Origin of the sequence: Arthrobacter subterraneus, assembly GCF_900099735.1 — a bacterium.
Lineage (GTDB): Bacteria > Actinomycetota > Actinomycetes > Actinomycetales > Micrococcaceae > Arthrobacter_D > Arthrobacter_D subterraneus.
In genome coordinates this window covers 228327-285997 of the sequence record NZ_FNDT01000001.1, presented here as the reverse complement: position 1 = coordinate 285997, position 57671 = coordinate 228327, and the positions used below count along the sequence as shown (strand labels likewise).

The 57671-nt window shown below is 66.1% G+C and carries 58 protein-coding genes (2 of these 58 cut by a window edge); 38 read left to right on the top strand and 20 right to left on the bottom strand.

Going from position 1 to position 57671, the window contains the following annotated elements:
- The 19 genes from rplX to BLS52_RS01225 form a co-directional block, all read left to right on the top strand.
- Positions 1-219, top strand: partial view of a 50S ribosomal protein L24 gene (gene rplX, locus BLS52_RS01315; protein ID WP_026545653.1) — the 3' portion only. Its footprint begins 159 nt before the window's first position; only the last 219 of its 378 coding nucleotides appear in the window; its start codon lies beyond the left edge, outside the window; the stop codon is at positions 217-219.
- Positions 219-794 (top strand): 50S ribosomal protein L5, encoded by a 576-nt coding sequence (rplE, locus tag BLS52_RS01310; protein ID WP_026545652.1) that lies wholly within the window; start codon positions 219-221, stop codon positions 792-794. The genes rplX and rplE overlap by 1 nt, the downstream gene beginning before the upstream one ends.
- A 91-nt stretch (positions 795-885) precedes the next feature.
- Entirely contained in the window at positions 886-1284 is a 399-nt protein-coding gene (gene rpsH, locus BLS52_RS01305) for a 30S ribosomal protein S8 (RefSeq protein WP_026545651.1), read from the top strand.
- Positions 1285-1302: 18 nt separating this feature from the next.
- On the top strand, positions 1303-1839 hold the full coding sequence (gene rplF, locus BLS52_RS01300; RefSeq protein ID WP_026545650.1) for a 50S ribosomal protein L6: 537 nt from the start codon (positions 1303-1305) through the stop codon (positions 1837-1839).
- Positions 1840-1841: 2 nt separating this feature from the next.
- A complete protein-coding gene (gene rplR, locus BLS52_RS01295; RefSeq protein WP_090584223.1) occupies positions 1842-2225 on the top strand; it encodes a 50S ribosomal protein L18 in 384 nt (127 codons plus the stop codon).
- Positions 2226-2254: 29 nt separating this feature from the next.
- Positions 2255-2986: a 30S ribosomal protein S5 gene (gene rpsE, locus BLS52_RS01290; protein ID WP_245702671.1), complete on the top strand. Its 732-nt coding sequence runs from the start codon at positions 2255-2257 to the stop codon at positions 2984-2986.
- Positions 2986-3198 (top strand): 50S ribosomal protein L30, encoded by a 213-nt coding sequence (rpmD, locus tag BLS52_RS01285; RefSeq protein WP_026545647.1) that lies wholly within the window; start codon positions 2986-2988, stop codon positions 3196-3198. Before rpsE ends, rpmD begins: the two co-directional genes overlap by 1 nt.
- Positions 3198-3746, top strand: coding sequence for a 50S ribosomal protein L15 (gene rplO / locus BLS52_RS01280; protein ID WP_084033815.1), 549 nt, complete (start codon positions 3198-3200; stop codon positions 3744-3746). The genes rpmD and rplO overlap by 1 nt, the downstream gene beginning before the upstream one ends.
- A 256-nt stretch (positions 3747-4002) precedes the next feature.
- A complete protein-coding gene (secY, locus tag BLS52_RS01275) occupies positions 4003-5316 on the top strand; it encodes a preprotein translocase subunit SecY (RefSeq protein WP_090584221.1) in 1314 nt (437 codons plus the stop codon).
- The gene (locus BLS52_RS01270) at positions 5313-5885 is read left to right on the top strand and encodes an adenylate kinase (protein WP_026545644.1); all 573 of its coding nucleotides are present in this window, start codon (positions 5313-5315) and stop codon (positions 5883-5885) included. The genes secY and BLS52_RS01270 overlap by 4 nt, the downstream gene beginning before the upstream one ends.
- 5 nt (positions 5886-5890) lie before the next feature.
- On the top strand, positions 5891-6715 hold the full coding sequence (map, locus tag BLS52_RS01265) for a type I methionyl aminopeptidase (protein ID WP_090584220.1): 825 nt from the start codon (positions 5891-5893) through the stop codon (positions 6713-6715).
- A 115-nt stretch (positions 6716-6830) separates the two neighbouring features.
- Positions 6831-7301: a universal stress protein gene (locus tag BLS52_RS01260; protein WP_090584219.1), complete on the top strand. Its 471-nt coding sequence runs from the start codon at positions 6831-6833 to the stop codon at positions 7299-7301.
- A 228-nt stretch (positions 7302-7529) separates the two neighbouring features.
- Complete coding sequence (gene infA / locus BLS52_RS01255; RefSeq protein WP_019481515.1) at positions 7530-7751, top strand: translation initiation factor IF-1; 222 nt, start codon at positions 7530-7532, stop codon at positions 7749-7751.
- A gap of 20 nt (positions 7752-7771) precedes the next feature.
- Entirely contained in the window at positions 7772-7885 is a 114-nt protein-coding gene (gene rpmJ, locus BLS52_RS01250) for a 50S ribosomal protein L36 (RefSeq protein WP_024475611.1), read from the top strand.
- 164 nt (positions 7886-8049) lie between these two features.
- On the top strand, positions 8050-8427 hold the full coding sequence (rpsM, locus tag BLS52_RS01245; RefSeq protein WP_026545641.1) for a 30S ribosomal protein S13: 378 nt from the start codon (positions 8050-8052) through the stop codon (positions 8425-8427).
- A 111-nt stretch (positions 8428-8538) separates the two neighbouring features.
- Complete coding sequence (gene rpsK, locus BLS52_RS01240; protein ID WP_026545640.1) at positions 8539-8940, top strand: 30S ribosomal protein S11; 402 nt, start codon at positions 8539-8541, stop codon at positions 8938-8940.
- A gap of 154 nt (positions 8941-9094) precedes the next feature.
- On the top strand, positions 9095-10105 hold the full coding sequence (locus tag BLS52_RS01235; protein WP_026545639.1) for a DNA-directed RNA polymerase subunit alpha: 1011 nt from the start codon (positions 9095-9097) through the stop codon (positions 10103-10105).
- A 65-nt stretch (positions 10106-10170) separates the two neighbouring features.
- On the top strand, positions 10171-10803 hold the full coding sequence (gene rplQ, locus BLS52_RS01230; protein WP_026545638.1) for a 50S ribosomal protein L17: 633 nt from the start codon (positions 10171-10173) through the stop codon (positions 10801-10803).
- Between the two features lie 25 nt (positions 10804-10828).
- The gene (locus BLS52_RS01225) at positions 10829-11755 is read left to right on the top strand and encodes a tRNA pseudouridine synthase A (protein ID WP_090584218.1); all 927 of its coding nucleotides are present in this window, start codon (positions 10829-10831) and stop codon (positions 11753-11755) included.
- A gap of 206 nt (positions 11756-11961) precedes the next feature.
- On the opposite strand, the gene BLS52_RS01220 is transcribed toward BLS52_RS01225, so the two are convergent.
- The gene (locus tag BLS52_RS01220) at positions 11962-13620 is read right to left on the bottom strand and encodes a PAS domain-containing sensor histidine kinase (protein WP_245702645.1); all 1659 of its coding nucleotides are present in this window, start codon (positions 13618-13620) and stop codon (positions 11962-11964) included.
- 241 nt (positions 13621-13861) lie between these two features.
- On the opposite strand from BLS52_RS01220, the gene BLS52_RS01215 reads away from it, so the two are divergent.
- Entirely contained in the window at positions 13862-14641 is a 780-nt protein-coding gene (locus tag BLS52_RS01215; protein ID WP_090584216.1) for a response regulator transcription factor, read from the top strand.
- Positions 14642-14655: 14 nt separating this feature from the next.
- Here BLS52_RS01215 and BLS52_RS01210 read toward each other — a convergent pair whose 3' ends face one another.
- From BLS52_RS01210 to BLS52_RS01150, 13 genes are all read right to left on the bottom strand, one after another.
- The gene (locus tag BLS52_RS01210; RefSeq protein WP_090584215.1) at positions 14656-15114 is read right to left on the bottom strand and encodes an Hpt domain-containing protein; all 459 of its coding nucleotides are present in this window, start codon (positions 15112-15114) and stop codon (positions 14656-14658) included.
- Positions 15115-15222: 108 nt separating this feature from the next.
- Positions 15223-16107 (bottom strand): type II secretion system F family protein, encoded by an 885-nt coding sequence (locus BLS52_RS01205; protein WP_090584214.1) that lies wholly within the window; start codon positions 16105-16107, stop codon positions 15223-15225.
- Positions 16108-16116: 9 nt separating this feature from the next.
- Entirely contained in the window at positions 16117-17046 is a 930-nt protein-coding gene (locus tag BLS52_RS01200) for a type II secretion system F family protein (protein ID WP_425425019.1), read from the bottom strand.
- 10 nt (positions 17047-17056) lie between these two features.
- Positions 17057-18520 carry a TadA family conjugal transfer-associated ATPase gene (locus BLS52_RS01195; protein WP_090584213.1) on the bottom strand — a complete coding sequence of 488 codons (1464 nt, stop codon included), beginning with the start codon at positions 18518-18520 and terminating at the stop codon, positions 17057-17059.
- Entirely contained in the window at positions 18520-19713 is a 1194-nt protein-coding gene (locus BLS52_RS01190; protein ID WP_090584212.1) for a CpaE/TadZ family protein, read from the bottom strand. Before BLS52_RS01190 ends, BLS52_RS01195 begins: the two co-directional genes overlap by 1 nt.
- Positions 19710-20501 (bottom strand): Flp pilus assembly protein CpaB, encoded by a 792-nt coding sequence (gene cpaB / locus BLS52_RS01185; RefSeq protein ID WP_090584211.1) that lies wholly within the window; start codon positions 20499-20501, stop codon positions 19710-19712. The genes BLS52_RS01190 and cpaB overlap by 4 nt, the downstream gene beginning before the upstream one ends.
- A 28-nt stretch (positions 20502-20529) precedes the next feature.
- Positions 20530-21558: a Tad domain-containing protein gene (locus BLS52_RS01180; protein ID WP_090584210.1), complete on the bottom strand. Its 1029-nt coding sequence runs from the start codon at positions 21556-21558 to the stop codon at positions 20530-20532.
- The gene (locus tag BLS52_RS01175; RefSeq protein ID WP_090584209.1) at positions 21546-21941 is read right to left on the bottom strand and encodes a TadE family protein; all 396 of its coding nucleotides are present in this window, start codon (positions 21939-21941) and stop codon (positions 21546-21548) included. Before BLS52_RS01175 ends, BLS52_RS01180 begins: the two co-directional genes overlap by 13 nt.
- 82 nt (positions 21942-22023) lie before the next feature.
- Entirely contained in the window at positions 22024-22263 is a 240-nt protein-coding gene (locus BLS52_RS01170) for a Flp family type IVb pilin (RefSeq protein WP_090584208.1), read from the bottom strand.
- Positions 22264-22425: 162 nt separating this feature from the next.
- Positions 22426-23124, bottom strand: a complete 699-nt coding sequence (locus tag BLS52_RS01165) for an ABC transporter ATP-binding protein (protein ID WP_090584207.1) — start codon at positions 23122-23124, stop codon at positions 22426-22428.
- The gene (locus tag BLS52_RS01160) at positions 23121-24017 is read right to left on the bottom strand and encodes an ABC transporter ATP-binding protein (RefSeq protein ID WP_090584490.1); all 897 of its coding nucleotides are present in this window, start codon (positions 24015-24017) and stop codon (positions 23121-23123) included. The genes BLS52_RS01165 and BLS52_RS01160 overlap by 4 nt, the downstream gene beginning before the upstream one ends.
- Before the next feature lie 10 nt (positions 24018-24027).
- On the bottom strand, positions 24028-26757 hold the full coding sequence (locus BLS52_RS01155) for an FtsX-like permease family protein (RefSeq protein ID WP_090584206.1): 2730 nt from the start codon (positions 26755-26757) through the stop codon (positions 24028-24030).
- Complete coding sequence (locus BLS52_RS01150) at positions 26754-30005, bottom strand: FtsX-like permease family protein (RefSeq protein WP_090584205.1); 3252 nt, start codon at positions 30003-30005, stop codon at positions 26754-26756. Before BLS52_RS01150 ends, BLS52_RS01155 begins: the two co-directional genes overlap by 4 nt.
- 337 nt (positions 30006-30342) lie before the next feature.
- Between BLS52_RS01150 and rplM the strand changes: the two genes are divergently transcribed.
- The 3 genes from rplM (at position 30343) to glmM (ending at position 32900) form a co-directional block, all read left to right on the top strand.
- Positions 30343-30786 (top strand): 50S ribosomal protein L13, encoded by a 444-nt coding sequence (gene rplM / locus BLS52_RS01145; protein ID WP_026545937.1) that lies wholly within the window; start codon positions 30343-30345, stop codon positions 30784-30786.
- Positions 30787-30825: 39 nt separating this feature from the next.
- Complete coding sequence (rpsI, locus tag BLS52_RS01140) at positions 30826-31323, top strand: 30S ribosomal protein S9 (RefSeq protein WP_026545938.1); 498 nt, start codon at positions 30826-30828, stop codon at positions 31321-31323.
- A 224-nt stretch (positions 31324-31547) separates the two neighbouring features.
- On the top strand, positions 31548-32900 hold the full coding sequence (glmM, locus tag BLS52_RS01135) for a phosphoglucosamine mutase (RefSeq protein WP_026545939.1): 1353 nt from the start codon (positions 31548-31550) through the stop codon (positions 32898-32900).
- 72 nt (positions 32901-32972) lie between these two features.
- On the opposite strand, the gene mscL is transcribed toward glmM, so the two are convergent.
- The 3 genes from mscL to coaA form a co-directional block, all read right to left on the bottom strand.
- A complete protein-coding gene (gene mscL, locus BLS52_RS01130; RefSeq protein WP_090584204.1) occupies positions 32973-33368 on the bottom strand; it encodes a large conductance mechanosensitive channel protein MscL in 396 nt (131 codons plus the stop codon).
- 114 nt (positions 33369-33482) lie between these two features.
- Positions 33483-34406 (bottom strand): M15 family metallopeptidase, encoded by a 924-nt coding sequence (locus tag BLS52_RS01125; RefSeq protein WP_245702643.1) that lies wholly within the window; start codon positions 34404-34406, stop codon positions 33483-33485.
- A 23-nt stretch (positions 34407-34429) separates the two neighbouring features.
- On the bottom strand, positions 34430-35371 hold the full coding sequence (gene coaA / locus BLS52_RS01120) for a type I pantothenate kinase (RefSeq protein ID WP_026545941.1): 942 nt from the start codon (positions 35369-35371) through the stop codon (positions 34430-34432).
- A gap of 161 nt (positions 35372-35532) precedes the next feature.
- On the opposite strand from coaA, the gene glmS reads away from it, so the two are divergent.
- From glmS to mgrA, 8 genes are all read left to right on the top strand, one after another.
- Positions 35533-37455, top strand: a complete 1923-nt coding sequence (gene glmS, locus BLS52_RS01115) for a glutamine--fructose-6-phosphate transaminase (isomerizing) (RefSeq protein ID WP_090584203.1) — start codon at positions 35533-35535, stop codon at positions 37453-37455.
- A 9-nt stretch (positions 37456-37464) separates the two neighbouring features.
- A complete protein-coding gene (locus BLS52_RS01110; protein ID WP_090584202.1) occupies positions 37465-37836 on the top strand; it encodes a holo-ACP synthase in 372 nt (123 codons plus the stop codon).
- 10 nt (positions 37837-37846) lie between these two features.
- Complete coding sequence (locus tag BLS52_RS01105; protein ID WP_090584201.1) at positions 37847-39397, top strand: NAD(P)H-hydrate epimerase; 1551 nt, start codon at positions 37847-37849, stop codon at positions 39395-39397.
- Positions 39398-39492: 95 nt separating this feature from the next.
- Positions 39493-41679 carry a glycogen debranching protein GlgX gene (gene glgX, locus BLS52_RS01100; protein ID WP_090584200.1) on the top strand — a complete coding sequence of 729 codons (2187 nt, stop codon included), beginning with the start codon at positions 39493-39495 and terminating at the stop codon, positions 41677-41679.
- A gap of 44 nt (positions 41680-41723) precedes the next feature.
- Positions 41724-44036, top strand: coding sequence for a malto-oligosyltrehalose synthase (gene treY / locus BLS52_RS01095; protein ID WP_090584199.1), 2313 nt, complete (start codon positions 41724-41726; stop codon positions 44034-44036).
- Positions 44036-45772: a malto-oligosyltrehalose trehalohydrolase gene (gene treZ, locus BLS52_RS01090; protein WP_090584198.1), complete on the top strand. Its 1737-nt coding sequence runs from the start codon at positions 44036-44038 to the stop codon at positions 45770-45772. The genes treY and treZ overlap by 1 nt, the downstream gene beginning before the upstream one ends.
- Positions 45773-45789: 17 nt before the next feature.
- The gene (locus BLS52_RS01085; RefSeq protein WP_090584197.1) at positions 45790-47379 is read left to right on the top strand and encodes an FAD-dependent monooxygenase; all 1590 of its coding nucleotides are present in this window, start codon (positions 45790-45792) and stop codon (positions 47377-47379) included.
- 9 nt (positions 47380-47388) lie between these two features.
- Positions 47389-48435, top strand: coding sequence for an L-glyceraldehyde 3-phosphate reductase (gene mgrA, locus BLS52_RS01080; RefSeq protein WP_090584196.1), 1047 nt, complete (start codon positions 47389-47391; stop codon positions 48433-48435).
- 103 nt (positions 48436-48538) lie between these two features.
- Here the strand turns inward: mgrA and BLS52_RS01075 are convergent, their stop codons facing one another.
- Complete coding sequence (locus tag BLS52_RS01075) at positions 48539-49885, bottom strand: family 4 glycosyl hydrolase (RefSeq protein WP_090584488.1); 1347 nt, start codon at positions 49883-49885, stop codon at positions 48539-48541.
- Positions 49886-49939: 54 nt separating this feature from the next.
- On the opposite strand from BLS52_RS01075, the gene BLS52_RS01070 reads away from it, so the two are divergent.
- Positions 49940-51025, top strand: a complete 1086-nt coding sequence (locus BLS52_RS01070) for a PfkB family carbohydrate kinase (RefSeq protein ID WP_090584487.1) — start codon at positions 49940-49942, stop codon at positions 51023-51025.
- 56 nt (positions 51026-51081) lie between these two features.
- Here BLS52_RS01070 and BLS52_RS01065 read toward each other — a convergent pair whose 3' ends face one another.
- Positions 51082-51879 carry an SDR family oxidoreductase gene (locus BLS52_RS01065; RefSeq protein WP_026545951.1) on the bottom strand — a complete coding sequence of 266 codons (798 nt, stop codon included), beginning with the start codon at positions 51877-51879 and terminating at the stop codon, positions 51082-51084.
- Positions 51880-51978: 99 nt separating this feature from the next.
- Between BLS52_RS01065 and alr the strand changes: the two genes are divergently transcribed.
- Genes alr through tsaD form a run of 5 tightly spaced genes read left to right on the top strand, consistent with a single transcriptional unit; the run spans position 51979 to position 55845 of the window.
- Positions 51979-53142: an alanine racemase gene (gene alr / locus BLS52_RS01060; protein WP_090584195.1), complete on the top strand. Its 1164-nt coding sequence runs from the start codon at positions 51979-51981 to the stop codon at positions 53140-53142.
- Entirely contained in the window at positions 53139-53657 is a 519-nt protein-coding gene (gene tsaE / locus BLS52_RS01055; RefSeq protein WP_090584194.1) for a tRNA (adenosine(37)-N6)-threonylcarbamoyltransferase complex ATPase subunit type 1 TsaE, read from the top strand. Before alr ends, tsaE begins: the two co-directional genes overlap by 4 nt.
- Entirely contained in the window at positions 53658-54311 is a 654-nt protein-coding gene (tsaB, locus tag BLS52_RS01050; protein WP_090584193.1) for a tRNA (adenosine(37)-N6)-threonylcarbamoyltransferase complex dimerization subunit type 1 TsaB, read from the top strand.
- 17 nt (positions 54312-54328) lie between these two features.
- Positions 54329-54781, top strand: coding sequence for a ribosomal protein S18-alanine N-acetyltransferase (gene rimI / locus BLS52_RS01045; RefSeq protein ID WP_090584486.1), 453 nt, complete (start codon positions 54329-54331; stop codon positions 54779-54781).
- The gene (gene tsaD, locus BLS52_RS01040) at positions 54778-55845 is read left to right on the top strand and encodes a tRNA (adenosine(37)-N6)-threonylcarbamoyltransferase complex transferase subunit TsaD (RefSeq protein WP_090584192.1); all 1068 of its coding nucleotides are present in this window, start codon (positions 54778-54780) and stop codon (positions 55843-55845) included. Before rimI ends, tsaD begins: the two co-directional genes overlap by 4 nt.
- Before the next feature lie 88 nt (positions 55846-55933).
- On the opposite strand, the gene BLS52_RS01035 is transcribed toward tsaD, so the two are convergent.
- A complete protein-coding gene (locus BLS52_RS01035) occupies positions 55934-57085 on the bottom strand; it encodes a glutamate--cysteine ligase (protein ID WP_090584191.1) in 1152 nt (383 codons plus the stop codon).
- 193 nt (positions 57086-57278) lie between these two features.
- Between BLS52_RS01035 and BLS52_RS01030 the strand changes: the two genes are divergently transcribed.
- Positions 57279-57671, top strand: partial view of a DUF421 domain-containing protein gene (locus tag BLS52_RS01030; RefSeq protein ID WP_245702642.1) — the 5' portion only. The gene runs 153 nt beyond the window's last position; the window shows 393 of its 546 coding nt (coding positions 1-393); it begins with the start codon at positions 57279-57281; its stop codon lies off the right edge, out of view.

The following is a 57671-nucleotide window of genomic DNA, read 5'->3' as shown; positions in this document are numbered from 1 at the left end:
ATCACGAAGCACACCAAGGTCGGGCAGTCGCAGCGCGGCACCAAGACCGGTGGCATCGAGACCGTTGAGGCATCCATCCACATCAGTAACGTCGCAGTGGTAGACCCGGAGAGCAAGAAGCCCACCCGTGTCGGCTACCGCACCGAAACCGTGGAGCGGGACGGCCGTGAGCGCACGGTCCGCATCCGCGTCGCCAAGGCATCAGGGAAGGATCTGTAATGACTGCTGAAGCCGTAGAAACCAAGATCACCCCCCGCCTGAAGGCCCGCTACGCGTCCGAGATCAAGTCGACGCTGCTGGAAGAGTTCAACTACAGCAACGTCAACCAGGTTCCCCGGCTCGTCAAGGTTGTTGTGAACATGGGTGTTGGAGATGCCGCCAAGGACTCCAAGCTCATTGACGGTGCGGTCCGCGACCTCACCCAGATCACCGGCCAGAAGCCGCAGGTCACCAAGGCACGCAAGTCCATCGCGCAGTTCAAGCTTCGCGAAGGCATGCCGATCGGTGCGCACGCAACACTGCGCGGCGACCGCATGTGGGAATTTGTTGACCGCCTGGTCTCGCTGGCCCTGCCCCGTATCCGCGACTTCCGCGGCCTCAACGGGCGCCAGTTCGACGGAAACGGCAACTACACCTTCGGCCTCACGGAGCAGTCCATGTTCCACGAGATCGACCAGGACAAGATTGACCGTGTCCGCGGCATGGACATCACCGTAGTGACCACTGCCAAGACTGACGCCGAAGGCCGCGCATTGCTCAAGGCGCTCGGCTTCCCGTTCAAATCCGAAGACTAATCAACTACGTTGCAGGTCCGTTCCGGGGTTGCCAGCTGACGCTGGAGTTCACCGGGGTCCGGAAACCGTTACGAGGAAGGGCTAGAGCCCAATGACAATGACAGATCCAGTTGCAGACATGCTCACGCGTCTCCGCAACGCCAACTCGGCTTACCACGATTCCGTGTCAATGCCGTACAGCAAGCTGAAGGCACGCGTTGCCGACATCCTCAAGGCCGAAGGCTACATCGCCGGCTGGAAGGAAGAGGAAGCAGAAGTGGGCAAGAAGCTCACCATCGACCTCAAGTTCGGTCCTGACCGAACGCGCTCCATCGCGGGCATCCGGCGCATCTCCAAGCCGGGCCTGCGCGTTTACGCAAAGTCCACCAACCTGCCGCACGTTCTGGGCGGGCTGGGCATTGCCATCCTGTCCACGTCCTCCGGTCTGCTCACAGACCGCCAGGCAGCCAAGAAGGGTGTAGGTGGGGAAGTCCTCGCCTACGTCTGGTAACGGGAAAGGGAAAGAAACATGTCACGTATTGGACGTCTCCCCATCACCGTGCCTGCAGGCGTAGAGGTCAAGGTTGACGGCAGCCTCGTGTCCGTCAAGGGTTCCAAGGGCGAGCTGAGCCACACTGTTGCCAGCCCGATCCAGGTTTCCCTTGAGGAAAACACGGTCACCGTCTCCCGCCCGAACGACGAGCGCGAGTCGCGTTCGCTGCACGGCCTGACCCGCACCCTGATCTCCAACATGATTGTTGGAGTGACCGAGGGCTACAAGAAGAACCTCGAGATTGTCGGCACCGGTTACCGTGTGCAGGCCAAGGGTTCCGACCTGGAGTTCGCGCTGGGCTACAGCCACCCCGTTGCCGTCAAGGCTCCGGAGGGCATCACGCTCACTGTGGACAGCCCCACCAAGGTATCCGTGTCCGGCATCAACAAGCAGCAGGTCGGCGAAGTTGCTGCGAACATCCGCAAGCTGCGCCGTCCGGATCCCTATAAGGGCAAGGGCATCCGCTACGCGGGCGAGGTTATTCGCCGCAAGGTCGGAAAGGCTGGTAAGTAACCATGTCACTGAGCATCAACAAGAAGCGCATCTCGAAGAGCAAGTCCGCCCAGCGCGGACGGCGCCACCTTCGGGTCCGCAAGCGCATCACCGGTACCGCGGTCCGTCCGCGCCTGGTAGTCAACCGTTCCGCCCGCCACGTATTCGTGCAGGTCGTGGACGATTCCAAGGGCATCACCCTTGCCTCGGCGTCGACCCTCGAAGCCGACCTGCGTTCGTTCGACGGCGACAAGACTGCCAAGGCCAAGCGCGTTGGCGAGCTCGTCGCTGAGCGTGCAAAGGCTGTAGGTATCGAGGCAGTCGTCTTCGACCGTGGTGGTAACAAGTACCACGGCCGGATTGCCGCAATCGCAGACGGCGCACGTGAAGGTGGGCTGGCACTGTGACCGAGCAGAACAACGCAAAGGAAGCCTCATTGAATACGGCAAAGGCTGAGCAGCCAGCAACGGAAGCTCCCGCGGCCGAGTCCACCGGGACGGCGTCAAACACTGACGATCGCCGCGGCGGGCGCAGCGGTGGTCGCGACGGCGGCCGTGGCGGTCGCGATGGTGGCCGTGGCGGTCGCGATGGTGGCCGTGGCGGTCGCGATGGTGGCCGTGGCGGTCGCGATGGCGGTCGGGATGACAAGGACAAGTTCGTAGAGCGTGTCGTGTCCATCAACCGCGTCGCCAAGGTCGTCAAGGGCGGCCGGCGCTTCAGCTTCACCGCACTTGTGGTTGTCGGTGACGGCAACGGCATGGTCGGCGTCGGCTACGGCAAGGCCAAGGAAGTTCCCATGGCCATCTCCAAGGCGGTCGAGGAAGCCAAGAAGACCTTCTTCAAGGTTCCCCGCATCGGCGGCACCGTTCCCCACCTGGTTCAGGGTGAGGCAGCGGCCGGCGTCGTGCTCCTGCGTCCGGCATCTCCCGGTACCGGTGTAATCGCCGGTGGTCCGGTGCGCGCCGTGCTGGAGTGCGTCGGTATCCACGACGTCCTCTCCAAGTCGCTCGGGTCCTCCAACGCCATCAACATTGTTCACGCAACCGTTGACGCGCTGAAGCGGCTCGAAGAGCCGCAGGCGGTGGCTGCACGCCGCGGCCTTCCGCTGGACGAGGTTGCCTCCACATCGATGCTGCGCGCAATGCAGGATCAGAAGGCAGGTGCGTAATGGCAACTCCGAAGCGCCTGGTTGCCAGCTCCGCAAAGCTGGAAATCACACAGATCAAGTCCGTTATCGGCGGTAAGCAGAACCAGCGGAACACCCTTCGCTCACTCGGCCTGAAGCGGATCGGGCACACTGTTGTCCGCAACGCTGACGACGTGACCGTCGGAATGGTCAACACGGTTCCGCACCTCGTGAAGGTTGAGGAGGCCAAGTAATGGCAGAGAAGAAGACGGTGGAGGAATCCACCGAGAAGAAGCCGGCCCGCAAGCCTGCTGCCAAGGCCGCTGCCGCTCAGGAAGTCGCTGAGAGCACGCCCCGCGTCCACGCGCTGAAGGTTCACCACCTTCGTCCCGCTCCCGGTGCCAAGACCGCCAAGACCCGCGTTGGTCGTGGCGAAGGCTCCAAGGGCAAGACCGCAGGCCGTGGCACCAAGGGCACCAAGGCACGCTACTCGGTCAAGGCAGGGTTCGCAGGTGGCCAGCTTCCGCTGCACATGCGTCTGCCGAAGCTGCGCGGCTTCAAGAACCCGTTCCGCGTTGAGTACCAGGTAGTCAACCTGGACAAGCTCAACGAGCTCTACCCCGAAGGCGGCGAGGTGTCGGTGGACAGCCTGATCGCCAAGGGCGCAGTGCGCAAGAACCAGCTCGTCAAGGTGCTGGGAACGGGCGACATCGCGGTCAAGGTGGACGTCAAGGTCCACGCCGTGTCCGCCAGCGCTGCCGAGAAGATCACCGCCGCCGGCGGCACGGTCTCGGCACCGTAGTTCCAGCACGGCATCCCGCCGCCGTCGTACCGGTAGCCCTCGGGCATCCGGACGACGGCGGCAGGGGAGCCGACTGTGATCTGGCTCATGAAGCAATTAGACTCTTGGGAGGCCGGGATTCCCGGCTCACCAGGAGTCTGTTTCCTTTAACGGGCGCTATCGTTGCCCTGGGTTCTCGTACGCCCGGCTCCAGCCGCTAGACTCGGTTGGTGTGTATCGCCCGTGAAGGGCCACTAAGACTTAATCAGGAGGACGCTTGCTTAGCGCTATTGGCCGGGCTTTCCGGACGCCAGACTTGCGGCGCAAGCTGTTGTTCACGCTGGGAATCATCACCATCTTCCGTCTGGGTGCTTTCATCCCGGCGCCCGGTGTTGACTACGGCAACGTGCAGCAGTGTTTGCAGCTCGGCAATACAGAGGGCGGCCTCTACCAGTTCGTTAATCTCTTCAGCGGCGGTGCGCTGCTGCAGGTGTCCGTCTTCGCCCTCGGAATCATGCCCTACATCACGGCCAGCATCATCACCCAGCTGCTCCGTGTTGTCATTCCCCGCTTCCAGGAGCTTCACCAGGAAGGCGCGCAGGGGCAGGCACAGCTCACGCAGTACACCCGCTACCTGACGATCGCCCTCGGTCTGCTCAACGCCACGACGCTGGTGTCGCTGGCGCGGTCGGGAGCGCTGCTGGGCAACTGCCCGGTTCCGATCATCCCGGATGACAGTCTCATCACCATCATCCTGCTGATCCTCACCCTGACGGCCGGCACCGGCCTCATCATGTGGATGGGCGAGCTCATCACCGAACGCGGCGTCGGCAACGGCATGTCGCTGCTCATCTTCACCGCCATTGCTGCAGGGTTCCCAACGTCGCTGGGCGAGATCCTGCGCACGCAGGGCTGGAACGTGTTCCTGGGCGTCCTGGTGATCGGCCTGTTCGTAGTGATGCTCGTGATCTTCGTCGAGCAGTCCCAGCGCCGTGTCCCGGTGCAGTACGCCAAGCGCATGATCGGCCGCCGTACACTTGGCGGCAGCAGCACCTACATTCCGATCAAGGTCAACATGGCCGGCGTCATCCCCGTGATCTTCGCGTCCTCGATGCTCTACCTGCCGTCGCTGATCGCACAGTTCAACACACCCACCGACGGACAGACTGCCCCGCCGGAATGGGTCAACTGGATCACCACTTACCTCACCACGGGAGACCATCCCCTCTACATGGCGCTGTACTTCGCGATGATCGTGTTCTTCACCTACTTCTACGTGGCGATCACCTTCAACCCGGAGGAAGTGTCGGAGAACATGAAGAAGTACGGAGGCTTCATCCCCGGCATCCGCGCCGGCCGCCCCACCGCGGAGTACCTCCAGTACGTCCTGTCCCGCATCACCCTGCCGGGCGCCATCTACCTCGGCATTGTTGCGCTCATCCCGTTGATCGCGCTGGTGGCCATCAATGCGAACCAGAACTTCCCGTTCGGCGGCACCTCCATCCTCATCATGGTTGGCGTTGGACTCGAGACGGTGAAGCAGATTGATGCGCAGCTGCAGCAGCGCCACTACGAAGGGTTATTGCGATGACACGGATGCTCATCATTGGACCGCCCGGCTCGGGCAAGGGAACGCAGGCCGCCCGGATCTCGGAACGGCTGGGTGTGGTGGCTATCTCCACCGGCGACATCTTCCGCGAAAACGTGAAGAATGAAACGCCTCTCGGCGTCGAGGCGAAGAAGTACATGGACGCCGGTGACTTTGTCCCGGACAGCGTCACCAACAGCATGGTCCGCGCGCGGCTGGCTGAGGAAGACGTCCAGGACGGATTCCTGCTTGACGGCTACCCCCGCACGGCGGCACAGGTGACCGAGCTGGATGACATCCTCCGCGAGAATGACTCGACCCTCGACGTCGTCCTCCAGCTCACGGCGGATGACGAGGAGCTGGTGCGCCGGCTCCTGGGACGCGCACGCCTCGACGGACGCACCGATGACAACGAGGTTGTCATCCGGCACCGCCTTGACCTGTACCACGAGCAGACCGAAGCCGTCGTTTCGCAGTATGAAAGCCGTGGCATTGTCACCCGGGTGGACGGCATCGGCGCCATCGATGAAGTGACCGAGCGCGTCATGTCTGCCCTGAAAGTAACGCGGTAGCCGGAATGTTCCGCCAGCAGCGGGTCGAGTACAAGTCGGCCGATCAGATCCGGACCATGCGGAAAGCCGGCATTGTGCTCGCCGGCGCCCTGGACGAGACGGTGGCGGCTGCCCGGGTGGGCGTCTCCACCCGCGAGCTGGATGGTGTGTTCGCCGCGGTTCTCAAGGAAGCCGGTGCCACGTCCAACTTCCTTGGATACCACGGCTTCCCCGCCAGTATCTGCACCTCCGTGAACCACGAGGTGGTGCACGGCATCCCAGGCGACTACGTGCTGCAGGACGGCGACATCATCTCGATTGACGGCGGCGCCGTGATCCGGGGCTGGCACTCGGACTCCGCCCGCACCGTCATAGTCGGGAATCCCCGTCCCGAGGACGTCCGGCTGTCCCGTGTCACCGAGGAAGCCATGTGGCGGGGGATCGCTGCTCTCGCCACCGGCAAGTTCGTCGGCGACATCGGGTCCGCCATTGATGACTACGTCTCCTCCGTCGAGGGCCCGGCGCTGGGGATCCTGCAGGATTACGTCGGCCACGGGATCGGTACCCAGATGCATCAGCCACCGGACGTGCTCAATTATCGCAGCGGTCACCGGGGTCCCAAGATCAAGCCCGGTCTGTGCCTGGCGATCGAGCCGATGCTGGTCCAGGGCCGGCTTGAGACTGCCACGCTCGACGACGACTGGACCGTTGTCACTGTCGACGGCAAGCGGGCCAGCCAGTGGGAACACACCGTGGCTGTGCACGACGGCGGTATCTGGGTCCTCACAGCCGCTGACGGCGGCGCTGCTCGGCTTGCGGAACTGGGCGTTACGCCGGTTCCTCTCCTTTAGGGCGCCAGCCGGGCCGGCTCAAAATTCTCTCTCTTGACGGGCATGCGGGCCGGGTCTATGGTCAGCAACACCCTTGGATTCACCGTTGAACGGACGGGGGAGAAGGAGAACGGCGATGGAAAGCCCCGAAGCGAAAATCGTGGTTGGCGTGGACGGCTCTGATTGCTCAATTCAGGCGCTGCATCTTGCGGCGCGAATGGCGCCCGCGCTGGATGCGAGGGTTCATGCGGTGGCGTGCTGGGACTTCCCGAAGATGTACGCCGACTACATCCCGCCTGACCTTGACGCTTTTGAAGCCTCAGCGGGAAACGCGCTCACGGCGGCGCTCGGCAGGGCGTTCGGGCCCGAGCCTGCGGTCAATGTCAGCCAGGAACTTATCCGCGGTCCAGCGCCGGCCAAACTGGTCGAAGCGAGTGCAGACGCAGTGATGCTTGTGGTGGGCAGGCGCGGCCATGGCGGTTTCATGGGGCTGCATCTCGGCTCGGTGAGCTCAGCATGCGTTTCGCATGCCTCCTGTCCGGTCCTGGTGGTGCACACGGATGATGGTCACCGCGCGCACCATTTCTGGAAGCGCTCCAAGGGCTAGCCGTCCCGGGCCTTTCCGACGGCGTTCCGCCGGGTCTATTCACGGCGCCGTGGGCCCGTGCAGCGATTTAACATCTGGACGGCCATAGCGTAGAGTTGTCCGTTGGTTGTCTCTTCCCCTGTGCCCAATTCTGGGCGGGCCTGGCGAATAGCACGGGCAAAGGATGTAGACAATCAAAACCCAAGACCGTCCGCCCCGCAAGTGGCGGCACAGAAGTTAGCGGAGGATATGGCCAAGAAAGACGGTGTCATTGAGATTGAAGGCACTGTGAACGAGGCTCTGCCCAACGCGATGTTCCGCGTTGAGTTGGCCAACGGACACATTGTTCTAGCCCACATCTCGGGAAAGATGCGTCAGCACTACATTCGAATCCTCCCCGAGGACCGGGTGGTAGTGGAACTCAGCCCTTATGACCTCACCAGGGGTCGTATTGTCTACCGCTACAAATAAGACAAACGCAAAGGAAAACCATGAAGGTCCAGCCGAGCGTGAAGCGGATTTGCGACAAGTGCCAGGTGGTTCGCCGCAAGGGCAACGTACTCGTAATCTGCGAAAACCCGCGCCACAAGCAGCGCCAGGGCTGAATCCTCTTTTGAGGGTCACCCACGCGTAGTAACACCACAGTAAAAAAGCAGCGCAGGGCTCATCCGGAAGGATGCGCCCACACCCCCGGTACGGAGGCCGGGGACCGGGATCTTCCGGGCCGCGCTGTTTCAGACCTCCGGTCACCAAAAGGAGAACCGCCACTATGGCACGTCTCGCTGGCGTAGACATCCCCCGCGAAAAGCGGGTTGTCATTGCGCTTACCTACATCTACGGCGTGGGCAAGACCCGTGCAGACCAGACGCTCGCAGAAACCGGGATCAACCCGGAGACGCGCGTCAAGGATCTGACTGACGCTGAGCTGGTTCAGCTTCGCGACTACATTGAAGGCAACTACAAGGTCGAGGGTGACCTCCGCCGTGAGGTAGCTGCAGACATCCGCCGCAAGGTTGAGATCGGCAGCTACGAAGGCATCCGGCACCGCCGCGGCCTTCCTGTGCGCGGACAGCGCACCAAGACCAACGCGCGTACCCGCAAGGGCCCCAAGCGCACCGTCGCAGGCAAGAAGAAGGCCGGCCGCTAAGTCCCCACTGGCTCCCTAACCCGACTCGCAAGAGCTCGTCCGGCCAGGGAACCCTCGCCAGCGGTGGCCCCTAAGCCGCCCTGAACATCCAAAACCTTTGTAGGAGAAGTAATGCCCCCCAAGACTCGTGGAGCGGTGCGCAAGCCGCGTCGCAAGGACAAGAAGAATATCGCCTTCGGTCAGGCGCATATCAAGAGCACGTTCAACAACACCATCGTCTCGATCACGGACCCCAGCGGAGCTGTCATCTCCTGGGCCTCCGCCGGCGAGGTTGGCTTCAAGGGCTCTCGCAAGTCCACCCCTTACGCTGCGCAGACTGCCGCCGAGGCTGCTGCCAAGCGTGCTCAGGAGCACGGCGTCCGCAAGGTCGACGTCTTCGTCAAGGGCCCGGGATCCGGCCGCGAGACCGCGATCCGTTCGCTGCAGGCTGCCGGCCTCGAGGTTGGCTCCATCCAGGACGTCACCCCCAGCGCCCACAACGGCTGCCGCCCGCCGAAGCGCCGCCGCGTCTAGTAGCTTCCTTGGCTCCAGGTGCGCCCGCGCTTCAACCGAAGTGCGGGCACCCTGGGGCTGACTGTCGTTTAGCTACTGAGTTCCGCTCTCTAGCTTTCCCTTTCCACCATTTGTGTTGCGTCATATAGCGGATGCTCCCTGAAAGGAAATGTAAGTGCTCATTGCACAGCGCCCCACCCTGACTGAAGAAGTAGTCGCTGACAACCGCTCGCGGTTCGTCATCGAACCGCTGGAGCCCGGTTTCGGCTACACCCTCGGCAACTCGCTCCGCCGCACCCTGCTCTCCTCGATTCCCGGAGCCGCTGTCACCAGCATCCGGATCGACGGCGTCCTGCATGAATTCACCACCGTTCCCGGTGTGAAGGAAGACGTCACGGAGATCATCCTGAACATCAAGAACCTCGCGGTTTCTTCCGAGCATGATGAGCCCGTGGTTGCCTACCTGCGCAAGCAGGGACCCGGCGTCGTGACCGCAGCGGACATCGCACCGCCGGCCGGCGTGGAATTCCACAACCCGGACCTGCACATCGCAACCCTCAACTCGAAGGGCAAGTTCGAGCTCGAACTGACCATCGAGCGCGGCCGCGGCTACGTTTCCGCTTCGCAGAACAAGTCCGGTGACTCGGAGATCGGCCGCATCCCGGTTGACTCCATCTACTCGCCGGTCCTGAAGGTGACCTTCCGCGTGGAAGCCACCCGTGTTGAGCAGCGCACCGACTTCGACCGCCTGATCGTGGATGTGGAGACCAAGGACGCCATCGCCCCGCGCGACGCCGTTGCCTCGGCCGGCACCACCCTGGTTGAACTGTTCGGGCTTGCCCGCGAACTGAACACCGCTGCTGAAGGCATCGAGATCGGTCCGTCGCCCAGCGACGCCGCACTCGCCGCCGACATGGCGCTCCCGATCGAGGATCTCGAACTCACCGTTCGTTCCTACAACTGCCTCAAGCGTGAGGGCATCCACACCGTGGGTGAACTCGTTGCTCGCTCCGAGGCTGACCTGATGGACATCCGCAACTTCGGTGCCAAGTCCATTGATGAGGTCAAGGCAAAGCTGGTTGAGCTTGGTCTGTCCCTGAAGGATTCCCCTCCAGGGTTCGACCTTGCGGCCCGCGCTGCTGCGATTGAAGAGGACGACGCCGCCTACGGCGACGACGAACTCTAAACGTTAGACACCTGGCGCCGCCGTTGGATGCGGCCTCGGGCACACTCATGAGGAGATAAAACATCATGCCCACACCAACAAAGGGCCCACGCCTCGGTGGCGGTCCGGCGCACGAGCGCCTGATGCTCGCCAACCTGGCCGCCTCGCTGTTCGAGCACAAGCGCATCACCACCACGGTGACCAAGGCAAAGCGGCTGCGCCCGTACGCCGAGCGCCTGATCACCTTCGCCAAGAAGGGTGACCTCGCCTCGCGCCGTCGCGTCCTTGCTGTCATCAGCAACAAGGGCGTTGTCCACGAGCTGTTCACGGACATTGCACCCGCTGTCGCCAACCGCAACGGTGGCTACACCCGCATCACAAAGATCGGCAACCGCAAGGGCGACAACGCTCCCATGGCTGTCATTGAGCTGGTGTTGGAGGCGGTTTCCGCCAAGCAGGCCGTCGTCGGTGAAGCCGAGCAGGCTGCAGGCAACGCCGCTGCCCGCGACGCTGCAGCTGCCGCTCCGGTTGCGTCGGCTGAGTCCGCGGATTCGCCGGAGTCGGCTGATTCAGCAGAGTCGGCTGAGTCCGCTCCCTCGGCAGCTTCGGCTGACGAGGTAGCTGCTGAAGACACCACGGTCAGCGCCACCGAAGGCGACGCTGAAGAGACCGTTGTGATCGAAGAAGGCTCCGTGCCGGAAGCAGACGAGAAGAAGTAGTTCTTCTGCGCACCTTCTGACACACATGAACGAACAGATGCCCGCCATTCCGTCCGCGGATGGCGGGCATCTGCGTGTCCGGATCGATTTTGCGTACGACGGCGGTCCCTTCTCCGGCTGGGCCGTCCAGCCCGGTCTGCCGACCGTTCAGGGAACCATCGAATCCGGGCTTGAGCTGCTTTTCCGGCGCCACGTCCGCCTCACGGTGGCCGGCCGGACCGACGCCGGCGTCCACGCCCGCGGTCAGGTCACCCACATCGACCTGGACCCTGCGGAGTGGTCTGCTCTGAGCCGCGGACGGGAGATCGATCCCGCAGCGGCCCTGAAGCGGCGCCTCCAGGCCACCGTCAACCGGTACCTGCCGCCCAACGCAGCCGCCCGTACTGTCTACGCTGCGAACCCGGCATCGCCCATAGTGGTGCGCGCCGTCAGCCTGGCGCCCGCCGGCTTCGACGCACGGTTCTCCGCCCTGTGGCGCCGTTACAGCTACCGCATCGCGGACCGCTCCGAACTGCAGGATCCGCTGAGCCGCGGCACTGTGCTCTGGCACTCCGAGGAACTCGATGAGCGGCTCCTGAACTCAGGCGCACAGCCGCTGCTGGGCCTGCAGGACTTCCGCGCCTTCTGCAAGCCACGCCCCGGCGCCACAACTGTCCGCGAACTCCAGCGTTTCGAGTTTGAACGCGAGGTTGACGGCGTCCTCCGCGCCACTGTCCAGGCGGACGCGTTCTGCCACAACATGGTGCGTGCGCTCATCGGATCGGCGCTGCGCGTCGGCAGCGGCGAAGAGCCGCCCGAGTGGCTGGGGGAGCGGCTTCATTCCCGCCGCAAGGATGCCCGGTCAGTTCTCGCACCGGCTCACCCGCTGGTGCTGGAGGAAGTGCGCTACCCCGACGACGCCGCCGAGCTGGCACTCCGCGCGGAACTCACCCGTGCCAGGCGGGAGCCCTGAGATCAGCTCGGTCGGTCAGAGCGTGTCCCCAGAAAATGCCAAGAACCCGCGCGCATAGTAGCGGTATGGGACAGCAACTAGCCGACGAGGTGGTCGCCATTCAACAGGGGACAACATCTCGGTGACCTTACCGGTGGACTGAGGTTCGCCATTATCCCGGGGGCTGGGGTGCCCGACGTCAGCGGAAAGCTACGCCCCGCGCCGCGTTAGTTCTGTTCCGGTCGGTGCAGCGGCAGCGTCACCGTAAACGTGGTTCCCGCGCCCGGCTGGCTGGTGCAGCGGATGGTTCCGCCGTGGCTGTCGACAATCGCCTTGGTAATTGACAGGCCCAACCCAACGCCGGGGATAGTGGATTGACGGGCGGCCTCCGTGCGGAAGAACTTTCCGAAGATCAGCTTGGTCTCGGTCGGGGACATGCCGATGCCCGTGTCCTGCACCTCGAGCAGGGCCGAGCCGCACTCTTCGCGGGCCCGTACGGTGACGGTTCCGCCGTCGGGCGAATACTTGATCGCGTTGGACAGAAGATTGTCGATCACCTGCCGGATCCGCAAGGGGTCGGAGCTGGTCCAGAGGATGTCCGGGACATCCGCTTTCAGACTGACCCCTGTATCTGCAGCCTGCGGACCGGCCGATTCGATGCTGTTCTCGACCAGACCCGTGAGGTCGGTGGGGCGCAGGTGAACGCTGGCCGCCCCGGACGCCGAGGCAAGCAGGTTGGACACCAGCGCGTACAGCCGTTCGGCGTTGCGGCGGGCCACCGAGAGCTGGCGTTCGGTGTCGGTCGGCAGGGCATGGTCCTCGTCATCCAGCACCAGGTCAAGGTGACCGATGATCGAGGTGAGCGGCGTCCACAGCTCGTGTGACACGTTCGACACAAAGTCCTCTTTGGCGCGGAGCGCCTCGACCATATCGGTGACGTCGCTGGAGACAATCACCGATCCGGCGAACTGCTCATCGCCGTCCTTTATGGCGGTTGCGGCGGTCATCACGGCGCGCTGTGAATCCTTCGGACCGATCCACACGAGGTAATTGGCGAAGGTCTCGCCGGCCGCCGCGCGATGTACCGGGTACCGGTTGGGCTGTACCGGAGTGGATTTGTCCGCCGCGTAGAGGTGGCTGCCGCCGTCGTCGTCCTGTTCACCGGCCTTGACGAGGCGGTCATAGGACCGCTGCTGCCGGTTGGTAAGGGTGCGGTTGCCGTGTGCGTCCAGGGCGACCAGCCCGACGTCGATCGTGTCGAGAATGGCTTCGAGAACCAGGGCGCGTTCGGCGTTCTCGCCCTGCAGCCGGTCCACTTCCGCCTTGGACGCTTCGAGTTTGCGCTGGCTGTAGTCAGAGTTGAGGCTGGCGAAGCGGAGGGATACGGATACGGTGGCCATTGCCAGGCCGAGGAGCACGGCTGTCCAGAACTGGCTGGGGGGCGCGAATCCCAGGAGCGGGGGAACCGCGAGGATGACGAAGGGCCCCAGGAAACTTGCGAGCAGGCTCAGCCTCGTCCGTATGGCCGATGCGGAAATCCAGATTACGGGGAATATAGCCAGAAGGCTCAGCCCGGGCAGCACGTCCACCGAGCCGTTACGGGTCAGGCCGATGGCCACAAAGTCAAGCAGCGGGATGATCACGTAGGAGCCCGGCCGGAATCTCTCCCACGGGGTCAGGAAGCTCGCGGCGAGCAGTCCAGCGTGCAGCACGAGTCCGCCGAGGAACAGGGGATTGGTGAACAGGGAGGGCGCAGTGATGGAGACGATGGTCGCGATGATGGCTACAAGGAGCGCCAGCGGCAGCTCACATAACCCGATCCGCGTGCGGTAGTGCAGGGTTGAATAGAGGTGCTTCGCTTTCAGGTACATCACGCGTTCACTCATGATGTCGCCTGGCACGCGCACAGAACACTGGGGACATGCCTCTGAGACCACGACATAACGACCATTATGGCCCTACTTCGCGCATCCGGGGGAACCAGAACTCTCAGATGGTTCACAAAGTTCCCTATCTGGGGTGGGTCCGCGCGTATGCTGTGAAACACGCGGCAGTTTCAGGACGGTCGCGCTGGTCCGCCAATTGTGATCAGCTAGAACAAAAGTCCTGTCGGGGCAGGAGGAAATAGTGGCCGATCCAGGTATAGCCGTTGTCATCGAGGATGACCTCGACGTACGCAACCTTTTGAGCACGGTGCTGACGCAATCCGGATTTGTGGTCCAGGCGGCCGCCGAGGGACGCAGCGGGGTTGAGGCCGTCAAGGAGCACAATCCCACTCTGGTCACCCTTGATGTGGGGCTGCCGGACATCGACGGTTATGAGGTGCTGCGCCGGATCCGCGGATTCAGTGACTGCTACGTGATCATGCTGACTGCGCATGACGAGGAAATCGACACGCTCACCGCGTTGCAGGCCGGCGCTGATGACTACGTCACCAAACCGTTCCGCCCACGCGAATTGCGGGCACGGATCGCCGCGATGCTGCGGCGGCCACGGAGTGGCCCTCCCAGTGAGAAGCCAACGACGACGGCGGCACTTCCTGCGGAGGAAACGGCACCGCCGGCGCGGCCGGACTCGCTTCTGCGCCACAACGGTCTGGTGCTGGATAAGGACACCCGGACGGTGACCGTGCGGGGCGAGGAACTGGTGCTGACGCGCAGCGAGTTCGATCTGCTCCATGAGCTGCTGCGCAGCGCGGGCGCCGTCCGCACCAAGGGAGACCTGGTGCGGGTGGTCCGGGGCCAGTATTACCGGACCGACACCTACATCAGTGAAGCCGATGAACGTGCCATCGAGGTTCACATCGGGAACCTGCGCCGGAAACTGGGGGAGGACCCCCGAAGCCCCCGCTGGCTGATGACCGTACGCGGGGTCGGCTATCGTCTGGTCCCGAGGCGCGCCGACTGAATCTTGTCTCGGGTCTAGTCCTTCTGAAGGTGCATGACCGTCAGTTCCCGCATGGTGCGGAGCCCACAGCGGTGCAGGTGGGGTAGCACCGCCGCAGCTTCGTCAAGACTGCCTTCCCGGAGCAGTTTCTCCAGCCCGCGTGCCAGCGCAACCAATTGGGTTGCTCCCACCATGGTGGACGTGATCTTGAGGCTGAGGACTGCGTCGAGTGACGCGGCCTGGTTTTGGCGGGCAACGGCCGAGGAGAGGCGCAGCTCCCGCTCATCCCAGACAGCAACGTAATCGCGCACAAAGGCCCGGGCGGCTGCGGCGCTGTCGAGCTGATCCTCAAGATCATGGAGCACATCAGGATCCACCAGCGGTGTCCTGTCTGTGCGGTCGCCGCCGCTCAGGTCACCCCGCGCATCAGCATCGTCAACAGAGTGCAGGGGTTCTGCGTCACTGTCGTCCGCGCTGCAGCAGGAGAGGGCCATGAGCTAACGCTACTTTCTGAATCTAGGAGAAGTGGGTGAAACGGGTGATGCTGTGGAAAGCCTGCGGAATTCTTCGGCTTGCGCACTCTGCGACTCTGAACTTGAAGTTCAGGAGCCGCTGAACGTCGCAATGGCGTTGATGATTGCCGGCCCGAGAATAATGATGAACAGCACGGGGAAAATGAAGAACAGCAGCGGAAACAGCACGGTCACGGGCAGCTTCATGGCCTTTTCCTCGGCCCGCTGGCGCCGCTTGACGCGCATCACCTTCGCCTGGATACGGAGGACGCCGCTGAGCGCGATGCCGTAGGCGTCCGCCTGGACGATCGCCTTGACGAAGCTGCGGAGCTCCGGGATGGTCGTGCGGTCCGCGAGAGCGAGGTAGGACTCGCGCCGGCTCCGGCCCACCTGCATGTCCTGCAGGGTGCGGACCAGTTCCTCGGCGAGCGGGCCTTTACCTGTTTCGCCTGCCCGCTGCATGGCGCTTTCGAAACCGAGGCCGGCTTCGACCGAAATGAGCATCTGGTCCAGGGTGTTCGCCAGTTCCAGCTGCATGGCCTTCTGCCGTTCCTGGCCCTTGCTGTAGAGCAGGAGGTCCGGAATGAAGTACCCGAGCACGGTCAGGAAGATTGCGAGCATGGTGATCATGGGTTTCTGGGCGGCGCTCGCCATGAGATAGCCCAGGCCTGCACCGACGAGGCAGAGCGCGGGCTTGGCGCCCAACACGCGCCCCAGGGGCAGTGTTGCGGGGCGCCCGGCGAGGGCGAGCAGCTTGTCCAGTTTCTCGATGTACGACGCCGGCGTCAGCCTGAATCCAATGCGCGCCAAAGCGCCGAAGCGGTCACTACGGACCTCCTCGGACGCGCTTATGCCGCGGGTGAGGTTCGCCTGGACGCTCTTGTAGATCTTGTTTCCGGGGTCTAGTAAAGCCCACGCCAGGTATCCGAGGGGAGCGGCGACGAGCAGCAGGGATGTCAACAGCACTGGATTCACGCCGGCCTCCTAGAACTTCAGATCGATGATTTTGCGCAGCCACAGGCTGCCGATGGTCATCATGACCACCGAGGCGCCGATCATGACCCAGCCGAGCGGCTCTTCGAACAGCGGGTCGACGTAGCCGGGGCTCACCACGGCGAGCATGGCGCCGATTGCGAACGGCAGCGCGACGAGAATGTATGCGGAGAACTTTCCTTCCGCGGCGAGAGCACGGATCTGTCCCTTGATTTCGCTTCGCTCGCGTATGGTCTCGCCCACCTGGTCAAGAACATCCGCCAGGTCTCCGCCGACCTCGCGGTTGATCTGGATAGCTTGGGCTATCCAGGTGAAGTCTTCGCTCTCCATGCGGTTGGCGGTGTCGGTCAGGGACGCAAGCAGGTCCTTGCCCAGGCTGGTCTCCGTGACAACGCGGCGCATCTCGTCCGAGGTGGGAGCGTCGGCCTCGATAGCGGCGGCGTCGATAGCCCGCAGAATACTGTGGCCGGCCCGCAGGCCGCCGGTGAGAAGCTGCAGGGTATCGCCGAGCTGGTTTTCGAACTTCGCACGCCTTCGGGCGATGCGGAAGATCAGTGCGAGGTGGGCCACTAGCGGAGCCAGAAGGAGAAACAGGACCCCCAGCACAGGACTGCCCACCACGAGTCCGAGGGCCAGTCCGCCGAGGCCGCCGGCAATGACAAGCAGGAACATGTCCGCCTGCGTCAGTCGTACGCCGGCCAATTCCAGTAGCTCGGGACGGTAGAGCCGCTGCGGCCGCTTCTTCAGGAATCGCTCCACGGCCCTCACCGCTGATCCCGCGAACCGGGTGAGCTTGGAGTCTGACTCCTCAACCGGTGGACGACGACGGTCCAAAGGGACCGCGGACTGGTGCGGTCGCGTAGCGAAGAAGAGTAGTCCGAGCGCCGCAAGAACCAACGCCGTCCCGTACAGGAACACCAGCATCATGGCGCTACCTCCGGCCGGTCAGCGCAGCACCGAACACTGCCGGAGAAACGGTAATGCCCATGTCTTCGAAGCGCTCCATGAAGCGTGGGCGGATGCCGGTGGGGATAGGTTTGCCCAGGAAGCGGCCGGAGGAATCCACACCCGCCGAGTAATCGAACACGAAGGCATCCTGGAGAGTGACGACGTCGCCCTCCATGCCTTGAATTTCGGTGACGTGGGTGATGCGGCGGCTGCCATCCCGAAGGCGGGAGATCTGGATAACGAGATGAACAGCGGACGCTATCTGTTCACGGATAGCTCGAAGCGGCAGATCCATACCGGCCATCAGCACGAGGGTCTCCAACCGCGCGACAGCGTCCCGGGGAGAGTTGGAGTGCACGGTGGACAGCGAGCCGTCGTGGCCGGTGTTCATCGCCTGGAGCATGTCGAGGGATTCGCCGCCGCGGACCTCACCGATCACGATGCGGTCGGGGCGCATACGCAGGGAGTTGCGGACGAGGTCGCGGATAGTGACCGCCCCTTTGCCTTCGGTGTTTGGGGGCCGGCTTTCAAGGCGCACCACGTGCTGCTGCTGGATCTGGAGCTCCACGGCATCCTCGATGGTGACGATGCGGTCGCCGTGGGGCAGGAAGGAAGAGAGCACGTTGAGCAGCGTCGTCTTACCGGTACCGGTGCCGCCGGACACGATGATGTTCAGCTTCGCCTTGACGCACGCGTCAAGCAGTTCGGCCATCTCGGGGGTCAGCGTTCCGAAATTGATGAGGTTCTGCACCGTCAGCGGCGTCTTGCTGAACTTACGGATGGTGAGCGAGGAGCCGTTCACGGCCAGCGGCGGGATCACGGCGTTGACACGGGAGCCGTCTTCGAGGCGCGCGTCCACAAAGGGGGAGGACTCGTCAATGCGGCGGCCGACCTTGGAGACAATGCGTTCGATCACCCGGCGCAGGTGCTCCTCGGACTTGAACCGGGTGTCGGCGAGGACCAGTTTGCCGCGGCGTTCGATGTAGATCTGGTCTGCCCGGTTCACCATGATCTCGCTGATGTCCTCGTCGTCCAGCAGCCGCTGGAGGGGTCCGAAGCCAAGCACATCGTCGGCGACATCCTGAATGAGGCGGCGGCGCTCGTCCGGAGTGAGCGGAACCTGCTCGGCGTCAATCACCTGGCTCAGCTCTTCGCGCGCCACCACGCGAAGGTCTTCTTCCTTGAGGGTGGAGTCACTGAAACGGGCGCCCATACGCTCGTAAAGCGCTTCAGCCGCACGCTGCTTCAGCCCGGCGAAAACGTCTACACGGCTGCCGTGGGTTTCCGGTCCGGTGCTGGGGGAGCCGACGACGACGGCACTCTGATAGGTGGTCGAGGGGGTTTCCCCGGCAGACGGTGCAGACGCTGCAGGTTCAGGTTTACGCGGAGGCGCGCTTTTGACGGGGGCTGACGGGTCTGCCTGCTGCAGGCGTTCCGAAAGTTTCATCAGATAACCACTCTCCGGTGGAGCTTGCGCTGGCTGGTTGCCCGCCATTTCGGATCGAAGCGCTGGACCAGGCCACGAAGCTTTTTGGTGGCGGGGTCGCGCACATCATTCTGGAGCAGCGGTATTCCCCGATTGGTGGCCAGGGAGAGTCCGCGCGAGCGGGGAATCGAGATATCCACGGGTGCGCCAAGGGTTGCTTCGACGTCCTGGACCGACAATCCGGTTTTCGAATCGGCAAAATTAAGGACAACGTGGCGGGACTCAGGAAAAAGGTCGAGTTTGCCGAGAACGTTGAGGCCTGCGCGCAACCCGCGCACGCTGGGGACGTCCATGCCGGTAACCCAGACCGCGTCCGTGCACTGCTCGAGCGCTGCAAGGCTGTGCTCGGTGAGCCCAGGCCCGGTGTCGATGACCACGTAGGGGAATTCTGAGGTCAACTGTTGGATGAGGACCGCCAGCTGATCGGCCGAGATGCTGTCAGCATCGGCAGGATTTGACGGAGCACACAGCGCGTAGATTCCCGACGGGTGCGGCGTCAGGAACGCCTTCAGGACCATGGTGTCCTCGCTTGCGGATCCTGACACGGCGTCGAGCACCGAGTACTCGGGCGTGAGGTAGAGATTGGAGGCGACGTCGCCGAACTGCAGGTCGAGGTCCACGAGTACAACGCCCATGGGTGCGAGCTTGCCGAGCCCCACCGCGAGGTTGGTCGCGATGGTGGTTTTGCCCACTCCACCCTTGGGGGAGAAGACGCCGATTACCATCCCCTGGTCCTGCTTGGCGACGCTCTGTACGTGTTCTGCGCGGTGGCGGCTGGCGTAGGCCTGGCAGGCGCGTTCAAGCAGCAGCCTGATGCTCGGGATATCGGACGTCGGATCGATGACGTCGCGGATGCCCGACCGCATAGCGGAGAGCACCACGTCGGCGTTTTCCTCAGCGACGAGCACCATGCTCAGGTTGGGGAAACGGACATCGACAATGGTGGCCAGGCGTACCGCACCGTCCAGCGGCACGCCGGGCCCGAGGACCAGCACCTCCGGCTGCTGGACCGTCAGTAGGTCCAGGACGTCTTCCGGCTGGGCGACCAGATCCGGACTGAAGGTCAGCACATCGCCGGCCAGCGCTCCCGCCGTCGCAAGGCGGAGTTTCTCCTCGAAGGAGACGTCGGCCGTGATGAGGAGAAAGCGGCTCATCGATACAGTCCCTCGTCATTGACAATGAATGGTGGCGCATCGCCTTCTGCGGCGGTTGCCTTGCTGAGCCAGATGGACTCGAATTCGCTGGCGAAGACCAGTCGGGTTGCCTGGTCCGGATTGAGGGCGATGGTCACCATCAGGGAACCGCTCGGCAGAGCCTCGGCCTCTGCTGCTGCTATTTCTTCCTCGGTCATCTCCACGCCTTCTGCGGCGGGCGCGGGCTCTGGGGCGCGTTGCACGGACGAGACAAGAACTCTGGGTATAACCAGCTGGGTGGACTTTTCGCTACCCAAGGACTCCCCGCCTTCCTCTTCTCCTTCGGATCCGCCCGCGCCCATGGACATGAACACGCCGACGTAGTCACCGGGAGCAACCCGCCCACCGGCGATGCGCTGCGGCTCAACAAGGATGGATACTTCATGCAGCCCCGCGGGAACTTCTACAGACCCAGGGGTCACGAGGTCTTCGGGCTTGACCAGCCGCTCTGCCACAAGCTGCTCACCGGGCACCAGGTCAACTGCGGTTACCATACCCACGGTGTTATCGAGATTGGGGAGCGCCGTGTCAGCGACCGACTTGCCCGGCAGTTGGGTGGTTGCCACGGAGGCGGCGAGATCCGCAACCGGCGTGCCAGCCGGAACTTCAGCCTGAACCACCAGGACGTCGACCGGTTCGAGGTCCTCAACGGCACGGGCGTCGGCGCGGTTGGCATAGGCAAATACCATGACCGCTCCGACGAGGGCGAGGACAATAGCGGCGACGCCGGCGATGAGGCGGGACTTCACAGGGAGCTCCAGATACTAGAAATTGAAATCAGCTGGTGAGTTTGACAACAGTGGCGCCATAGGGCGTGACGGGCCCCAGTTCATAGTCGCTGGACAGCGCCGTGTAGGTAATAAAACGTCCGATGATGCCTCGGCATGAACCGGAACACGCGTTGGTCCCTGCCCACTCCGTCCTGTTGCGGAATGTCAGCGGCAACGTACTTGAACCAGCGAACTTCCAGCCTTCCACCTTGAAAGCAGCGAAGGCTTCCACATCGTAGGACGTTCCCGATCCTGTGCCCGATACGGATTTGAAGACAGGAAGAAGCACAATGACGTTCTTCCCGGCGTTGATGTCTGCCGCCCACTGGTTCAGGACGGCATCGCAGTTCGTAGGACCGTCGTTGCCGGTATCAGCTCCGCTCTCGTTGAGGTCAAGGTCAATGTAGGCGCCACATTTGCCCGGGTCCTGGACCAGCCACCCGAAGCCGCCCGGGGTATCACCACCTGAACTGGTGGTGGGGCAATCATCGTTGGCATTGCTGCCGTGGCTCTGGATAAGCTGCTGGCTGCCATCTATCAGCAGAGTAGTTACCTGACACTTTGAGATGGCCAGCGGAAAGGGCGTTGTTCCCTTGCTGGGGCTGCCCCACACAACCGTCGACTTTGCAACGACGGAAGATGAGTCGATGCCGAGAACGCCGGCGAAGTAGAGCGAGACATCATTGTCAGCGCGCCCCGCCTCGAGCGGGTCCGCAGTGACGGTGACCTTGCGGTTCGGAACGTCCAGGGCGATCGACTGGACGTTGCTGAGGCTGTCCAGCGAGTTCTTGTCCACCAGTTCCTTCGCGAGTGGCGAGGTAGTGGCGCACTTCGGGTCCGCGGTGTTCTTGGCGCACGCTTGCGCGATACCGAGGGCGCCTGCATCGGCGCCGTTCTGGAGTTGTGCCTTCTCGGAGTAAAGAAGTCCGACATCAACCGCGAGGGCACCGAACCCGAGCAGGACGACCATGAGAAGTGCAACGAGGACTGCGGCAGCGCCGCGTTCACGGTCCTGCCCAGATGCTATCCGCCGCATTGCATCGCCCCTTTGCCTCTCATCGAGAATGGGCCGGCGATTCCCGTCAGAGAATCGAGTGTGTAGACCATCGTCATAGTTACCTGCCGACCAGCGGCGCACGTGGTGTACGACGTTGCGCCTTGGGTAAAAGTGAACGTGAAGGTCGGATTGGTGTCGGTGATTTTCAATGTGGAGGCCGCTGCTTTTGCGGCAGCCACTGCATCTGCCTGGACATTGGTAATCGCCATGACGCGCACGCCCTCACGGGCAGCGTTGGTCAGCGTCACCTGGGCGTTGTAGGCCCGGCCGAACTCCATGATGCCGAGGAGAAGCAGAACGAGAACCGGAAGGAGGAGCGCCATTTCGACAGCGACGGCACCGCGTTCTTTACGCTCCTTCAACTCCTCTGCCCCCTAGTAATAGATGGTGGGATAGTTCGCAGGCTGGGCAAGCTTTCTCCTCGCCCAGCCTGCGAACTATGAATTAGAGGCAGGTAGAGGCTGCGGTAGAGGTAGCGGCAGTGTAGGTCTTACCGCTGATGCTGCACTGAGCCTGCTCGAAGGTGCCCTTCAGCCCGCCACCGAGGAGGGTGACAGCTGCGATGATGACGACGGCGATGAGGGCAACCATGATGCCGTACTCAACGGCGGTGGCGCCGGTCTCGTCGCGGCCCATGCGGGACTTGATGATGGACTTGGTGTCTGCGAAGAATGAAGCGAGCATTTTGGGGTTCTCCTGTGTACGAGGTGCTGGTGGCTGGCGTTCACCAGCTCTGAGAAAAAAATTAGCAGTGGAAAACCCCGTTATTACCGGGCTTGAACCAATCCTGCGCGAACCCTAACCGTGGACCCTTTTCCTGCGCTCTTTCTTGCGCCTTTCTTGCGCTTACGTACCGCTTTCCGGGAGCTGCAGTCGCCCGTCGTGCAGCTCCAGGACCCGGTCCCCACGCTGCACCAGCAACGGATCATGGGTGGTCACGATGGCCGCCACCCGATGGCTGCGGACCAGGTCGCTCACCAGATCCATCATGGCGCCGGCGGTCACGCTGTCGAGCTGCCCCGTGGGTTCGTCGGCGATCAGCACCTTCGGCCGGTTCGCCAGAGCCCTCGCGAGCCCAACCCGCTGCTGTTGCCCACCGGAAAGTTCGGCCGGCCGCTGGTGACGGTGCTGTGCCAGGCCCACGAGTTCCAGCAGCTCATCTACCCGTTTCTGCCGCTCGGCTGACGGCATCCCGACAAGCCGCATCGGCACCTCGACATTCTCCGCGGCACTGAGGATCGGAATCAGGCCGAAGGACTGGAACACAAACCCGAGGTGCGTCTGCCGCAGCGCCACCCGGTCGGACTCCCGCATCGCCGTCAGCTCAAGATCCCCGACGAAGACACTCCCACTGTCCGGCTCGTCCAGCCCGCCGACGCAGTTCAGCAGCGTCGTCTTACCGGATCCGGAAGGCCCCTTCACCACCAGCAACTCGCTTGGCCGGACGGACAGCGAGACGTCCGTGCACGCACGCACAGCGCTCTCGCCGGAGCCATACGACTTCGTTACCCCGACCGCCCGCAGCGCAGGAGCAGCCCCGCTCATCGGGCTTCCTCCGAATCAGTCCGGGTGTCCGCCGGCGTCACGCGCACATGATCCGGCTCCAACCCCAACCGCACCCGGTCCTTCATGTCCAGACTCTCCATGAACTCCTGCGGCAGCTGCAGCCTCCCAACCCTGTCGATCACCGCGAACTCCTCGGCAATCAGGTGCTCATCGCCGTCGTTATTCAGGCCGGTCCGGCGCAGGGTCTCCGTGGAGCAGCGGCCGTCACGGATCTGCACCGTGCGCTTCACATGCCCCGACACGGTGGGATCATGCGTGACGATCAGCGTGGTGGTGCCCAGCTCCTCATTCACCCGCCGCATCGCCTCGAGCACCTCGGCGGAGGTGCGCTCGTCCAGCTCGCCGGTCGGCTCGTCCGCCAGAATCACCTTCGGCTGGTTGGACAGCGCGACGGCGAGAGCCACCCGTTGCTGCTCCCCGCCGGACATTTCTCCCGGACGGCGGTCCCGGCAGTGCGCCACACCGGTCAGCTCGAGCAGTTCAGTGACGCGCGCGTCCGGGTTCCTCCGCCCCGTGATCGCCAGAGGCAGGGCCGCGTTTTCCGCAGCGGTCAGGTACGGCAGCAGGTTCCGCGGCGTCTGCTGCCAAATGAACCCGACGGTCTCCCGCTGATACCGCGAGCGTTCCCTGCGGCTGAGTCCCAGCAGGTCGACGCCAGCCACCTGCGCCTTCCCCGCGGTGGGACGGTCCAGCCCGGAGAGGATGGTGAGCAGCGTCGACTTCCCGGACCCGGATGCACCCACGACGGCGGTCATCTCACCAGGCATCACCGTCAGGTTCAGACCCTGAAGGGCCTGCACTTCAATGCCTTCACCCTTGAAGATCCGCACCACGTCCTCGCACAGGATGTGCGGCTGCGTACTGGTCATCATTGTGCCCACCTCAGATATCCGTTCCACCAAGAACCGCTGCCAATCGCTGCCGCCTGCCGGCAGTAACCGCGCCAACAACCGACGCCGCCACCACCAGCAGGAATCCCGCCATCAACCCCAGAAGCAGCCCCGGGTGCAGGGCCAGCGCGGGCTCAACGCTGCCGCCGGTGAATGCTGACAGGTTGAGTGCGCCCAGAATCACGAGCGGCAGCAACAACCCCAGCATGGTCCCCGCCAGCATCGCGGCGCCGGTCATCGGACCAAGCTCCCAGAGCATCAGCGCACCATCCCGCCGCTGTGGGAATCCGAGCGTGCGCAGGAGGGCGATCAGCCGGTTGCGCGCCGGCGCATTCACCACCGCGGTCATGACGACCGTGAGCGAGCACAGGACGGCCATTGCTCCAATGACAACCCACAAACCAAGCTGCAGCCCCCGCCCGGACGCGGACGCCAGAACCCGCTCAACCTGCTCCCCCGGCGTCTGTTGCAGGACCGGCCCACCGGCGATCTCAGCGACAGCGTCCGTCACAGAGCCGGCGTCGTCGTGCAGGTCCACCAGGAGTACTGACGGCTGGAACGTCCGCTCCTCCACAGCGCCGATCGTTGCCTCGTCAACCAGCGCCCACGCGGTGGAGGAGGAAAACACCACTTCCGCCGGGCCGGTTCCCACTACCTCCGCCTCCACGTACATACCGCGGTAACGCAGCTCAAGAGTGGTGCCCTCCTCGAGCTCCAGCGCCGGTGACACCACCACGGGCAATGCGTCCCCAGATGCGCGCTCCGAGAGGGCGTTCAACACGTCCGCAGGAAACGCGCCGGAGAGGTCCTCCTGCACTCCCAGCAGGGCATCAGGGCTGACGGCGTGGAGATCGACGTCCTTCGTCTGGCGCCCGCCCGTCTCCGTCCGGAGCCTCCCCAGATCCGTCACCGCCGCTACCGACGCGACGCCCTCCACCGACCGGATCTGCTCCACCTGGTCTCCATCGAACGGCGGCCCCTGGATCCGCAGGTCCGCACCGACGCGGGACTCCGCCGCAGCGGTGACACCCTCACGGAACGTGGACAGCAGCACACCGGAGAGGAGAACGACGGCGAGCCCCACCACCAGCGCGAGCACCGGCACCAGCCCGGCGCCGGGCGCCCGCACCGCACGCGATGCCCCGAGGAACCCCACCAGGCCCGGACTCCGCCGCCGGATCCGCGCGAACTCCTGGAGCGGCAGCGGATACAGCCGTAGCACCAGCACGCCGACGGCCAGCGCAATGAGCAGCGGCGTCGCGGACAGCAGCGGATCAACCTCCCCGTACTCCAGGGACCCCCGCACCAGCCCGCGCCCGGTGAGCAGAATGGTTGCGGTTACAGCCAGCACGACGACGGCGGCCTCCGCACTCACGCGCCACCGGTTCCGTGCTGAGGAGGTAAGGTCCTGCCGGGTCTGCACCTCCGGACGGTGCTGCACCGCCATCAGCACCGCGGGCAGGAAAGCCGCCAGCACCGGCCAGAGAAGATGCGCCGGTGAGAACGGCACCGGCACCAGGAGGAACGCCGCCAGGGCACCGAGCGCGGCGGCCGGGACGCCGATGAGGAGCCCGTCGAGTGCCAGGGCACCGCGCAACTGCAGGTCACCCGCTCCCCGTGCCGAGGCGAGGGCCAGCGCGCCCCGCCGTCGTTCGAGGAGAAGGCGTACCGCAAGCGCTGCGGTGGCCACGCAGACGCCCAGCGGCCCGGACGCGAGGAGCGCCAGGATCTGGTGGGTGGATGCGGCCCGCTGGGTAGCGTCCGCCATCGCGGCAGGCGTTTCCGAGCCGAACACCACAGTGGGTCCGGGAGAAACGGCGGCCGGAACGTGCTGCGGGGTGCCGAGTAATTCGCGCAGCTGGGCTGCCGTCTGCCCGGCGGTGCCCGCGGTGAGGGTATCGGTGGAGACCGGATACCAGTAGGACGTCTGCACGTGGTCGACAGCCGGCGCGAGGAAGGGGAAGGCTGCGGGGGAGATGAAGGCCGTTGCATTGACCGCCGTCCCGGTGTCCGGGTTGAAGTCCTCCGCCGCCGTGAGCAGCGAGTTGTTGAGGCTCCAGTAGGGCGAACCGGGGTCCTTCGCAGCGTAGGTTCCGCTGAGGACCACGGGCTGTTCCCGAACTTCCCGGCTGTCCCCGTCAGCGGAGCCGCGCAGGAGGACGGTGATGTTCCGTTCCTCGCCCACCTGCCACCGGGCGGACTCCGCCGAGGCCTGCGACAGCAGGATCTCCACCGGCTCTCCGCCATACTCCGCCGGTGGAGGCCCGGGAAGCTCGCCTTCCCTGAGCTCGAGGTGCTCAAGCGCCTGCATATCGGCCGCGTAGTTCAGTATCAGTTCGCGGATACCCTCCGGCAGGGGCGTGACCCGGGAGCCGACTCCCGTCGCAAGCCAGCGCCCCTCGCCAAGGACGGAGGCGAGTGGCTGGGCGAGGCCCTCCCGGATGTCGGTAAGGGCATCGGCTGTGCGGCCGCCGTCCTCGGCCTCGGTGAAGGTGCGGTTCAAGTCCTCCGCCGGCGGGAAGGCGGAGCTGAACGCGCGGACCGCCTGCTGCGACCCGGCCAACTCCGCCACGGACTCACGCAGGTCCGCCGTGTACATGGCGTCCACCGCCCGCGGCCACGCGCACAGCAACGCGGACACCACCAGCACAATGGACGCCAGCAGCACCGACGGCCACCGGGAGCGCCGGAACTGGCGGTGCAGCAGCCGGTACAGGGTCACGGCGCCTCCACCGCCACCGCCGGAGCGAGCGCCTGACGCCTGACGCGCTCGCCGTAGAACCAGGCTGCGAGCACCAGGATCAGCACCTGGCCGGCGAGCACGCCCAGCAGCGGCAGCGCGGCGACGGATAACGGTGCCTGAAGGGCCTCCGAGGCGTTCACCACCACCGCCTGTGCGAGCAGCGGCACGGTCAGTGCCGCCACACCCAGCCCCGTCAGCAGACCCAGCACGACGGCGGCACCGCCGACACTGAGCACCTCCCACCGGCGCCCGCGCACCTGGTCCCGCGCCTGCATGCCGAGCGCTCGCAGGACGGCGACCTCCGACCGGCGGGACTGCACGAGGGTCAGAAGGTTCGCGGCCAGGGCGGCGCCGCCGATCAGCAGCGCACCGAGGGCGCCGATCCACAGCGATGCCGGAGCCGGCGCCAGAAACCGTCCAGTGAGGCTGTTGTCCGCGGTGGAGACCGCGGCGCCCGGCCCGGCGAGTTGCGCGGCTGACGCGGCAGCGGCGTCCCGGTCGGTCGAGGAGAGCCAGATTTCCCCGGCCCGGGGAGGCGCGGGGGAGACGGCCAGGGACGCATGACTGTAGGCCTGCAGGTCAACCAGCGCCGCCGAACTGTCCGTGGTCCCGGGAAGGACGGGGGCTGCCGCGGCTACAACGCCGTCGATTTCCACGCCGCCGGGACGCAGCGAGACCGGATCCCCGACAGCCAGGTCCAGATCCGCCAGCAGCTGATCGGTGAGCGCCACGGGAAGCGGCGCCCCCTCCCCGGCCAGCAGGCGGGCCTCCGTAGTGCCGAACGCCGAACCCTCCGCGGGGAATCGCACGCCGACCCCCTCATCGAGCGGCTCAATCCCGGAGGGCCCTGCATTGAAAGCGTCCTGCGCGAGCCCGAGGGTCGGATCCTCGATGAAGCGGCCCTGACCGTTCCCGATCCCGCCGTCGCTGGAGACACCGGTGAGCTCCAGCTCGTACCCGCGTTCAACGGCGGACGGCTCGAGGCTGAGGTCAACTGCAATTAGCGCGCCCGGCCGCAGCCCCTCCGGGAGCGCGAAGGACAGCGAGTGTGCCTGATCGCCTGCACCGGACAGTGCCAAAGATCCCGCCGGAACGGGCACAAGGTCTCCGGCCTCCGTCCGGATCCAGGCGGTGACGGAGGCGGCGCGGGAGGCGGCGCCGTCGTCGGCTGTTCCCCCATCCTGGGGGGTGCCTCTTGAGGTGAACTGCATCCGCACCTGGGTTGCCGAGGGCGTCAGGGTCAGCGCAGGTTCGGGCGCCGGCGGCTCGAAGGCGAGAGCGGCGGAGAGCCCGTCCACATCCAGCAGGCTGCGGCCGGCGGTGAGTAGGCCCGGCAGCGCCGACGCATCGACCGCGAGCAGGGGAGCGCTGATGGACGCCAGCCGTGCCTCGCTGCGGAATGCGAGCGACCCCGCCGTCACAGCCCCGCCGTCCGTGTAGCGAACCAGCGAGGGAATGTCCTCCGCGGAGCGCACCACCTGCGGCCCGGGAAGCGTGATGCGGACGTCGGAACCGTTGCCGAGTTGCGACGCCGCGTCCTGGGACCGGGCTGTGGTCTGCGCGTACGCGGCGGTGAACGTCGCGGTGCCCACTGTGACGGTGACCAGCACGATCGGAATGATGTAGGACGCTGCCCGCCTCGACACCTGCTGCGCAGCCAGGAGCACGCCCAGCCGGGGCCGGGATGCCAGGGACCGCTCCGCCCCGCGGGCCAGCCACCCGCTGACCACCAGAGCCAGCGCCGCACCCGTGAGGAGCAGCAGCGCGGGTGCCGGTGCAGCGAGCGGATTCACCCGCAGCGCGCCGCCGGACTCCACGAGCGGCGACCGGTACAGCAGGAACTGCCAGAGCGAGAGCGCTGACGCCGTCAGCAGCACCGCGAGCACGCTGAATGATGCAACCCGCGCCGTCCGCACCGCGTCCAGCTGAGGGTTCTGTTCGCGAAGCCCGGCAAGCACCGCGTCGCCCACAAAGACTCCGGCCGCGATGCCCGCGCACAGCAGCGGAACCATCCAACTCGCCGCCGCGAACCCGCCGATCCCCTCGACATACCCGGTCTCACCGCCGGCGGACAGCGGCGGCCCCAGCACGACGGCGGCGGCCCACCCTAGCAGGCAACCCCCGACAGCCAGCGGCACTATCTCCAGCGCGGCGACGGCGGCGCGCTGGCCCAGGGCCAGGCCGCGGGCGTCCAGCAGCCGGTCCTCGGCTGCCCGGGTGCCGGTGAGCAGCCGCGCGAACTGGACGACGGTCACGGCGCTCAGCGCAACGAGCACCACGAGCGCAATCGGGAGGACAGCCCGGACGGACTGCGTTGCGTCGGCCGCGGACGAGAGCAGGCCCGCGAGCCCTCCGGACGGAACCACGCCGCCGCTGTTCACCGCCGTATCACTGCCGAGCCGCTGCGGCAGCTGGCGCAAACCCTCAGCGAGCCGGGTCAGCCCGGCCGCGTCCGCCGTGTCCGCGTCCACGGTGAAGACCCACTGGACTTTCGGATCACCGGTCAGCCTGGGGATGGCGTCCGGAGGAACGACGACGACGGTCGGCACCGTCTCCGCTCCCTGGACGGGCACGGGGTCCAGGAAGGCGGCATCCGGGCCGGTGGGCTTCAGGGCGGCCACCAGTTCGAGCCGGACCGTGCCGTCCGCGCCCTCGACCGCGAAGGTGTCGCCGGGTGCCAGTCCGAGCGCGTCCGCCGTCGGGGCTTCGAGAGCGGCGGGGACGTGGCCGCTCTCGGTTGTCCCTCCCGGGGTTGTCCCGTCCAGGGTTGTCCCGTCCGGGGCGAAGGGTTCGAGGGAGCCGGCTGCCGGCGTCGTCGTCGGGGTCCAGCCGACCGGCAGGAAGGTGAGATCGGACGGCAGGTTGGTGGCGCTGCCGCCGGAGGGCACCAACGGGCGGGGCGGAGAATAGGGTGCTGTGGAGATTTCCAGACCGTTGGTTAGTCCGAGCTCCGCGAAGGCTTCTTCAGCGGCGCGCTGCTGTTCGGTGGCGTCGTCGGACTGGGAGGTGTGGATCCTGAAGAATCCCTCGGAGCCGGAGCCGGAGCCGGAGCCGGAGCCGGAGCCGGAGGTTGCAGCGAGGGAGCGCAGGGCCCCGGTGGCCGCGAGGTGGGTGGTGCCGCTGATCCCGGCAAGGACCGCCGTCAGGACCGCGAGCGTCAGCGCTATGATGGCCAGAAGGCTGCGACGGGCGTCGGAACGGCGCGAAGCAAGATGGACCAGCTTCACCTCGTTGCCCTACCCCCTCGATCAACCTCCTGCCATCCTATGCTCAAGGTTTCACGGGGCAGTACCCATGTTTTGACCCGCGTTTTGACCGGTGGGGTCGGTGCACGCTAATCTTGGAAGTCGTTGTGCGTGTCCCATCTCGATACGTCCATGTCCGCGTGCGGCTCAGTTGCAGAGCTACCTGGTCCGCGGAAATGGCCGAGAACCCAGGGATCACCGGTCCAGTTTCAGTCCTCACCTGAAGTCCCGGTAACGCATGCATCAGCTGCGTTGGTATCTGGAGGTTTTCCTTTCAGAACGCCGGCGTCACCGTAGACAAGAAACGAAGGCAAAAACCGTGCGTACGTACACCCCGAAGCCCGGCGACATCAACCGCCAGTGGCACGTCATTGACGCCACCGACGTTGTCCTAGGCCGTCTTGCCAGCCAGACCGCAACACTGCTGCGCGGAAAGCACAAGCCGACCTTTGCCCCCCACATGGATATGGGCGACTTCGTCATCATCATCAACGCCGAGAAGGTTGCCCTCACCGGCGCCAAGCTCGAGCAGAAGCGTGCCTACCGCCACTCCGGTTTCCCGGGTGGCCTGAAGTCCGTCAACTACGCAGAGCTGCTGGAGAAGAACCCGGTTCGCGCTGTGGAGAAGGCCATCAAGGGCATGCTGCCCAAGACCTCCCTCGCTGCCCAGCAGATCGGCAAGCTGAAGGTCTACCGCGGTGCGGAGCACCCGCACGCGGCCCAGAAGCCCCAGACTTTCGAAATCACCCAGGTCGCTCAGTAGTCCTGGCCACCACAGACTAAGAATCACTCAAGGAGAACCGTGGCTCAGAACACTGAAGAGCTGAATGAACCAACCGAGGAGCTCACAAGCTACACCTCGGAATCCGCACCCGCCTCAGAGACCCCCGTCAAGGAGCGCCCTGCGCTCACCGTCGGTGGTTCCGCTGTAGGCCGTCGCAAGGAAGCCGTTGCCCGCGTCCGCGTTACGCCCGGCACCGGCAAGTGGATTGTCAACGGCCGCGAGCTGTCTGACTACTTCCCCAACAAGCTGCACCAGCAGGAAGTCAACGATCCGTTCAAGCTCCTCGAGCTCGACGGCGCGTACGACGTCATTGCACGCATCCACGGCGGTGGCCCTTCCGGCCAGGCCGGTGCGCTGCGCCTCGGTGTTGCCCGTGCGCTCAACGAGATTGACCGCGACAACAACCGCCCCGCCCTCAAGAAGGCAGGCTTCCTGACCCGTGACGCCCGCGTCATCGAGCGCAAGAAGGCCGGTCTCAAAAAGGCACGCAAGGCGCCTCAGTACTCCAAGCGCTAGAAAAAGCCTTCCCCGTTCAAAGCCGCTGGCGCGTCTTCGAACGGGTCCCCTCGGCTTTTTCCAGCACTTGGCTCCACGCGCTTGTGCAACTTGGCTTCTCAAGCACTCGGAGCGAAAAGTTTTGCTTCACCCGTTACGCCCGCTCGGCAGTTGCCGGGCGGGCGTAACGCCTTTAAACCGCAGCTCCATGGGGCTCACGCTCATCTGACCTAGGATGGACCACGATGACTAGATTATTTGGGACCGATGGTGTCCGCGGTCAGGCGAACGGCCTCCTCACCGCAGAACTTGCCCTTCAGCTTGCCCAGGCGGCCGCCGTCGTGCTCGGACATCAGCAGGCCGACGGTCGGCGGCCCACCGCTGTCATTGCGCGCGATCCGCGGATCAGCGGCGACTTCATTGCCGCTGCTGTCGAAGCGGGCCTGGCCAGTGCCGGCGTCGACGTCTATGACGCAGGTGTCCTGCCCACCCCCGCCGCGGCGTTCCTGGTGGCGGATCTGGACGCGGACTTCGGCGTCATGATCTCCGCCTCCCACAATCCCGCCCCGGACAACGGCATCAAGTTCCTCGCCCGCGGCGGCAAGAAACTCGATGACGCTCTCGAGGACGCGATCGAAACCGAACTGAACGCACCCAAGCACCGGCCCGTCGGCCCGGACGTCGGCCGGATCCAGCGATTCGCGGATGCGGAAGACCGCTACATCGTGCACCTCCTGCAGTCCCTCCCGCACCGTCTCGACGGGTTGAAGGTGGTCCTGGACTGCGCCAACGGCGCTGCCAGCGGATGTTCCCCTCAGGTGTTCTCGGATGCCGGCGCGGAAATCGTTGTGATCGGTGCGGACCCGGACGGCAACAACATCAATGACGGGTGCGGCTCCACCCATCTTGAGCTGCTCCAGGCCGCGGTGCTGGAACACGGCGCGCACCTCGGAATTGCGCACGACGGCGATGCTGACCGCTGCCTCGCGGTCGACCACGAGGGAACCGTTGTTGACGGTGACCAGATCATGGCGATCATGGCCGTTGCACTCAACGGGGCCGGCCGCCTGAAGGACAGCACCCTGGTGGCCACGGTCATGAGCAACCTCGGCCTCAAGCTCGCCCTCCGCGAGGCGGGGATCAGCCTGCGGGAGACCGCGGTCGGTGACCGGTACGTCCTCGAAGGAATGCGCGACGGCGGTTTCAGCCTCGGCGGTGAACAGTCCGGCCATGTGATTTTTGCCGACTACGCAACCACCGGCGACGGCGTCCTGACCGGCCTCCAGCTCGCGGCGCAGGTTGCGCTGACCGGGCGGAGCCTCAAGGAGCTCGCCACGATCATGACCAAGCTTCCCCAGGTGCTGATCAACGTGAAGGGCGTCGACAAGGGCAGCGTCAACAGCGACGACGAGGTGCAGCGTGCTGTCCGTGAAGCGCAGGCCGCGCTTGGTGAAACCGGCCGGGTGCTGCTGCGACCCTCGGGTACCGAACCCGTTGTGCGCGTAATGGTGGAAGCCGCCGACATGGTGACCGCCGAGCGCACCGCGGAGACCCTGGCCGGGATTGTGCAGAACCAGCTGGCGCTGGAGCCTGCCTGACCGGCCACAACATAGCGATCGAAGGGCGGAGAGATGAGTCTCCGCCCTTCGGCTGTTTTCGGATCTGAGCGCTCAGAAGGAACGCTGGCGGAGGCTGTCCCGGATCTCGGTCAGGAGCGCTACCTGCGGGTCGACCTCCTCGACCTTCTCCTCCAGGTCAAGCTTCCGGTCACGGCGGTGAATGAGCTTGTTCATCGGCATCACGATGACAAAGTAGACGGCGGCCGCGATCAGCAGGAAGTTCACGACGGCGGTGAGGAACGCCCCGAACAGGATCTCGTTGCCGTTGATGGTCACCTTCGCAAAATCATCGAAGTTCGGCGACCCGACGAGAGCTGAGATCAGGGGCATGAGGACGTTCTCCACCAGCGATGACACCACCGCTCCGAACGCCGCACCGATAACCACGGCAACCGCCAGGTCAATGACGTTGCCCTTCATGATGAATTCCTTGAAACCGTTGAGCATGCCTTTACGCTACTGGAACTTTCGCGTACCTCTGGTGAGCTGACGCCGCCCGGACCCGCCATAGGTGCCCGAAAGTTCCGGGGGGTTCAGTACCCGGGGGCCGTTCCGGGGGGGTCAGTACCCGGGAGCCGCCGGGAGCCCGAAGTGCTCCTCCAGGGTTACGGTTCCCTCAGCCCGCATGGCTTCGGCGACGTCGAGGCCCACATAACGGTAGTGCCAGGACTCTCCGGAGAACCCGGTGATGCCTTCCGCACCGTCCGGGTACCGCAGGATGAACCCGAAGCGATGCGCGTTGGCTGCCATCCACTGACCCGCTGCCGTGTCCGCGAAGCAGGGGGACAAGGTGCAGGCGCCGTCGTCCTGGCCGACGTCGAAGGCCAGTCCCGTCTGGTGTTCGGAGAAGCCTGCCCGGGCCGAGATACGGTCGGCGGCGGCCGTGTCTCCGCCGTTCTGGGCCACCCAGTGCTCGTAGGTGGAGACCTGGTCCTGGTAGGAGCGGTATCCGCTGACCAGGGTGAGGCCGACGCCGTCGTCCGCTGCTGCGGCGAAAAGGTCCTGAACCGCGGCTGCGGTGTCACCGCGGAGCAGCGCGTTGGGCTCCTGTACGGCAAGCGGCACCGCGGGCAGCACCAGTCCGGAGGGGAAGTAGTCGATGGGGTCGAGCGGGCGCTTCTTGTTGACGACCACGGTCACGGAGGCCGGATCGCTCAGCTCGGCGGAGCCGGGCCGGGCAGCAGTGGCAGGAGTCGCCGGTGAACTGGTCGCGGCCGCACTCGGCTCCGGCCGTGGGGGCGGGGGAGCCGTGGTCGTTGCGGTGGTGGGAGCGGTGCCCGGAGATCGCTGAGCGGGGGCGGGAATGGTGCCGGGCGGAAGTGTTGCGGGTGGTTCGACCGGTCCGGTGGCGCCGGGGGTGGGCGAGACGGCAGTCGCGGACGGCGCGGGGATGGCCGCCGACGGAGTGCCCTCGACCGTGGGCGGCGGAGTGCCGCAGGCGGAGAGCGCAGCGAGGAGTGCCGCCGTCGTTATCCAGAAGGACAAGGGGCGGCGCGGCCGGGGGCTCGTCAGGTCTTTCGTAGCAGCATTCTTCGGATTGAGTGGTCGGCTTCCTTGGTGAGCACCAGGGTTGCGCGGCCCCGGGTGGGGAGGACGTTGGCCATCAGGTTCGGCTCGTTGATGCGGCGCCAGATGCCGAGTGCGGTCTCGCGGGCCTCCTCGTCGGTGAGGAAGGCGTACCGGTGGAAGTAGGATTCCGGATTCGCGAAGGCGCCGCTGCGCAGCGACTGGAAACGCTGGACGTACCACTCCTCAATATAGGAGGTCTTGGCGTCCACGTAGATGGAAAAGTCGAAGAAATCGCTCAGGGCGAGTCCGGACCGTCCGTCCGCCCTCATCCGGGCGGGAGCCAGGACGTTCAGCCCCTCGACGATCAGCACATCCGGGCGGCGGACCACAATCTCACGGCCCGGCACAATGTTGTAGGTCAGGTGGGAGTACCAGGGCGCGCGGACCTCTTCGGCGCCGCTCTTGACCTCGCTGACAAAGCGCAGCAGCCGGCGCCGGTCATAGGACTCGGGGAAGCCCTTCCGCTGCATCAGGCCCCGCCGCTCCAGTTCCTCATTGGGGTAAAGGAAGCCGTCCGTCGTCACCAGTTCCACATTCGGGGTGCCGGGCCAGCGCCGCAGGAGCTCGCGCAGCACACGGGCCGTGGTGGACTTGCCGACCGCCACGGAACCGGCAACCCCGATCACAAAGGGCGTCCGGGTGGTGCGCTCACCGAGGAAGGTGTTGGTCGCCGCATGCAGCTGGTGGGATGCGGAGACGTACAGCGAAAGCAGCCGCGAGAGGGGCAGGTACACCTCGCGCACCTCATCGAGGTTGAGGGCGTCGCCCAAGCCGCGCAGCCGCTGGACATCCTCGACATTCAGCGGTGACTCGATCTCATTGGACAGCCGCGCCCACGTGGAACGGTCCAGTTCCACGAAGGGGGTGACACCGGCGTCCACCGTAGCTGTGGGCCCGGTACCGGGAGATCGCTCACTCACTCTTGGAATTCTGCCCTCTGGCTAGCGCATTAACAAACGGGTCGGCGGCCCTGCCCGTGACCCGCACCACCCGCGCAGCGCCGGGACAAGGGTTGGAGCGCGCGGCAGGTACGCTTAAGCCCATGTGTGGAATCGTAGGATACGTAGGCCGTAATAGCGGCGCATCGCTCAGCAGCGCAGTACTCGACGACGTCGATTCAAACGGCAGCCACGGCGCCCTTGACGTTGTCATGGAAGGCCTCCGCCGCCTTGAGTACCGCGGTTATGACTCCGCGGGCGTCGCAGTCCTGACCGAGGCGGGCATCCAGTCCCGCAAGAAGTCCGGCAAGCTCACCAACCTCATCGCCGAGCTGGAGGCCGAGCCGCTTCCCGAGTCCCTCACCGGAATCGGCCACACCCGCTGGGCCACCCACGGCGGACCCACCGACCAGAACGCGCACCCCCACCTGGCCGACGACGGCCGGCTCGCCCTGATCCACAATGGCATCATCGAGAACTTCGCCGAGCTGAAGGCCGAACTCCTCGAATCCGGCGCCACCTTCCTCTCCGATACCGACACCGAGGTTGCCGCAGTGCTGCTGGGCAGCATCTACCGCCGCGTGGCCGATGCCGGCACCGAGGACGCCTTGACCAGGGCCATGCAGGAAGCCTGCCAGCGCCTGGAGGGCGCGTTCACGCTGCTGGCCATCCACCAGGATTCCCCCGACGTGGTGGTGGCTGCCCGCCGTAACTCTCCGCTGGTGGTCGGCCTCGGCGACGGCGAGAACTTCCTGGGCTCCGATGTTTCCGGCTTTATTGACTTCACCCGCCGCGCGGTCGAGCTCGGCCAGGACCAGGTTGTCACCATCACCCCCGAAGAGGTGGCGATCACCGATTTCTTCGGCGCCCCGGCCGAGGGCAAGGAATTCCACGTCGACTGGGACGCCGCTGCCGCGGAAAAGGGTGGTTACGACTCCTTCATGGAAAAGGAGATCAACGACCAGCCTGACGCCGTTGGCCAGACCCTGCTGGGCCGCACCGACGCCAAGGGAAACCTCGTGCTGGACGAGCTGCGCATCGACGAGTCCATCCTGCGCTCGGTGGACAAGATCGTTGTGCTGGCCTGTGGAACCTCCGCCTACGCCGGCTCCGTTGCCAAGTACGCCATCGAGCACTGGTGCCGCATCCCCACCGAGGTGGAGCTTTCCCACGAGTTCCGGTACCGGGACCCGATCGTCAATGAGAAGACCCTCGTGGTGGCCATCTCCCAGTCCGGCGAGACCATGGACACCCTCATGGCCGTCCGGTACGCCCGGGAGCAGGGCGCCAAGGTGATTGCTATCTGTAACACCAACGGTTCAACCATCCCGCGCGAGTCCGACGCCGTGCTCTACACGCACGCAGGCCCGGAAATCGCTGTTGCCTCCACCAAGGCGTTCCTGGCACAGATCACCGCCGCCTACCTGCTGGGTCTCTACCTTGCCCAGCTGCGCGGCAACAAGTTCCGCGACGAGATCAACGCCGTCATGAGCGATCTCGGCGAGATGCCCGCCAAGATCCAGCAGGTTCTCGACAACTCGGACGCCGTCAAGAAGCTCGGCCGGGACATGGCCAACGCCAAGTCGGTGCTGTTCCTGGGCCGCCACGTGGGTTTCCCTGTGGCCATGGAGGGTGCGCTCAAGCTCAAGGAGCTCGCCTACATCCACGCCGAGGGGTTCGCCGCCGGCGAGCTCAAGCACGGCCCGATTGCGCTGATCGAAGAGGGCCAGCCCGTCGTCGTCGTCCTGCCGTCCCCGCGTGGCCGCGACTCCCTGCACGCGAAGGTGGTCTCCAATATCCAGGAGATCCGCGCCCGCGGCGCCGTCACCATTGTGATCGCCGAGGAGGGAGATGAGTCCGTGGCCGCATTCTCCGAGCACGTCATCCACGTGCCGCAGACCACCACGCTGCTGGCGCCGCTGCTCACCACCGTCCCACTGCAGATCTTCGCCCTGGAGCTGGCCACCGCCAAGGGTTACGACGTCGACCAGCCCCGTAACCTCGCCAAATCCGTCACGGTTGAATAGGCCCTCCCGATGATCATCGGCATCGGAGTGGACGTGGTGGATGTACCCCGGTTTGAGCGGCAATTGCAGCGCACGCCCGGGCTGCGCGACCGGCTGTTCGTGGCGGCGGAGCGTGAACTGAATACCCGCTCGCTCGCGGCGCGGTTCGCGGCGAAGGAAGCAGTCGCGAAGGCCCTCGGCGCGCCCGCGGGTATGAACTGGCAGGACTGCTGGGTCGGCCTCAACGTCAACGGCAGCCCGTTCGTCCAGGTGTCCGGGACGGTGCTGGCGGCTGCAGACGCACGCGGCGTGCACCGCTGGCACCTGTCGCTGAGCCACGACGGGGACGTTGCAACGGCCATGGTCGTGGCCGAGGGGGAAGATCCCGGCGTCACCCGGTAAGATCCTAAGGGTGCTTAGTGCTTATACCGGGAGTTCGGTCCGGGCGGCGGAATCCCCGCTGCTTGAGGCCGGCCTCGGTGATGAGCTGATGCAGCGGGCAGCGCACGGCCTCGCACAGGCCGCGGCCGGTGAGCTCTCGGCGACCGGCGGCACCTACGGACGCTCCGTCGTCGTACTGGCCGGCAGCGGTAACAACGGTGGAGACGCGCTCTACGCCGGCGCACGCCTGCAGCAACGCGGAACAGGCACGACGGCGGTGCTCACCTCCGAGCGGGTCCACGCCCCCGCGCTGGCTGCGTTCTGCGCTGCAGGCGGCCGGGTTGTCGCGCTCAGCGACTCCACCCTGGACAGCGCCGCGGCACGGGTATCCGCCGCGGACCTGATCCTCGACGGAATCCTCGGTACCGGCGGCGTCGGGGGTCTGCGGGGACTCGCCGCTGCCCTGATTGAACGCGTCAATGCGCGCGGTACCGTGGGAACCGTAGTGGCGTGTGACGTGCCGAGCGGCGTCAACGCCGACACCGGCGAGGCGACGGGCCACCTTTTGTCCGCGGACCTCACCATCACCTTCGGCGCACTGAAGTCGGGGCTGCTGATCGGCGCCGGAGCCCGCGCTGCTGGACGCGTGGCCACCATCGACATCGGCCTGGGCGAAACCCTCCCCGAACCGGACCTGTACTCACTCGAGCCCGCAGACTTCCGGCACCTCTACGCACAGCCCCAACCCGCCGACCACAAGTACAGCCGGGGCGTCCTGGGAATCGCCGCCGGGTCCGCAATGTACCCGGGTGCCGCTGTCCTGGCCACGGGCGCGGCGCTGGCCACCGGCGTCGGAATGATCCGCTTCCTCGGCCCCGAACGGGTGACCGCGCTCATCAACACCGTCCACCCGGAGGTGGTGTGCTCACAGGGCTCGGTCTCCGATTCGCATGTGCAGGCATGGCTGGTGGGTCCGGGTGCCACGGAGGATCCCGGCCAGCGTCAGCGCGCACGCGAGGCGATTTCCTCCGGCCTGCCCACCATCGTGGACGCCGGAGCCCTGCCGCTGCTGCCGGACACCGTCGGCGCGCACGTCATCCTCACGCCGCACGCCGGTGAGCTGGCGGCGCTGTTCGAACGGCGCGGCGATGCGGTGGACCGGACCGCCATCGAGGCTGACCCCGCCGGGTTCGCCCGCCGGGCCGCCCAGGCCACCGGCGCCACCGTACTCTTGAAGGGGTACACCACCGTGGTGGCCGCATCGACGGGGGAGACCTTCGTCCAGGCCAACGCCACACCGTGGCTGGCAACCGCCGGATCCGGAGACACGCTCGCCGGGATCCTGGGCGCTCTGGTCGCCACCCATGCCGCCAACGCCACCAACAACGACGCCGGCTCCCTCCCCGGGGTGCCGCCCCCAGCCCGCTGGGCTGTGCTGGCCGCGGCCGGAGCGCTGCTGCACGGCCTGGCCGGTCGGAGGGCCGCGAAGCGCGGCCCCATCGTGGTCAGCGGCCTGCCCCGGCACATCGGCCGGGTCATTCACGATCTGCTGCAGGACCCACCGTCCACGCAGCCCCAGTAACTTTCGTTCACCAGAATGTCAGATCCCTGCGCTATGAAAAGATGCAGGACAAGCGCCCGAGCAGATCGGAGCGCACAATCAAGCAAGGAGCACACATGGAGCTATGGCCAGGAGATGCCTACCCGCTGGGGGCAACCTATGACGGCACCGGCACCAATTTCGCACTCTTCAGCGAGGTTGCAGAGAAAGTGGAGCTGTGCCTGATTGAGGATGACGGCACTGAAACCCGCATCGCCCTGAAGGAGGTCGATGGCTACGTCTGGCACGGCTACCTACCCCACGTGGTGCCCGGCCAGAAATACGGTTATCGGGTGCACGGCCCCAACAACCCGGCCGAGGGGCACCGCTGCAACCCGAACAAGCTGCTCCTGGATCCCTACGCCAAAGCCATCCACGGCGAGTACGACTGGGACCAGGCACTGTTCGGCTACAACTTCGGCGAGCCTGACTCAGTCAACGATGAGGACTCCGCCGACCACACCATGCTCGGTGTGGTCATCAACCCGTTCTTCGACTGGGACGGCGACCGCCGCCCGAAGGTCCCCTACCACCAGTCGGTCATCTACGAGGCCCATGTGAAGGGTCTCACCCAGCTTCACCCGGATGTGCCTGAGGAACAGCGCGGCACCTATGCCGGCGTGGCCCATCCCTCCGTCATCGCGCACCTGCAGAAACTCGGTGTCACGGCCATCGAACTGATGCCGGTGCACCAGTTCGTCAATGACAGCACCCTGCAGGAAAAAGGACTGTCCAACTACTGGGGTTACAACACCATCGGCTTCTTCGCCCCGCACAACGCCTACGGCTCCGCCGGAGACGAGGGCGAGCAGGTCCAGGAATTCAAGGCCATGGTGCGGGAACTGCACCTCGCCGGCATCGAGGTGATTCTCGACGTCGTCTACAACCACACCGCCGAGGGCAACCACATGGGCCCCACCCTGTCGATGCGCGGAATCGACAACGCCGCCTACTACCGTCTCGTGGAGGACGACAAGCAGTACTACATGGACACGACGGGCACCGGAAACTCACTCAATGTGGGCAACCCACACGCCCTCCAGTTGCTTATGGACTCACTGCGCTACTGGGTGACCGAGATGCACGTCGACGGCTTCCGCTTTGACCTCGCGTCGGCCCTCGCCCGCGAGTTCTACGAGGTGGACCGGCTCTCGGCGTTCTTCGAACTGGTCCAGCAGGATCCGATCGTCTCCCAGGTCAAGCTCATCGCCGAACCCTGGGACGTCGGCCCCGGCGGCTACCAGGTGGGTAACTTCCCGCCCCAGTGGACCGAGTGGAACGGCAAGTACCGGGACACCGTGCGTGACTTCTGGCGCGGCGAGCCCTCCAGCATCGGGGAGTTCGCCTCCCGGCTGACCGGTTCCGCGGACCTCTACGAGCATTCAGCCCGCCGCCCGGTCGCCTCCATCAACTTCGTCACCGCCCACGACGGATTCACCCTGCGGGACCTCGTGTCCTACAACGAGAAGCACAACGAGGCCAACGGCGAGGACAACAACGACGGCGAAACCCACAACCGCTCCTGGAACTGCGGTGTCGAGGGCCCCACGGATGATCCCGAGGTACAGTCCCTCCGCGCCCGCCAGCAGCGCAACTTCATCGCCACCCTCCTGCTGTCACAGGGCGTGCCGATGATCTCGCACGGAGACGAGCTGGGCCGTACGCAGGACGGCAACAACAACACCTACTGCCAGGACTCCGAGCTGTCCTGGGTCCACTGGGACAAGCTGGACCAGCCGCTGCTCGAATTCACGGCGGCTGTGAACCGGCTCCGGTCCGAGCACCCCACGTTCCGGCGCCGTCGATTCTTCGACGGACGCCCGGTGCGCCGGGGCGAGGGCGAGGCGCTGCCGGACATCGTCTGGCTGGACACGGCCGGCGAACTGATGGCACCCGAGGACTGGAACGCCGGATTCGGCCGTTCCATCGGCGTCTTCCTCAACGGCCAGGGAATCCGCGGCCGCGACCAGCGCGGCCAGCGCATCACCGACCTCAACTTCCTTCTGTACTTCAACGCCAATGACGAGCCGGTGACCTTCACTGTTCCGTCGGCGGAGTACGGGCCCATGTGGGATGAAGTGATTGACACGGCCGGCGTCTACGCCGACTCCGCGCCCATCGCTGCAGGAAACAAGGTCACCGTGGAAGCCAAGTCCATGGTGGTACTGCGGGCACACGCCGAGGTGGAAGAACCGGACCACTCCGTGGCCGCCTCCCTGGCCATCCTCGCCAACGAGCACACAGCGCGGGCCGGCTCGGCCTGATCCTTTTCCAGCCACCCAGTCCGCCCCACATCAGGAGAAAAAACGTGCACACACCCCGCTCGACCTACCGGCTGCAGATCCGATCCAGCTTCGACCTGTCTGCCGCGGCAGAAACTGTGCCGTACCTGGTGGACCTCGGGGTGGACTGGGTGTACCTCTCACCCGTCCTCACCGCGGAAAAGGGGTCCGACCACGGGTATGACGTCACCGACCCCACCTCGGTGGACCCGGAACGCGGAGGCGCCGACGCATTCGACGCACTGTGCCGGACGGCTCACGAGGCGGGGCTCGGTGTCCTCGTGGACATCGTGCCCAACCACGTGGGCGTTGCCACCCCGGCGCAGAACGCGTGGTGGTGGGATCTGCTCGCCAAAGGCAGGGACTCCCGCTATGCCGAAGCGTTCGACGTGGACTGGGACGCCGGCGGCGGCCGGATCCGGATCCCCGTGCTCGGTGACGGGGACGGCGAGGAGGAACAGCTCAAGGTTGTTGACGGAGAGCTGCACTATTACGAGAACCGGTTCCCGATTGCAGAGGACACCGCGAAACCTGGCGACACCGGCGCGCAGGTGCACGCACGTCAGCACTACGAGCTCGTGAACTGGCGGCGTGCGGACAGCGAACTGAACTACCGGCGCTTCTTCGGCGTCAACACCCTCGCCGGTGTCCGGGTCGAGGTGCCGTGGGTCTTCGACGAGGCTCACTCAGAGGTGCGCCGCTGGTTCGCCGAATCCCTGGTGGACGGCGTCCGCATCGACCATCCGGACGGGCTGGCGGATCCGGCCGGCTATCTGGAGCGGCTTCGGGAGCTTTCGGGCGGTGCCTACACCCTGGTGGAGAAGATCCTGGAGCCCGGGGAGTCGCTGCCCGCGCGCTGGGCCTGCGAAGGCACCACCGGTTATGACGGTCTCGCGGTCGTGGACCGGTTGTTCGTCGATCCGGCCGGCCAGGCGCCGCTGGATGCCGCGGTGCCGGTTGAACCGTTTGTGCACATGATCCACGGGACCAAACGCGGGATCACCGACGGGATCCTGCATTCAGAGGTTCTCCGCCTTGCCCGTCTGGTCCCGGCGTCAGCCAACCTGGAACCGGAGCGCAGTGCCGACGCCATCGCGGAATTGCTCACCTGTTTCCCGGTCTACCGCAGCTACCTGCCGGACGGCGCCGGCCACCTGGCGGAAGCCGTGCTCAACGCGAAGGTGCGGCGGCCGGACCTGTCCGCGGAGATCGACGTGCTGCATCCGCTCCTCAACCCGTACCTGTCCGGGCCCGAAGGTGAACTGACCGAGCTTGCCATGCGGTTCCAGCAGACCTCCGGCATGGTAATGGCCAAGGGCGTCGAGGACACGGCGTTCTACCGGTTCAACCGGCTGACCTCGCTGAACGAGGTGGGCGCGGATCCGTCGATCTTCGCGCTGGACACCTATGATGTCCACCGGGCACTGCTTGAACGCCAGGAATCGGCGCCGTTCACCATGAACGCGCTCAGCACCCATGACACCAAGCGCGGCGAGGACACGCGGGCGCGGATCTCCGTGCTCTCGGAAATCCCGGAGGAATGGGTGGAAACCCTCGGGCAGCTCAATGCACTGGCGCCCATCGGGGATCCCGCGTTCGCGTCCCTGATGTGGCAGGCGCTGGTGGGGGCCTGGCCGCTCAGCCGGGAGCGCGCACACGCCTACGTCGAGAAGGCATCCCGCGAAGCCGATGCGAGCACCCACTGGACCGCACCGGACACCGCATTTGAAGAAAAAATGCATGACGCCGTGGACGCCGCTTTTGACCGTTCTGAAGTAAACAGCCTCATCACCGCGCTGGTGGAGAAGACGGCCGTTCCCGGGTGGTCCAACTCCCTGGGCGCAAAGCTGGTGCAGCTCACCATGCCGGGTGTGCCGGATGTCTATCAGGGCTCCGAGTTCTGGGAGACCTCCCTGGTGGATCCGGACAACCGCCGTCCCGTGGACTTCGCGGCGCGGAAACAGGGGCTGGTTGACCTTGCCTTCGGTGCGCTGCCCAGGATTGACGACGGCGGGCTGGCCAAGCTCCTGGTCACCTCACGGGCGCTGCGGCTGCGGCGGGACCGGCCGGAGCTGTTCTCCGGTTACCGTTCAGTGGTTTCCGCGGGAGCGGCGGCGGACCACGTCTTCGCCTTCGACCGGGGCGGCGCCGTCGCCGCGGTCACCCGTCTGCCGCTGGGACTGGAGCGGGCCGGCGGCTGGCGGGACACCGCCGTCGTACTCCCGGAAGGAAGCTACAGCTGCGCAATTACCGGCACCGGCTTTGAGGGTGGACCGGTGCCTGCGGTGCGTCTGTTCGAGACCTACCCTGTGGCACTTCTCGTGAAGGAGGAAGCGTAATGAGTTCGAGGTTTGATGTGTGGGCGCCCAAGGCGCAGTCCCTGACGCTCGTGGCCGGTGGTGAGCAATACCCCATGACGTCCCGGAGCGGCGGCTGGTGGGAGGCACCGGGTGCGCCGGCTGACGGTGACGTGGACTACGGGTATCTGATCAACGGTGCCGCTGACCCGGTGCCGGATCCGCGTTCCCGCCGGCAGCCGGAGGGCGTGCATTCACTCTCCCGCACGTTCGACGCCGGAGCCTACTCCTGGGGGGACAGCGGCTGGGCCTCACCCGGCCTGGACGGAAACGTCATCTATGAGATGCACATCGGAACGTTCACGCCGGAGGGCACGCTGGACGCCGCGATCGGCAAGCTCGATTATCTGGCCGGGCTCGGGGTGCAGTACGTTGAGCTGCTCCCGGTCAATGCCTTCAACGGCACCCACAACTGGGGCTACGACGGCGTGCTCTGGTATGCCGTCCAGGAGACCTACGGCGGGCCCAAGGCCTACCAGCGGTTCGTGGACGCAGCCCACCAGCGCGGGCTCGGCATCATCCAGGACGTTGTCTACAACCACCTCGGTCCCAGCGGAAACTACATCACGCAGTTTGCGCCCTACCTGACCGAGGGCAAGGCCAACACGTGGGGTGATTCCCTGAACCTGGACGGGCCGCAGTCTGACGAGGTGCGCCGCTATGTGATCGACAACCTCCTCATGTGGTTCCGCGACTTCCATGTAGACGGGCTGCGGCTCGATGCCGTGCACGCACTGCATGACGAACGCGCCATCCACATCCTCGAGGAATTCGCCGTCGAGACCGACCGGTGCGCTGCGGAACTGGGCAAGCCCCTGTTCCTGGTCGCTGAATCTGACCTGAACAACCCACGGCTCATCGCACCGCGCAGCGCCGGCGGCTACGGGCTGGCGGGGCAGTGGAGCGATGACTTCCACCACGCCGCGCACGTCAACGTCACCGGTGAGACGGTGGGCTATTACGAGGACTTCGACTCGATCGGCGCCCTCGCCAAGGTGTACACGGACGGCTTCTTCCACAACGGCACCTGGTCCTCCTTCCGCGAGCGTTCGCACGGGCGGCCCATCGACCCGGCGAAGCACACCCTGCACCAGCTCGTGGTCTGTACCCAGAACCATGACCAGATCGGCAACCGGGCGGCGGGGGACCGGATCAGCGCAACGCTTCCTCCGGTGCAGCTGGCCCAGGCCGCCGTCCTCAACATTGCCGGTCCGTTCACACCGATGCTGTTCATGGGCGAGGAGTACGGTGCGGCAACACCCTGGCCGTTCTTCACTTCCCACCCCGAACCGGAACTCGGCAAGGCAACCGCCGAGGGGCGCCTGCGGGAATTCGAGAAGATGGGCTGGGACCCGGAGACGGTGCCCAATCCCCAGGATCCGGAGACCTTCGCTTCGGCGAAGCTCGACTGGAGCGAGCAGGAACGGCCCGACCAGGCGCGGCTGCTGAACCTGTACCGGGACCTGATCGCGCTGCGCCGGGAGAACAAGGACCTGCACAACCCGGACTTCACCGCGGTGAGCGTTGACTTTGACGAGGACCAGCAGTGGCTGGTGCTGCACCGGGGAGGCACCGTCGTCGTCGTGAATTTCGCAGAGGCTGAGCGGGAGGTTCCGGTGGCGGCAAGGAAGGTCCTGCTCAGCACCGCCCCCGGTGAATCCATCGGTGACGGGACGGTCACCCTTCCGGCTCACGGAGCGGCGATCCTGAAGGTCTAGCGGAAGGTCAAGCCACCATGCGGGAGCTCAGCACGGATGTGCTCGTAGTCGGAGCCGGTCCCACCGGGCTGATGCTCGCCGCCTGGCTGGCGAAGCTCGGCGTTGCTGCTGTGGTGGTTGATGGCAAGGCGGGGCCCACCCGGGAATCGCGTGCGCTCGGTGTCCATTCGCGGAGCATGGAGATCTATGACCAATTGGGCGTGGTGGACCGGGTTCTTGCGGAGGGATACCCTGCGGTCACCATCCGCCCCGGCTACGAGCGCCGGTCCTTCGGCGCCGTTCCTATCGGCAGGTTCGGGACCGGGTTGACGCCCTACCCCGGCCTTCACGTGCTGGAGCAGAGCAGGAACGAGCGCATCCTGCTGGACCGGCTGGAGGAGCTCGGCGGGACGGTCGAGTGGGACCACGCGCTGGTCGGGCTGAGCACGGGCGGGCTTCCCTGCGATGCCGGGCTGCCCGACGGGGATGGCCATCGGATCCGCGCGGAGTGCAGCGGGCCCGGCGGCCCGCTGACGATCAGTGCGCGGTTCTGCGTGGGTGCGGACGGTGGATCCTCCGCGGTACGGAAGCTTTCCGGCATTTCGTTCGAAGGCCTCACCAACGGGCACACGTTCTATGTGGCGGACGTCCTGGGTGTCTCCGGCGTCGCCGGGGACAGCGTTAACCTGAGGTTCGGTGCCGAGGAGTTCCTGCTCGGGTTTCCCATGGGACCCGGAGGCCGCCACCGGCTGCTCGGGGTCCTGCGGACCGCACCCGGTGAGGAAGTCCCGGAGTCACTCGCGCGGCAACGCCTGGCTACCGTTTTCGGCGTCACCTTCGCGGAGACCCTCTGGTTCTCGACCTACCGGATCCACCACCGCGTAGCGGCCCGCTTCCGGCAGGGCGGCGTCTTCCTCGCCGGCGACGCGGGGCACGTGCACTCGCCCGTCGGCGCTCAGGGAATGAACACCGGCCTGCAGGACGCCCACAACCTGGCGTTCAAGCTGGCCGACGTACTCCAGGGCCGCGCCTCCGAACGGCTGCTCGACCGCTACGAGGCGGAGCGGCGTCCGGTGGCGCTCCGGCTGGTGAACAGCACTGACCGGGCCTTCGCCCTGGTGACCTCCGACCATCGCCTTGCCCGCGCCGTCCGGCGCACGGCACCCCGGCTGATTGCACCCGTAGCGATCCGGCTGCTTCCGCGGCTCCCGATTGCGCCGAGACTGTTCGGCTACCTCTCACAGATCCGCATCCACTACTGGATGGGCGAGTCACCGACTGACGACGGCGTCCGCTCACCTGCAGCGCGCTCCCGCCGCAGACGGCGCGGCCGGGTGGTGGGAAGACGGCTGCCATGGACGGGCCCCAATTTCGAGGCCCTGCGCACCGCCGTCTGGCAGGTCCACACCTACGGTGAGGTGGATGCGGAGGTGGTTGCCGCCGTCGGGCGCGCCCTGCAGGTTCCGGTGCATTCCTTCCCCGCTGCGGGCGGCAGGGGGCTGGCGGAGGGATTCTGCTACCTCGTGCGCCCTGACGGGTTTGTTGCGGGTGCGGCGCCGGTGCACACCGCCGTGTCGCACCTGCGTTCCCTCCTGCCGGATCGGTGGCCACAGCACTCAGCCACCTAGGATGAAGTCATGACTTTCCACCCCGCGGACAACCGCTATGACACCATGCCGTACCGACGAGTTGGCCGCAGCGGCCTCCACCTGCCGGCCGTCTCGCTGGGCCTGTGGCACAACTTCGGTGATGACAAGCCGTTCGACGTGCAGCGGGCCATCCTGCGCCGGGCTTTCGACCTGGGCGTGAACCACTTCGACCTGGCCAACAACTACGGGCCACCGTACGGTTCGGCGGAGACCAACTTCGGCCGCCACCTGAAGGACGACTTCCGCCCGTTCCGGGATGAACTCGTCATTTCCAGCAAGGCCGGCTATGACATGTGGCCCGGGCCCTACGGCAACTTCGGTTCACGCAAGTACCTGCTGGCCAGCCTCGACCAGTCGCTGAACCGCATGGGGCTGGACTATGTTGACATCTTCTACAGCCACCGCCCGGATCCGGAGACACCGCTCGAGGAGACCATGGGTGCACTTGACACCGCGGTGCGCTCGGGCCGGGCGCTCTACGCCGGAATTTCCTCGTATTCGCCGGAAAGGACGGCCGAGGCGGCCGCCATCCTCCGTGACCTTGGCACCCCGCTGCTGATCCACCAGCCCTCCTACTCCATGCTCAACCGGTGGGTGGAGAACGGTGAGCCGAACCTGCCGCAGGTGCTCGAGCAGGTTGGGGCCGGCTCCATCGCCTTCTCCCCGCTGGCGCAGGGCCTGCTGACCAGCAGGTACCTCGACGGCGTCCCGGAGGGCTCGCGCGCCGCGTCCAACAAGTCGCTCTCCGAGGACCACCTGTCCGAGGACAACCTCCGGCGCGTCCGTGGGCTGAACGGCATAGCGGAGTCCCGGGGTCAGACGCTCGCGCAGATGGCCATCGCCTGGATCCTCCGCCCGCAGGGCAAAGGGTCACCGATCACGTCCGCGCTGATCGGTGCATCAAGCGTGAAACAACTGGAGGACAGCGTCGGCGCCATCAGAAACCTGGACTTCAGCGAGAGTGAGCTCCACGCGATCGACGAGTTCGCCGTGGAATCCGACATCAACCTCTGGGCCAAGGCGCTCGAGGCGTAAACCCCGGGAATTTTTGCGCAGGTCGGGTGACTCCCGGCGCGGCGGAGTCACCCGAGCTGCGCAAAACTTCCGGGTCTGGAGCCCGCACACGCGGCGTCGCCCCTTACCGCCAGAGGCCCGGCAGCCCGGGGAACGCCTTCTCATACCCGCGGAGCAGCCGCTGCGCGGTGTGACCGGAATCGATCAGCGGATGCAGCGCGAACGCCCGGAGGGCGAGCGCGCGGTCGCCATGCACGACGGCGGCAATCACGTCCTGCTCCACCCCTGACACCAGCGACATCAGTCCGAGCTGGTGCGGTGTCGGGGCGCGGACGGCCAGCGCCTCGGCGCCCCGCCCGGTGACGCGTGCGGGGATCTCGACAACTGCGTCGGCTGGCAGTTGCAGGACGGCGCCGTCGTTACGCACGTTGAGGATCAGCTCGGCGGGCTCATCGCGGAGGAGGGCTCGCATCGCGGTGAGGGCAACCTGCTCGTACCCGCCGCCGGCGAGATCGGCCTCGTCGCGGGTTTCCTCGGCGGTGCGGGCTTCGGCGAGGTAACCCTCCTCGCGGGCGCGCCGGGCGGACTCCCACACGGTGAAGGGCTCCTCCGCCGCGAGCAGCGACGGGTACAGATCCGCCTGCTGCCGGACCAGGGACTCCCCGCGGGTTTCGGCTGCGGCTGCGACCGAGCGCCGCGCCTCGGCGTGGAAGTAGTAATAGAACAGGTACTCGTTCGGCAGCACCCCGAGCATCTGTAGGAAGGGGACACCGAAAACCCGCCCTTCCTCGAAGGAAGCCAGCCGGGCGGGGTCGGCGAGGAGTGCGGGCAGGAGGTCGCCGCCGTCGTACTTCAGCCCCCGTAACCAGCCCAGATGGTTCAGGCCTACGTAATCCACCCCGGTCAGCGTGCCGAACGGCAGCGGCGCGCCGGCGGCGAGGGAAGCCCGGCGGACCAGCCCCGAGGCGGAGTCGCAGATTCCGATGACCCGCCCGCCCAGCACCGGCTGGAGCGCCCGGGTGATGATTCCGGCGGGGTTGGTGAAGTTGATGACCCAGGCCTCCGGGCAGGTGGTGCGGATCGATTCCCCGATCGTCAGCATCTCCGGGATGGACCGCAGCGCGTAGGACAGTCCGCCGGCGCCCACTGTTTCCTGGCCCAGAACGCCCTCGGCGATCGCAGCCCGCTCATCGAGTACGCGTCCGGCCGCGCCGCCGGGACGGATGGCAACGAAGACGACGTCGGCCCCCGCCAACGCTTCTTCCAGCCGATCGTTGACGGTGAGCCGGGGCGGGCGGGCACCCTCCGGCAGGGGCAGGTCCGCCGCCACGCGGGCGATTGCTGCTGAACGGGAGTGATCGGCGTCGTACAGGCACACCTCGTCGACCAGACTGGCAAAGGCTCCCGAGCACAGTGCACGGTAGATCAGCGGAACGCGGAACCCTCCGCCCCCGATGACGGCCAGCTTGATGGTGTGCACGGTGATGTCCTCCCTGCCCCGCAACCGCGGGGTATCGTGCCCTACATGGCCACCCCGAACCGCTTTGACCCGCTTGCCTCCGCGCGAACCTCCGAGGACCCCGAGTTCGACCTCCTGCTCACCGGTTCGGTGTTCTTCGACATTATCTTCACCGGGCTGGATGCGCTGCCCACGCCGGGGACCGAGGTCTGGGCCGAGGGGATGGGCTCCTGCCCGGGCGGGGTGGCCAACCAGGCCATCGCCGCGAGCAGGCTGGGCCTGCGGACCACGCTGGCGGCTGCCTTCGGCGATGACGGCTACGGCGCCTTCAACCGCAGCATCCTGCAGGGGCAGGAACACGTGGACCTCTCACGCTCGCAGACCTTCGAGCAGTGGCACTCACCGGTCACGGTCTCCCTCTCCGTGGCGCGCGACCGGTCCATGGTCACCCACGGGCACCCCTCACCGCTGTCCGCATCGGAGCTGCTCGCGGACCTGCCGCGCTGCCGGGCGGCCATGGCGGAGGTCGGTCCCCAGGTTGAGCCGTGGGTTCCGGCGGCACACGCGCTCGGGATGCGGCTCTTCGGGGATGTCGGGTGGGACCCGAGCGGATCCTGGTCTCCGGACGCGCTGGATTCCCTCCGGTACTTCCACGCTTTCCTTCCCAATGAAACCGAGGCCATGGCCTACACCAGGACCAGCGACCCGTGGGCTGCGCTGTACGCGCTCGCGGACCGGGTGCCCGTCGCCGTGGTGACCGTCGGCCAGCAGGGTGCCATCGCCGTCGACTCCCTTACCGGTGAGGAGGAATGGGTGCCGGCGCTGCCGGTCAACGCCTATGACCCCACGGGAGCCGGTGACTGCTTCGGGGCCGCTTTCGTCACCGGAGACCTGGCCGGGTGGCCGCTGGCGGACCGGCTGGCGTTCGCCAATCTTTGCGCCTCCCTGTCGGTTCAGGAGGTCGGAGGGTCGCTCGCCGCCCCGGGCTGGGGCGACATTGCCGACTGGTGGCGCCGGGTGAGCGCCGAGCGCGACGGCGTCCGCAAACAGTGGCTGCGCCGCTACGCCTTCCTGGAGGACATCGTGTCCCACGTCCCGGCCGAGGCGGTCCGGCGGGCAAGCGCCACGATCGCAACGCAATCCGACGCCTGAGGCGCCCTCCGCGGGCTTCGGTCAGAACGTCGGCTCCGGTTAGGACGCCGTGCCGGTCAGACCGACCGCCAGTCGTCACTGGTGATGTGGGACCCCGCCTGGGGGCCCATCTGGAGCATGCCGCCGTCGACCACCCAGGATGCTCCGGTGACGTAGCTGGAGGCCGGTGAGGCGAGGAACGCGATCACCGCAGCAACTTCCCGTGCGTCACCCGGGCGTCCCAGCGGCACCCCCGGCCGGCGTATCTCATGGGGGTCCTCATCCTCCGCGCCGGTCATGGGAGTGGCGATCTCACCGGGCAGGACGGCGTTCGCCGTGATGCCCCGGTCGCCCAGCTCCAGCGCGATGGTGCGGATCAGGCCGCCGAGTCCGTGCTTGGACGCGTCATAGGCGGCGGCGCCGACCCGGGGCTGCTCCTGGTGGACGCTCGTCACGGCGATGATGCGGCCGCCGTTTCCTGCGCTGACCATCCGCTTCGCGGCCCGCTGGATACACACGAACGCGCCGTCCAGGTTCGCTGTCACGGTTCCGCGCCAGGTGTCCCAGTCGAGATCCAGGAAGAGGGTTCCGTCACCGGTTCCGGCATTGTTCACGAAGACATCGACGCCGCCGAGCGTGTCCGCCAGCTGGTCGATGACGTCGCCGCAACCCGGTATGTCGGTGGTATCAAGCTGGGCCACGGCCGCTTTCCGGCCTGCCGCCTCCACCTGACGGGCAGTCTCCTCCGCTCCTTCCCGGTCCGAATGCCAGGTAATGCCGACGTCGCAGCCCGCTTCTGCGAGCGCCACGGCAGTTGCGCGTCCAATGCCCGAGTCGGAGCCGGTGACTATTGCTGTTGTGGGAGAGAAAGTCATGATCCATCGTGTCGCCGCCGGAACGCTGAGCGCAAGGGCACCTGGCGCTCCGCACCCCCGGATTCCTGACCGCCCGTTCAAAACTGACAGAATGGGCGTGTGAGTTTTTCAGCAGGTCCCGTGCCCGAGCGGCGGGTAGACATCGACCTCGCCGCGGTGCGGCACAACGTACGGCATATCGCGGAAATTGCGAGCCCCGCGCGGGTCATGGCAGTGGTCAAGGCCGACGGCTACGGACACGGTGCCGTGCCCGTGGCCAGGGCGGCGCTCGAGGCGGGCGCCGCCTGGCTTGGTGTTGCGCACATCTCCGAAGCCGTGGAACTGCGCGAGGCGGGCATTGAAGCGCCCATCCTGGCCTGGCTGCACACCGAATCGAGCGACTTCGCGGCGGCCATCGAGCTGGGTATTGACCTCGGGATCTCCGGCTGGGAACTGACCCATGTGGTGAGTGAGGCCCGGAGGCTTGAGCGTCCCGCCCGCGTGCACCTGAAGATCGACACGGGGCTCGGCCGGAACGGCTGCCCGCCGGACCAGTGGGAAGCGCTGCTCGGCCGTGCGCTGGAAAACCAGGAGCACGGGCTCATCCGGGTGGTCGGCGTCTTCTCCCACCTTGCGGTCGCCGACGAGCCCGACCGGGACGAGACCGACCACCAGATCGAACGCTTCCGGGACGCCGTCGCAGTGGCCGAAGACGCGGGCGTGGACCTCGAAGTACGGCACCTGGCCAACACGCCCGGCACGCTCTCCCGGCCGGATGCGCACTTCGACCTGGTGCGCGTGGGCCTGGGAATCTACGGACTCTCGCCCTTCGGCGGGCAGTCCTCCGCGGAACTCGGCCTTCGCCCGGCCATGAGCTTCCGGACCAGCATCGCCAACTGCAAGGAGGTTCCGGCAGGCCACGGCGTCTCCTACGGGCTGTCCTACCTCACGGACAAGCGCACCACGCTGGGACTCATCCCGGTGGGCTACGGCGACGGTGTGCCGCGGGCGGCAACCGGCGCGCCGGTCGCGGTCGGCGGCCGGTTCTACCCCGTCGTGGGTCGGATCGCCATGGACCAGCTCGTCATCGACTTCGAGGAAACCGGGATCGCGGACTCGGCAGACAGCCCGCTGGGACAGGAAGCGGTGATCTTCGGCGACGGCAACGGAACGCCCACCGCCGACGACTGGGCCCGGGCCAGCGGGTCGATCAACTATGAGATCGTCACCCGGATCAGTCCCCGCGTCGCCCGCCGCTATATCGACGCAGAGGCGGACCTGTGACCGGGCCCCTCTGGTTCCGGGAGTTTTCGGTGGCGTCGGTCGAGGAACTGCAGCGTGTTGCCGAGGGCCTGGGCCGACGGCTCGCCGGAGGCGACCTGCTCATCCTCACCGGGGAGCTGGGCGCCGGCAAAACCACCTTCACCCAGGGCCTGGGCCGGGGACTCGGCGTCCGGGAAGGCATCATTTCCCCGACGTTCGTGCTGGTGCGCAACCACCCCTCGCTGGTCAATGGTCCGGGCCTGGTCCACGTGGACGCGTACCGGCTGGAATCGGATGCGGAAATTGACGACCTCGACCTGGAATCCACCCTGGACAGTTCGGTCACCGTCGTCGAGTGGGGCGCCGGCCGCGTGGAACACCTCACCGACAGCTGGCTGCACATCACGCTGGTTCGCCCTGCCCTCGCCTCGCCGGCGTCGGCCTCCCTCACCGATGACGACGACGAACCGCGCCACCTGCGCATCGACGCCTACGGTCCCCGCTGGGCGGACAGCAACCTGGGAGCACTGGTCTAGATGCTGATACTGGCCCTTGATACCTCCGCCGCGGCCAGCGCCGCGCTGGTGAGCGACGGCGTCGTCCTGGGGCGGTTCGCCTCAACGGACACACGCTCGCACGCGGAAGTGCTGGCTCCCGCCGTCGAGCAATTGCTTTTCGATGCCGGCGTGGCCGGAACCGGGCTGGATGCCCTGGCAGTGGGCGTCGGCCCCGGGCCGTTCACGGGGCTGCGTGCGGGTATTGCCACCGCGCGTATGCTCGCCTTCGTGTGGAACGTGCCGCTGCACGGGGTGATGAGCCTGGACGCCGTGGCGCTGGACGCGGACCATGCCGAGGGGGAGTTTGCGGTGGCCACGGACGCGCGGCGCAAGGAAGTGTACTGGGCGCGCTACCGGGCGGGTTCGGCGCTGCCGGAACTGGTGGACGGTCCGCACGTCGGTCCCGCCGAAAGCGTTCCGGACCTGCCGGTGTACGGTCGGGGAGCGGGCCTCTACGCCGGGCGGCTGGCCGGCACCGCCCACGCCACCGAGCTGACGCCCGACGCCGTTGCGCTGGCCCGCGTCGCCGAACGCACCCTCGCGGACGGCGGTGCACTCCGGGCCACCACGCCGCTGTATCTGCGTGAATCGGACGCCAAGGTGCCGGGTCCGCGGAAAAAGGCGCTGCTGTGACCATCGCCCTGCGTCCCATGCGGCTCCAGGACATTCCAGCGGTCGCCGGCCTCGAGCAGAAGCTCTTTCCGATCGATGCGTGGCCGCTTGAGCTGTTCTTTGACGAGTTTGCCCAGGCGGAGACCCGGCACTATCTGGTTGCCGAGGCTGACGGTGAGCTGATCGGCTACTGCGGGGTCATGGTAGTCGGCACCACCGCGGACATCCAGACAATCGGCGTGCTCCCGGACTACGAGGGGCGGGGGACCGGCACCATGATGCTGACCCGGATGCTCGCCGAAGCCCGGCGGCGGGGCGCCACCGAAACCCTGCTGGAGGTGCGCGAGGACAATCCGCGGGCGCGCCGGCTGTACGAACGGTTCGGATTCGAACACATCCACACCCGGCGGGGGTACTACCGTGACGGGGTCAGCGCGCTCGTGATGCGGTTGACCTTCGATCTTCACAGCGTGAGCGAAAGGCAACCATGAACCGGTCCGAACCCCTCGTCCTGGGGATCGAGTCCTCCTGCGATGAGACCGGCGTCGGGATTGTCCGCGGGACCACCCTGCTCACCAACGCCGTGTCCTCCTCCATGGAGGAGCACGTACGGTTCGGCGGAGTCATCCCGGAGATCGCCTCGCGCGCGCACCTGGACGCCATGGTGCCCACCCTCCAGCAGGCCCTTGCCGACGCCGATGTGGAACTCTTGGACGTTGACGCGCTCGCCGTAACCTCCGGGCCGGGGTTGTCCGGTGCGCTAATGGTCGGGGTCGCTGCGGCGAAGGCGCTGGCCGTGGCCACCGGCAAGCCGCTCTTTGCCGTGAACCACCTCGTGGCGCACGTCGGCGTGGGACTGCTCGACGCCGGCCGGCTGCCGGACAACCTGGGCGCGCTGCTTGTTTCCGGCGGGCACACGGAGATCCTGCGCGTGCGGAACCTGGCCTCCGACGTCGAACTCCTGGGGTCCACCATTGACGACGCCGCCGGCGAGGCCTATGACAAGGTGGCGCGCATCCTGGGCCTCGGATACCCGGGCGGTCCGGCGATCGACCGCCTTGCCGCCCAGGGGGATCCGGCTGCGATCCGGTTCCCTCGCGGGCTGAGCCAGCCCAAGTACCTGGGGACGCCGGAGCAACCCGGGCCGCACCGGTACGACTGGTCCTTCAGCGGGCTGAAAACCGCCGTCGCCCGGTTCATCGAGGACTGCGAGGCGCGCGGCGTCGAGGTCCCTGTCGCTGATGTGGCGGCGTCCTTCCAGGAGGCCGTCGTGGACATTATCACCTCAAAGGCAGTGCTTGCCTGTACCGAGAACGGCATCACCTCGCTGCTGCTGGGCGGGGGAGTGGCCTCCAACTCGCGGCTTCGGCAGCTGACCCGGGAACGCTGCGAGGCGGCGGGCATCACGCTGACCATCCCGCCGTCGTCGTTGTGTACCGACAACGGCGCCATGGTGGCGGCGCTCGCGGCGCGGATCATCATGGACGGCGGGGAACCCAGCGGAATCGGCTTCGGCACCGATTCCTCCATGCCGGTGACCACCGTCCACCTCTAACCCACCCGCGTTCATTTCGCAGGACACGCCGCTTTCTCCGCTCCATACGGGGTGTGTCCTGCCAACTCACGGGGGGTTACCGCGGGGGTCAGGCGGAGGGCCCCTCCCGGAGCTGGCGCACCATATCCAGTACGACGGCGCTCAGGTCGCCGTTGTTTTCGGCGGCGACGCGGCGCTGACGCTGGTAGCCGGCGCCGCGCTGCAGGATCTTTTCGACGTCGGCCAGTTCCGCGGAGCAGCCCAGTTTCGCCGCGACCGGTTCCAGCCGGTTCAGCTCATCCATCAGGTGCTCGGTCACCAGACGTTCATTTCCGGCGGCGTCCAGGATGATGATGGCCTCCAGCCCATAACGGGCCGCGCGCCACTTGTTCTCCTGCACATGCCACGGCGGCATGGTGGGGATGGCCCCACCGTTGTCGAGGGTGGTCGAGAAATCGTCCACGAGACACTGGGTCAGGGCGGCGACGGCACCGACCTCCTCCAGCGTGGAAAGCCCGTCACACACCCGCAGCTCAATGGTTCCGAGGTTGCCGACCGGGCGGATGTCCCATCGGATCTCGCTCACCGCATCGATGACGCCGGTGGTGAACATGTCCTCGACATAGGCCTCGTATTCCGCCCAGGAGCGGAACTGGAACGGCAGGCCGGCGGTCGGGAGCTGCTGGAACATCAGGGCACGCTGCGACGCATACCCGGTGTCCTCTCCTCCCCAGAACGGAGACGACGCCGAGATCGCCTGGAAGTGCGGGAAGTAGTTCACCAGCCCGTCGAGCACGGGCAGCGCCTTGTCGCGGCTGTCCAGTCCCACGTGGACGTGCACGCCGTAAATCACCATCTGGTGCCCCCACCACTGCGTGCGATCGATCAGCTTGGAGTACCGTTCCTTGTCCGTCACCGGCTGGGAACGCGGGGCGCTGAAGGGGTGGGAACCGGCCGAGAACAGCTCGACGCCCATCGGATCCGTCACCTCACGGACTGCCGCGAGTGACCGGCTCAGGTCTTCCTTGGCCTCAGAGACGGTGTGGCAGATGCCCGTGACGATCTCGACGGTGTTGAGCAGAAGCTCCTGCTTGATGTGGGGGTGTTCGTCGTCGGCCTGGAGTTCCGGGTGCTTTTCATTGACTCCCCGGAGCACCTCTTTGGCAACCGAGACGAGATCGCCGTTGTACCGGTCGACCAGCGCGAGCTCCCACTCAACGCCCAGGGTCGACTGCTCGGATTTGGCGAACTCAATCTTCAATGGTGTGCTCCTGACCGGTACCGGACGGTGGGGAATATCTGCCTCGGTATCGCGCCATCGCGGGTGAGAACTGAGGTCAATAGTAGTGCAGAGGCAGTCCCGCCCTGCAGTCGCAGCCGGCCGCTCCAGGACCTAGTGTGAAGGACAACCTTTGGCGGACGTGCACCCGATACCGGAAGGAGCAGAAACATGATTGACCCAAGCGGTGGTGGGAGTCGGCATGTGGTTCGATAACTGGGCAGAGGTGGCGAGGGTTCTGCTGGTAGGCTCTGCCGCCTATGCCGTTCTGGTCCTGATCCTCCGGGTCTCGGGCAAGCGGACTCTCAGCCAGCTCAACATCTTCGATTTCGTTGTCACGGTTGCCTTCGGCTCCACACTCGCAACCATCCTGCTCAACGCCAACGTTTCCTGGGCTGAAGGGGCGGCCGCGCTTGGATTGCTGGCCGCGTTGCAGTACCTGGTTGCCTTCGTCTCGTCCCGCTGGCCCGCATCCAGGCAGGCAATAACCTCCCGTCCGGTTCTCCTCTTCAGGGACGGCCGGATCCAGGAACCGGAGCTCAGGCGGAACCGGCTGACTGAGTCAGAG

Coding starts and splice junctions, on each gene's coding strand:
- rplO (WP_084033815.1), top strand. CDS start 3,198: ATGGCAGAGAAGAAGACGGTGGAGGAATCCACCGAGAAGAAGCCGGCC.
- BLS52_RS01160 (WP_090584490.1), bottom strand. CDS start 24,017: ATGATGACCAGTACGCAGCCGCACATCCTGTGCGAGGACGTGGTGCGG.
- BLS52_RS01220 (WP_245702645.1), bottom strand. CDS start 13,620: ATGAGTGAACGCGTGATGTACCTGAAAGCGAAGCACCTCTATTCAACC.
- BLS52_RS01270 (WP_026545644.1), top strand. CDS start 5,313: ATGACACGGATGCTCATCATTGGACCGCCCGGCTCGGGCAAGGGAACG.
- rplE (WP_026545652.1), top strand. CDS start 219: ATGACTGCTGAAGCCGTAGAAACCAAGATCACCCCCCGCCTGAAGGCC.
- rpsK (WP_026545640.1), top strand. CDS start 8,539: ATGCCCCCCAAGACTCGTGGAGCGGTGCGCAAGCCGCGTCGCAAGGAC.
- rimI (WP_090584486.1), top strand. CDS start 54,329: ATGCGGCTCCAGGACATTCCAGCGGTCGCCGGCCTCGAGCAGAAGCTC.
- rplR (WP_090584223.1), top strand. CDS start 1,842: ATGTCACTGAGCATCAACAAGAAGCGCATCTCGAAGAGCAAGTCCGCC.
- BLS52_RS01110 (WP_090584202.1), top strand. CDS start 37,465: ATGATCATCGGCATCGGAGTGGACGTGGTGGATGTACCCCGGTTTGAG.
- rpmJ (WP_024475611.1), top strand. CDS start 7,772: ATGAAGGTCCAGCCGAGCGTGAAGCGGATTTGCGACAAGTGCCAGGTG.
- BLS52_RS01165 (WP_090584207.1), bottom strand. CDS start 23,124: ATGAGCGGGGCTGCTCCTGCGCTGCGGGCGGTCGGGGTAACGAAGTCG.
- treZ (WP_090584198.1), top strand. CDS start 44,036: ATGAGTTCGAGGTTTGATGTGTGGGCGCCCAAGGCGCAGTCCCTGACG.
- map (WP_090584220.1), top strand. CDS start 5,891: ATGTTCCGCCAGCAGCGGGTCGAGTACAAGTCGGCCGATCAGATCCGG.
- BLS52_RS01065 (WP_026545951.1), bottom strand. CDS start 51,879: ATGACTTTCTCTCCCACAACAGCAATAGTCACCGGCTCCGACTCGGGC.
- BLS52_RS01070 (WP_090584487.1), top strand. CDS start 49,940: ATGGCCACCCCGAACCGCTTTGACCCGCTTGCCTCCGCGCGAACCTCC.
- tsaB (WP_090584193.1), top strand. CDS start 53,658: ATGCTGATACTGGCCCTTGATACCTCCGCCGCGGCCAGCGCCGCGCTG.
- BLS52_RS01210 (WP_090584215.1), bottom strand. CDS start 15,114: ATGGCCCTCTCCTGCTGCAGCGCGGACGACAGTGACGCAGAACCCCTG.
- BLS52_RS01260 (WP_090584219.1), top strand. CDS start 6,831: ATGGAAAGCCCCGAAGCGAAAATCGTGGTTGGCGTGGACGGCTCTGAT.
- BLS52_RS01085 (WP_090584197.1), top strand. CDS start 45,790: ATGCGGGAGCTCAGCACGGATGTGCTCGTAGTCGGAGCCGGTCCCACC.
- BLS52_RS01195 (WP_090584213.1), bottom strand. CDS start 18,520: ATGAAACTTTCGGAACGCCTGCAGCAGGCAGACCCGTCAGCCCCCGTC.
- rplF (WP_026545650.1), top strand. CDS start 1,303: ATGTCACGTATTGGACGTCTCCCCATCACCGTGCCTGCAGGCGTAGAG.
- rpsH (WP_026545651.1), top strand. CDS start 886: ATGACAATGACAGATCCAGTTGCAGACATGCTCACGCGTCTCCGCAAC.
- rpsM (WP_026545641.1), top strand. CDS start 8,050: ATGGCACGTCTCGCTGGCGTAGACATCCCCCGCGAAAAGCGGGTTGTC.
- glmM (WP_026545939.1), top strand. CDS start 31,548: ATGACTAGATTATTTGGGACCGATGGTGTCCGCGGTCAGGCGAACGGC.
- BLS52_RS01225 (WP_090584218.1), top strand. CDS start 10,829: ATGAACGAACAGATGCCCGCCATTCCGTCCGCGGATGGCGGGCATCTG.
- BLS52_RS01170 (WP_090584208.1), bottom strand. CDS start 22,263: ATGCTCGCTTCATTCTTCGCAGACACCAAGTCCATCATCAAGTCCCGC.
- rpmD (WP_026545647.1), top strand. CDS start 2,986: ATGGCAACTCCGAAGCGCCTGGTTGCCAGCTCCGCAAAGCTGGAAATC.
- mscL (WP_090584204.1), bottom strand. CDS start 33,368: ATGCTCAACGGTTTCAAGGAATTCATCATGAAGGGCAACGTCATTGAC.
- BLS52_RS01190 (WP_090584212.1), bottom strand. CDS start 19,713: ATGAGCCGCTTTCTCCTCATCACGGCCGACGTCTCCTTCGAGGAGAAA.
- BLS52_RS01180 (WP_090584210.1), bottom strand. CDS start 21,558: ATGCGGCGGATAGCATCTGGGCAGGACCGTGAACGCGGCGCTGCCGCA.
- glmS (WP_090584203.1), top strand. CDS start 35,533: ATGTGTGGAATCGTAGGATACGTAGGCCGTAATAGCGGCGCATCGCTC.
- infA (WP_019481515.1), top strand. CDS start 7,530: ATGGCCAAGAAAGACGGTGTCATTGAGATTGAAGGCACTGTGAACGAG.
- tsaD (WP_090584192.1), top strand. CDS start 54,778: ATGAACCGGTCCGAACCCCTCGTCCTGGGGATCGAGTCCTCCTGCGAT.
- rplQ (WP_026545638.1), top strand. CDS start 10,171: ATGCCCACACCAACAAAGGGCCCACGCCTCGGTGGCGGTCCGGCGCAC.
- mgrA (WP_090584196.1), top strand. CDS start 47,389: ATGACTTTCCACCCCGCGGACAACCGCTATGACACCATGCCGTACCGA.
- glgX (WP_090584200.1), top strand. CDS start 39,493: ATGGAGCTATGGCCAGGAGATGCCTACCCGCTGGGGGCAACCTATGAC.